Source organism: Devosia sp. A369, from assembly GCF_054489345.1.
Genome location: NZ_JBTMWV010000016.1, coordinates 1 through 55,478 on the forward strand (window position 1 = coordinate 1; position 55,478 = coordinate 55,478).

Annotated in this window: 51 protein-coding genes, 1 tRNA gene and 1 pseudogene (1 of these 53 running past the window's edge); 24 read left to right on the forward strand and 29 right to left on the reverse strand. The window is 62.9% G+C overall.

Annotation, left to right across the window (positions count from 1 at the left end; translation table 11 throughout):
- Window positions 1-147: 147 nt before the first annotated feature.
- Window positions 148-357 (reverse strand): cold-shock protein, encoded by a 210-nt coding sequence (locus ACX3OZ_RS16015; RefSeq protein WP_459096027.1) that lies wholly within the window; start codon window positions 355-357, stop codon window positions 148-150.
- A gap of 118 nt (window positions 358-475) precedes the next feature.
- On the opposite strand from ACX3OZ_RS16015, the gene ACX3OZ_RS16020 reads away from it, so the two are divergent.
- The 3 genes from ACX3OZ_RS16020 (at window position 476) to ltaE (ending at window position 2,940) form a co-directional block, all read left to right on the forward strand.
- Window positions 476-673 carry a hypothetical protein gene (locus tag ACX3OZ_RS16020; protein WP_459096028.1) on the forward strand — a complete coding sequence of 66 codons (198 nt, stop codon included), beginning with the start codon at window positions 476-478 and terminating at the stop codon, window positions 671-673.
- A gap of 213 nt (window positions 674-886) precedes the next feature.
- Window positions 887-1,870 (forward strand): methyltransferase, encoded by a 984-nt coding sequence (locus ACX3OZ_RS16025; RefSeq protein ID WP_459104883.1) that lies wholly within the window; start codon window positions 887-889, stop codon window positions 1,868-1,870.
- Window positions 1,871-1,911: 41 nt separating this feature from the next.
- Entirely contained in the window at window positions 1,912-2,940 is a 1,029-nt protein-coding gene (ltaE, locus tag ACX3OZ_RS16030) for a low-specificity L-threonine aldolase (RefSeq protein WP_459096030.1), read from the forward strand.
- A 35-nt stretch (window positions 2,941-2,975) separates the two neighbouring features.
- Here ltaE and ACX3OZ_RS16035 read toward each other — a convergent pair whose 3' ends face one another.
- The 4 genes from ACX3OZ_RS16035 to carB all read right to left on the reverse strand — a co-directional run bounded on the left by ACX3OZ_RS16035 (window position 2,976) and on the right by carB (window position 9,005).
- Complete coding sequence (locus ACX3OZ_RS16035) at window positions 2,976-3,758, reverse strand: phytanoyl-CoA dioxygenase family protein (RefSeq protein WP_459104884.1); 783 nt, start codon at window positions 3,756-3,758, stop codon at window positions 2,976-2,978.
- Window positions 3,759-3,950: 192 nt separating this feature from the next.
- Window positions 3,951-4,574 (reverse strand): type B chloramphenicol O-acetyltransferase, encoded by a 624-nt coding sequence (gene catB / locus ACX3OZ_RS16040; protein ID WP_459096032.1) that lies wholly within the window; start codon window positions 4,572-4,574, stop codon window positions 3,951-3,953.
- A gap of 252 nt (window positions 4,575-4,826) precedes the next feature.
- Window positions 4,827-5,597, reverse strand: coding sequence for an AAA family ATPase (locus ACX3OZ_RS16045; protein WP_459104885.1), 771 nt, complete (start codon window positions 5,595-5,597; stop codon window positions 4,827-4,829).
- 93 nt (window positions 5,598-5,690) lie between these two features.
- The gene (gene carB, locus ACX3OZ_RS16050) at window positions 5,691-9,005 is read right to left on the reverse strand and encodes a carbamoyl-phosphate synthase large subunit (RefSeq protein ID WP_459096034.1); all 3,315 of its coding nucleotides are present in this window, start codon (window positions 9,003-9,005) and stop codon (window positions 5,691-5,693) included.
- 298 nt (window positions 9,006-9,303) lie between these two features.
- Between carB and ACX3OZ_RS16055 the strand changes: the two genes are divergently transcribed.
- Entirely contained in the window at window positions 9,304-9,576 is a 273-nt protein-coding gene (locus ACX3OZ_RS16055) for a DUF2277 domain-containing protein (RefSeq protein ID WP_459096035.1), read from the forward strand.
- Between the two features lie 171 nt (window positions 9,577-9,747).
- On the opposite strand, the gene clpS is transcribed toward ACX3OZ_RS16055, so the two are convergent.
- Entirely contained in the window at window positions 9,748-10,053 is a 306-nt protein-coding gene (gene clpS / locus ACX3OZ_RS16060) for an ATP-dependent Clp protease adapter ClpS (protein ID WP_459104886.1), read from the reverse strand.
- A gap of 151 nt (window positions 10,054-10,204) precedes the next feature.
- On the opposite strand from clpS, the gene ACX3OZ_RS16065 reads away from it, so the two are divergent.
- Window positions 10,205-11,044 carry an aldo/keto reductase gene (locus tag ACX3OZ_RS16065; protein WP_459096037.1) on the forward strand — a complete coding sequence of 280 codons (840 nt, stop codon included), beginning with the start codon at window positions 10,205-10,207 and terminating at the stop codon, window positions 11,042-11,044.
- 3 nt (window positions 11,045-11,047) lie between these two features.
- On the opposite strand, the gene ACX3OZ_RS16070 is transcribed toward ACX3OZ_RS16065, so the two are convergent.
- The 4 genes from ACX3OZ_RS16070 to ACX3OZ_RS16085 form a co-directional block, all read right to left on the reverse strand.
- Window positions 11,048-12,574 carry a permease gene (locus ACX3OZ_RS16070; protein ID WP_459104910.1) on the reverse strand — a complete coding sequence of 509 codons (1,527 nt, stop codon included), beginning with the start codon at window positions 12,572-12,574 and terminating at the stop codon, window positions 11,048-11,050.
- Window positions 12,574-13,317 (reverse strand): ABC transporter ATP-binding protein, encoded by a 744-nt coding sequence (locus tag ACX3OZ_RS16075; protein ID WP_459104887.1) that lies wholly within the window; start codon window positions 13,315-13,317, stop codon window positions 12,574-12,576. Before ACX3OZ_RS16075 ends, ACX3OZ_RS16070 begins: the two co-directional genes overlap by 1 nt.
- An 85-nt stretch (window positions 13,318-13,402) precedes the next feature.
- Window positions 13,403-14,365 carry a ribonuclease T2 family protein gene (locus tag ACX3OZ_RS16080; RefSeq protein ID WP_459096039.1) on the reverse strand — a complete coding sequence of 321 codons (963 nt, stop codon included), beginning with the start codon at window positions 14,363-14,365 and terminating at the stop codon, window positions 13,403-13,405.
- Between the two features lie 73 nt (window positions 14,366-14,438).
- Window positions 14,439-16,415 carry a bifunctional 2',3'-cyclic-nucleotide 2'-phosphodiesterase/3'-nucleotidase gene (locus ACX3OZ_RS16085; protein WP_459104888.1) on the reverse strand — a complete coding sequence of 659 codons (1,977 nt, stop codon included), beginning with the start codon at window positions 16,413-16,415 and terminating at the stop codon, window positions 14,439-14,441.
- An 836-nt stretch (window positions 16,416-17,251) separates the two neighbouring features.
- Between ACX3OZ_RS16085 and ypfJ the strand changes: the two genes are divergently transcribed.
- Together ypfJ and ACX3OZ_RS16095 are read left to right on the forward strand one after the other, a co-directional pair.
- A complete protein-coding gene (ypfJ, locus tag ACX3OZ_RS16090) occupies window positions 17,252-18,184 on the forward strand; it encodes a KPN_02809 family neutral zinc metallopeptidase (RefSeq protein ID WP_459096041.1) in 933 nt (310 codons plus the stop codon).
- Between the two features lie 23 nt (window positions 18,185-18,207).
- Entirely contained in the window at window positions 18,208-19,017 is an 810-nt protein-coding gene (locus ACX3OZ_RS16095; protein ID WP_459096042.1) for a neutral zinc metallopeptidase, read from the forward strand.
- A 225-nt stretch (window positions 19,018-19,242) separates the two neighbouring features.
- On the opposite strand, the gene carA is transcribed toward ACX3OZ_RS16095, so the two are convergent.
- Window positions 19,243-20,448 (reverse strand): glutamine-hydrolyzing carbamoyl-phosphate synthase small subunit, encoded by a 1,206-nt coding sequence (carA, locus tag ACX3OZ_RS16100; RefSeq protein ID WP_459096043.1) that lies wholly within the window; start codon window positions 20,446-20,448, stop codon window positions 19,243-19,245.
- Between the two features lie 135 nt (window positions 20,449-20,583).
- On the opposite strand from carA, the gene ACX3OZ_RS16105 reads away from it, so the two are divergent.
- On the forward strand, window positions 20,584-21,036 hold the full coding sequence (locus tag ACX3OZ_RS16105; RefSeq protein ID WP_459096044.1) for a GatB/YqeY domain-containing protein: 453 nt from the start codon (window positions 20,584-20,586) through the stop codon (window positions 21,034-21,036).
- A 4-nt stretch (window positions 21,037-21,040) separates the two neighbouring features.
- Here ACX3OZ_RS16105 and ACX3OZ_RS16110 read toward each other — a convergent pair whose 3' ends face one another.
- Together ACX3OZ_RS16110 and ACX3OZ_RS16115 are read right to left on the reverse strand one after the other, a co-directional pair.
- Window positions 21,041-22,186, reverse strand: coding sequence for a GGDEF domain-containing protein (locus ACX3OZ_RS16110; protein WP_459096045.1), 1,146 nt, complete (start codon window positions 22,184-22,186; stop codon window positions 21,041-21,043).
- Between the two features lie 124 nt (window positions 22,187-22,310).
- Window positions 22,311-23,501 (reverse strand): MFS transporter, encoded by a 1,191-nt coding sequence (locus ACX3OZ_RS16115; RefSeq protein WP_459096046.1) that lies wholly within the window; start codon window positions 23,499-23,501, stop codon window positions 22,311-22,313.
- 185 nt (window positions 23,502-23,686) lie between these two features.
- On the opposite strand from ACX3OZ_RS16115, the gene ACX3OZ_RS16120 reads away from it, so the two are divergent.
- The 6 genes from ACX3OZ_RS16120 (at window position 23,687) to ACX3OZ_RS16145 (ending at window position 29,518) form a co-directional block, all read left to right on the forward strand.
- The gene (locus ACX3OZ_RS16120; protein ID WP_459104889.1) at window positions 23,687-24,250 is read left to right on the forward strand and encodes an HdeD family acid-resistance protein; all 564 of its coding nucleotides are present in this window, start codon (window positions 23,687-23,689) and stop codon (window positions 24,248-24,250) included.
- A gap of 69 nt (window positions 24,251-24,319) precedes the next feature.
- Window positions 24,320-26,254 carry a DNA primase gene (dnaG, locus tag ACX3OZ_RS16125; RefSeq protein ID WP_459096048.1) on the forward strand — a complete coding sequence of 645 codons (1,935 nt, stop codon included), beginning with the start codon at window positions 24,320-24,322 and terminating at the stop codon, window positions 26,252-26,254.
- Between the two features lie 187 nt (window positions 26,255-26,441).
- Window positions 26,442-28,502 carry an RNA polymerase sigma factor RpoD gene (gene rpoD, locus ACX3OZ_RS16130; protein ID WP_459096049.1) on the forward strand — a complete coding sequence of 687 codons (2,061 nt, stop codon included), beginning with the start codon at window positions 26,442-26,444 and terminating at the stop codon, window positions 28,500-28,502.
- Between the two features lie 90 nt (window positions 28,503-28,592).
- Window positions 28,593-28,889, forward strand: a complete 297-nt coding sequence (locus ACX3OZ_RS16135) for a DUF2442 domain-containing protein (RefSeq protein WP_459096050.1) — start codon at window positions 28,593-28,595, stop codon at window positions 28,887-28,889.
- Window positions 28,890-28,913: 24 nt separating this feature from the next.
- Complete coding sequence (locus ACX3OZ_RS16140; RefSeq protein WP_459096051.1) at window positions 28,914-29,204, forward strand: HlyU family transcriptional regulator; 291 nt, start codon at window positions 28,914-28,916, stop codon at window positions 29,202-29,204.
- 92 nt (window positions 29,205-29,296) lie between these two features.
- The gene (locus ACX3OZ_RS16145; protein ID WP_459096052.1) at window positions 29,297-29,518 is read left to right on the forward strand and encodes a hypothetical protein; all 222 of its coding nucleotides are present in this window, start codon (window positions 29,297-29,299) and stop codon (window positions 29,516-29,518) included.
- A gap of 11 nt (window positions 29,519-29,529) precedes the next feature.
- Here the strand turns inward: ACX3OZ_RS16145 and ACX3OZ_RS16150 are convergent, their stop codons facing one another.
- The 4 genes from ACX3OZ_RS16150 to ACX3OZ_RS16165 form a co-directional block, all read right to left on the reverse strand.
- Window positions 29,530-30,567 carry an LLM class flavin-dependent oxidoreductase gene (locus ACX3OZ_RS16150; protein WP_459096053.1) on the reverse strand — a complete coding sequence of 346 codons (1,038 nt, stop codon included), beginning with the start codon at window positions 30,565-30,567 and terminating at the stop codon, window positions 29,530-29,532.
- A gap of 102 nt (window positions 30,568-30,669) precedes the next feature.
- Window positions 30,670-31,359, reverse strand: coding sequence for a tellurite resistance TerB family protein (locus ACX3OZ_RS16155; RefSeq protein ID WP_459096054.1), 690 nt, complete (start codon window positions 31,357-31,359; stop codon window positions 30,670-30,672).
- A gap of 159 nt (window positions 31,360-31,518) precedes the next feature.
- Window positions 31,519-31,896 (reverse strand): hypothetical protein, encoded by a 378-nt coding sequence (locus ACX3OZ_RS16160; RefSeq protein ID WP_459096055.1) that lies wholly within the window; start codon window positions 31,894-31,896, stop codon window positions 31,519-31,521.
- A gap of 257 nt (window positions 31,897-32,153) precedes the next feature.
- Window positions 32,154-34,514 carry an OmpA family protein gene (locus ACX3OZ_RS16165; RefSeq protein ID WP_459104890.1) on the reverse strand — a complete coding sequence of 787 codons (2,361 nt, stop codon included), beginning with the start codon at window positions 34,512-34,514 and terminating at the stop codon, window positions 32,154-32,156.
- 254 nt (window positions 34,515-34,768) lie between these two features.
- Here ACX3OZ_RS16165 and ACX3OZ_RS16170 point away from each other — a divergent pair, with 254 nt between their 5' ends.
- Both ACX3OZ_RS16170 and ACX3OZ_RS16175 read left to right on the forward strand, forming a co-directional pair.
- Window positions 34,769-35,191, forward strand: a complete 423-nt coding sequence (locus tag ACX3OZ_RS16170) for a secondary thiamine-phosphate synthase enzyme YjbQ (RefSeq protein ID WP_459096057.1) — start codon at window positions 34,769-34,771, stop codon at window positions 35,189-35,191.
- The gene (locus ACX3OZ_RS16175; RefSeq protein ID WP_459096058.1) at window positions 35,191-36,021 is read left to right on the forward strand and encodes a sulfite exporter TauE/SafE family protein; all 831 of its coding nucleotides are present in this window, start codon (window positions 35,191-35,193) and stop codon (window positions 36,019-36,021) included. Before ACX3OZ_RS16170 ends, ACX3OZ_RS16175 begins: the two co-directional genes overlap by 1 nt.
- 129 nt (window positions 36,022-36,150) lie before the next feature.
- On the opposite strand, the gene ACX3OZ_RS16180 is transcribed toward ACX3OZ_RS16175, so the two are convergent.
- Window positions 36,151-36,870 (reverse strand): SIMPL domain-containing protein, encoded by a 720-nt coding sequence (locus ACX3OZ_RS16180; protein WP_459096059.1) that lies wholly within the window; start codon window positions 36,868-36,870, stop codon window positions 36,151-36,153.
- A gap of 180 nt (window positions 36,871-37,050) precedes the next feature.
- Between ACX3OZ_RS16180 and ACX3OZ_RS16185 the strand changes: the two genes are divergently transcribed.
- The 3 genes from ACX3OZ_RS16185 to ACX3OZ_RS16195 all read left to right on the forward strand — a co-directional run bounded on the left by ACX3OZ_RS16185 (window position 37,051) and on the right by ACX3OZ_RS16195 (window position 41,468).
- Entirely contained in the window at window positions 37,051-38,202 is a 1,152-nt protein-coding gene (locus ACX3OZ_RS16185) for a fumarylacetoacetate hydrolase family protein (RefSeq protein ID WP_459096060.1), read from the forward strand.
- A 23-nt stretch (window positions 38,203-38,225) separates the two neighbouring features.
- Window positions 38,226-39,665: an aldehyde dehydrogenase family protein gene (locus tag ACX3OZ_RS16190; protein WP_459096061.1), complete on the forward strand. Its 1,440-nt coding sequence runs from the start codon at window positions 38,226-38,228 to the stop codon at window positions 39,663-39,665.
- Window positions 39,666-39,842: 177 nt separating this feature from the next.
- Window positions 39,843-41,468 (forward strand): MFS transporter, encoded by a 1,626-nt coding sequence (locus ACX3OZ_RS16195; RefSeq protein WP_459096062.1) that lies wholly within the window; start codon window positions 39,843-39,845, stop codon window positions 41,466-41,468.
- A 167-nt stretch (window positions 41,469-41,635) separates the two neighbouring features.
- Here the strand turns inward: ACX3OZ_RS16195 and phoB are convergent, their stop codons facing one another.
- From phoB to ACX3OZ_RS16235, 8 genes are all read right to left on the reverse strand, one after another.
- Window positions 41,636-42,337: a phosphate regulon transcriptional regulator PhoB gene (gene phoB / locus ACX3OZ_RS16200; protein ID WP_459096063.1), complete on the reverse strand. Its 702-nt coding sequence runs from the start codon at window positions 42,335-42,337 to the stop codon at window positions 41,636-41,638.
- Window positions 42,338-42,486: 149 nt separating this feature from the next.
- On the reverse strand, window positions 42,487-43,197 hold the full coding sequence (gene phoU / locus ACX3OZ_RS16205; protein WP_459096064.1) for a phosphate signaling complex protein PhoU: 711 nt from the start codon (window positions 43,195-43,197) through the stop codon (window positions 42,487-42,489).
- Window positions 43,198-43,223: 26 nt separating this feature from the next.
- Window positions 43,224-44,006 carry a phosphate ABC transporter ATP-binding protein PstB gene (gene pstB, locus ACX3OZ_RS16210; protein ID WP_459096108.1) on the reverse strand — a complete coding sequence of 261 codons (783 nt, stop codon included), beginning with the start codon at window positions 44,004-44,006 and terminating at the stop codon, window positions 43,224-43,226.
- 70 nt (window positions 44,007-44,076) lie between these two features.
- Window positions 44,077-45,441: a phosphate ABC transporter permease PstA gene (gene pstA, locus ACX3OZ_RS16215; RefSeq protein WP_459096065.1), complete on the reverse strand. Its 1,365-nt coding sequence runs from the start codon at window positions 45,439-45,441 to the stop codon at window positions 44,077-44,079.
- Window positions 45,442-45,443: 2 nt separating this feature from the next.
- On the reverse strand, window positions 45,444-46,820 hold the full coding sequence (gene pstC / locus ACX3OZ_RS16220; RefSeq protein ID WP_459096066.1) for a phosphate ABC transporter permease subunit PstC: 1,377 nt from the start codon (window positions 46,818-46,820) through the stop codon (window positions 45,444-45,446).
- A gap of 63 nt (window positions 46,821-46,883) precedes the next feature.
- Entirely contained in the window at window positions 46,884-47,903 is a 1,020-nt protein-coding gene (locus ACX3OZ_RS16225; protein WP_459096067.1) for a substrate-binding domain-containing protein, read from the reverse strand.
- 305 nt (window positions 47,904-48,208) lie between these two features.
- Window positions 48,209-49,024, reverse strand: coding sequence for an aldo/keto reductase (locus tag ACX3OZ_RS16230; protein WP_459096068.1), 816 nt, complete (start codon window positions 49,022-49,024; stop codon window positions 48,209-48,211).
- 46 nt (window positions 49,025-49,070) lie between these two features.
- Window positions 49,071-49,826 carry an IclR family transcriptional regulator domain-containing protein gene (locus ACX3OZ_RS16235; RefSeq protein ID WP_459096069.1) on the reverse strand — a complete coding sequence of 252 codons (756 nt, stop codon included), beginning with the start codon at window positions 49,824-49,826 and terminating at the stop codon, window positions 49,071-49,073.
- A 517-nt stretch (window positions 49,827-50,343) separates the two neighbouring features.
- Here ACX3OZ_RS16235 and ACX3OZ_RS16240 point away from each other — a divergent pair.
- Window positions 50,344-50,419 (forward strand) — tRNA-Ile (locus ACX3OZ_RS16240).
- An 8-nt stretch (window positions 50,420-50,427) separates the two neighbouring features.
- On the opposite strand, the gene ACX3OZ_RS16245 is transcribed toward ACX3OZ_RS16240, so the two are convergent.
- Genes ACX3OZ_RS16245 through ACX3OZ_RS16255 form a run of 3 tightly spaced genes read right to left on the reverse strand, consistent with a single transcriptional unit; the run spans window position 50,428 to window position 52,501 of the window.
- Window positions 50,428-51,177, reverse strand: coding sequence for a pPIWI-associating nuclease domain-containing protein (locus tag ACX3OZ_RS16245; protein WP_459104891.1), 750 nt, complete (start codon window positions 51,175-51,177; stop codon window positions 50,428-50,430).
- Window positions 51,174-51,812, reverse strand: a complete 639-nt coding sequence (locus tag ACX3OZ_RS16250; protein ID WP_459104892.1) for a hypothetical protein — start codon at window positions 51,810-51,812, stop codon at window positions 51,174-51,176. The genes ACX3OZ_RS16245 and ACX3OZ_RS16250 overlap by 4 nt, the downstream gene beginning before the upstream one ends.
- Window positions 51,812-52,501, reverse strand: coding sequence for a hypothetical protein (locus tag ACX3OZ_RS16255; RefSeq protein WP_459104893.1), 690 nt, complete (start codon window positions 52,499-52,501; stop codon window positions 51,812-51,814). The genes ACX3OZ_RS16250 and ACX3OZ_RS16255 overlap by 1 nt, the downstream gene beginning before the upstream one ends.
- 750 nt (window positions 52,502-53,251) lie before the next feature.
- Here ACX3OZ_RS16255 and ACX3OZ_RS16260 point away from each other — a divergent pair.
- The 4 genes and pseudogenes from ACX3OZ_RS16260 to ACX3OZ_RS16275 form a co-directional block, all read left to right on the forward strand.
- Window positions 53,252-53,632: a hypothetical protein gene (locus ACX3OZ_RS16260; RefSeq protein WP_459104894.1), complete on the forward strand. Its 381-nt coding sequence runs from the start codon at window positions 53,252-53,254 to the stop codon at window positions 53,630-53,632.
- A gap of 390 nt (window positions 53,633-54,022) precedes the next feature.
- Window positions 54,023-54,367 (forward strand): annotated as a pseudogene (locus tag ACX3OZ_RS16265) (relaxase/mobilization nuclease domain-containing protein); the annotation flags it as partial.
- A gap of 535 nt (window positions 54,368-54,902) precedes the next feature.
- Window positions 54,903-55,130 (forward strand): hypothetical protein, encoded by a 228-nt coding sequence (locus ACX3OZ_RS16270; protein ID WP_459104912.1) that lies wholly within the window; start codon window positions 54,903-54,905, stop codon window positions 55,128-55,130.
- Between the two features lie 77 nt (window positions 55,131-55,207).
- On the forward strand, window positions 55,208-55,478 hold the start of the coding sequence (locus tag ACX3OZ_RS16275; RefSeq protein ID WP_459104913.1) for a hypothetical protein. It continues 806 nt past the right edge of the window; the window shows 271 of its 1,077 coding nt (coding positions 1-271); its start codon is at window positions 55,208-55,210; its stop codon lies beyond the right edge, outside the window.

Genomic DNA, 55,478 nt, shown 5'->3' on the forward strand with positions numbered 1-55,478 from the left:
TGAACGCCGGGGTGTGGTTGCGGCGGGGTCGTCTCGTCATGATCTCTCCTGTTCGCGGCCATATTGGCCGCCGTCAGGCAGAAAATCCACTCATCCCCGTGTTCAGATTCCCCGAGCCAGCTCTGTAGTCTTGCCTTGCCGCGTGGTTCAGGCGGCGGTCAAATTGTCGGCGGCTGACTTGCCGGTCCGCTTGTCCTTGACGATCTCGTAGTTGATCTTCTGACCTTCATCGAGACCATTCAGGCCCGAGCGCTGAACGGCGGAGATGTGGACGAACACGTCCGCTCCGCCTTCGTCGGGCTGAATAAAGCCGTAGCCTTTTTGGCCGTTGAACCACTTTACAGTGCCAGTTGCCATGATGCGCGTTCCCTCGTGCAGTCGCTGCTGGTAGCCGGTCCGGGCCACTATTGGCCCAAGACTTGAGTGATATCGAAATATCGGAAAGTGACGTCAGCAGGCGCGAAATGGAATTCGCATGATCAGATCGGTCGGCCGCAATATTCGATTGGGCGAGCGTAGCCTGAAAAAAAGCGGTGTTCAATATCTGTTTACACACAACAAATCGCCCGGCGGGAAGCAACTTCCTGCCAGGGTGAAACAGAGCACCGTCAAGTGTTTGCGTCAGACCGTAGCGGCCTGGCGCTGGCGCACGACCGGCAGACGAGGTCAATGAAGTGATCTCGAACCGGGGGCGTCCTGTCGCGATACGATGCCGAGGCAGCGAACCGGACTGCTCTACCATAGCGAAAATCACGCCGTTGCAAACCGGCACTATCGTCGCACTTCCGCTTGTCGCGGTGTGCATTCCGCTTGATTTCGACGCAAAATTACGTCAAACCGCCGCGCGCCGGGCGATTGGGCTCGTGCTCCCAGAGATCACTTCATCTTGAGCAAGGCTTTTCAGTCTTCCGGTGACGTCATCGCCGATCGCCGTGCCGCCTACGCAAAAATGCTGGCCGATGGGGGCGATCCTGCCGCGGCCGCCGATCTGATGGGGCAGGCCCTGGAGATCGTGCCGGACTGGGCCGCAGGCTGGCACCTGCTGGGTCTTTATGCCGAAAAGGCCGGCGACGTTTCGGGCGCCATTTCGGCCTGGCGTCACCTCGAAGCGCTGGACGATGAGGGGACCTTCGGGGCCGTGCTCAAACTGGCGGCGCATGGCGCCGGTCGCGCTGGTGACGGTACGGCCGTCAGCTATGTCGAGGCCTTGTTCGACCAATATGCCCCCCAGTTCGAAACTGCGCTGATGGACCGGCTGGGCTATCAGGTGCCCGAACGGCTCGATGATCTGTTGATCGAGGAAATGGTGCGGCTGGGCATTGCCAGCTTCGCCCACGCTCTCGATCTGGGCTGCGGCACCGGGCTGATGGGCGCGCGGTTGCGCCACAAGGTGAGCCTGCTCGAAGGCATTGATCTCAGCGCCGCCATGATCGCCGAAACCGCGCGCAAGGGCATTTACGATCGGCTGGAAAAGGCCGAGTTGGTCAGCTTCCTTGCCGATCATCTCGCCGCCAATGATCTGGTCACCGCCGCCGATGTGTTCATTTATTGCGGCGCGCTGCCGCCGGTGCTGGCCGCCGTGGTGCCGGCGATGCAGCCGGGGGGCTTGCTGGCGTTTTCGCTGGAGGCGCATGACGGCGAGGAGGCGGTGTTCCTCCGTCCGTCGCTGCGTTACGCCCATGGCGCCAATGCTGCACAACAGGCGCTGGTCGATGCCGGGCTTGAAGTGCTGCGCTTTGAGCTGGCGACCTTGCGACAGGATCGCGGCGCGCCAATTCGGGGCATGCTGGTAATTGCGCGCAAGCCGCCACTGGCGCTGGTCGCTGCCAATGAAGTGTTGTCGGTGGATGACGACGGCGTCGCCGCCTGACCCGATGGTGTCGGCGCGCGGCGCTTGCTAGGTTCGATTCCATGAACACTATCCGCTATGATTTCCGCTCCGATACCATCACCCGGCCCTCGGCCGCCATGCGCGCGGCGATGGCCGCAGCCGAGGTGGGCGATGACGTGTTTGGCGACGATCCCACCGTCAACCGGCTGGAGCAGCGCATGGCGGCGCTGCTGGGCAAGGAAGCGGCGCTGTTCGTCAGTTCGGGCACGATGTCGAACCTGTTGGCGCTGATGAGCCATTGCGGTCGCGGGGATGAATTCATCGCCGGGCAGAATGCCCATTGCTACAAATACGAGGCTGGCGGGGCGGCCGTTTTGGGCTCGATTCAGCCGCAGCCCATCGCCCATCTGCCCGATGGCACCATGGATCTGGGTGAGATCGAAGGCGCGATCAAAGCCGGCGACAGCCACTTCGCCACCACGCGGGTCATTGCGCTGGAAAACACCCTTGGCGGCAAGGTGCTGCCCATCGCCTATATGGCGCAGGTGGCCGAGATCGCGCAGCGGCATGGGCTGGGCCTCCATCTCGATGGCGCCCGAGCCTTCAACGCCGTGGCGGCGCTGCGCAGCGACATCAGAAGCTTCACCACCCCGTTCGACAGCGTGTCCATTTGCCTGTCCAAAGGCTTGGGCGCGCCGGTTGGCTCGGTGCTGATCGGCCGGCAGGATCTGATCGACACCGCCCGCCGCCATCGCAAGATGCTGGGCGGCGGCTTGCGCCAATCGGGCATTCTGGCAGCTGCCGGACTCTATGCGCTGGACCACAATATCGAGCGGCTGGCCGACGATCACCGCCGGGCGAAAACACTGGCCGCGGGCCTCGCTGCCTTCCCGGCGCTTACCGTCACTCAGCCCGATACCAATATCATCTTCGTTTCCGTCGACGCCGCCATCGGCGACCGCTTCACGAATTTTCTGCAGGGCAGGGGCGTCGGCATCACCGGCCGCTATGGCCAGCAGCGCTGGGTCACCCATCTCGACATCGATGATGAGGCGGTCGATGGCGCATTGACCGAAGTGGCAGCGTTCTTCGCAGCCGAAGCCGCGTGAATTGAGCGGGCGGAGCATGACCCCGCCCACCGTGTTCAGGCTTGGTCGAGCGCCAGGCGGATCGCCCGCTCCACTGGCGCGGGGCCGTCAATGCTCAACGGTGCCGCTGGCAGCATCGGCGGCTGGGCCATGAATTTGACCCGTGTGCCGTGATGCGCCTGTGCCGCATGCACCAGGAATGGATGGCAGAGATAGACTGTCCCGGCGTCGCCGGTGGCCAGCAGTTCCGGGCAGTGGGTGGTGCCGGCAAAACCGTCTGCTGCCAGCTCCCCCAGAGTGAGACCCGCCTCGCCGGCCGGGGCCAGCTGCCGGGCAATCGGCAAATGCGAGCCGACCCTGATGCGCGTCGGCGCGTCGTCTTCGCCGACATCGGAGAACAGGAACAGCATCAGTAGAGCCCGTCCCTTCGAGGTGACATTGGCGCGCCACGACATGAAGTCCGGGTTCTCGTGGCCGAAACTGACATCGATGTGCCAGCCGGCGTCTCCCGCGTTGACCGGCGACGGAAACCGCACCGGGAAACTGCCGAGCCCACCTTGTGGCACCCAGCGGCCGGGGCCGACCAACTGGTCATAGGCCGCGTGCAGTCTGGGCGTATTGGCGGCGTCTCGGAACGGCTTCTGCGTGAAATTGCCGAGCCGGATCACCGGCAGGGTCCAGGTAGACGGATCATCCGGATTGCAGCCGGTGGCGGCCCAGAGAATGGCGCACCCCTGGTCGGCTAGTTCGCGGGGGAAGGCATTGTCGATCCGGACGAAGCCGTCGGTGATGAAAGCATTGATCTGCGCTTGGTCAAAAGCGGGCAAAGTGCCAGGCATTTTAAAAATCCATGAGTTCGCGAGGCCGCGCGTCGCGGCCGGGTCGAGCGGCAGTGCCGCTCAGCAAATGCCCTGTACGGGCGCCATCAGGCGCCGAGGAACACTGCGAACTTGTGAGACTGGATCATCATCATGGTGCGCCAAAATATGCGCCGGCTGGCGCGGCTGTCAACCGCCGCGCCAGCCGAACCGTCAGCCCTGTTGCCAGAAACGGTATAGCGCCGGAATATCGGCATCGCAGAGCAGCGGCATGGCGGCTGCCAGACGCTCCTTGGGCCAGTCCCACCACGCCAGTTCCAGCAGCATGGCGACATGCTCGTCGGTGAAGCGCTGGCGGATCGGCTTGGCCGGGTTGCCGCCGACAATGGTGTAAGGCGCCACATCCTTGGTCACCAGCGCCCGCGTGCCGATCACCGCGCCATGGCCCACGGTTACGCCCGGCATGATGATGGCCTCGCTGCCGATCCACACATCATTGCCGATCACCGTGTCGCCAGCCGGCAGGAAGCCATTGCGCGCGTTGGCGAATTCCGGCGCTTCGGGCACGAAAGCGAAGGGAAAGGTGCTGATCCAGTCGTTCCGGTGGCCCTGGTTGCCGGCCATGATGAAGGCGGCGCCGCTGCCGATGGAACAGAAGCTGCCGATGATCAGTCTGTCGGCACCCGCATCGGGCAGCAGAAAGCGGGCGCAGTCATCGAAGCTGTGGCCATGATAATAACCCGAATAATAGCTATAGGCGCCGACGGCGATACTGGGGTGGGTGACCTGCTGGTCAAGCGGAATGCCCTTGAACGGGCTCTCGAAATAATTGGTCATGATTGTCTCTGAGATCGACCTGCCGACAGCTTGGCCCTCATGTGCGAGAGCAAACAGCAAAGGGTGGGGCAGGCGTAGCGATACCAAAATCCGCATGGCCGCCGGAGGCGGTCATGATCAAGCGGGTTGCCGCTTGTCGGAGGTGCTCCGCTGAACGCCGTCAGGCGATCAGGTGCACTGGGTGCTTGGTTGCTTCGATCATCATGGGGCAGAACATAAGAGCGCAGAGCGTGGTGTCAACCCGCGGCCAGATCAGTCCTCATCGCGCAGCGCGGTGGCGATGAAGTCTTCGGGATCGGCGGTGAAGTCCTGGTAGAGCTTGAAGTGCTGGGTCTGGCGGTAGTGGGTTTCGCTGATGCCGCCCCGGGTGATTTCGAGCAGCCGCGCGCCAGGCACGGCCATCAGGATGGGCGAGTGGGTCGCCATGATGACCTGTGAACGCGCGGTTTGCTGCACCCTGTTGAGGATGCGCAGCAGCTCAAGCTGGCGCTTGGGCGAGAGGGCGCTCTCGGGTTCGTCCATGAAATAGATGCCCTGGCGTGCCATGCGTTCCTCGAAGAACCGCACGAAGCCTTCGCCATGACTCCAGGAGAGAAAGTCGGGCGGCGCTTCGCCGGCGTCGAGCGCGGCGGTGTCGAGATAGCGGGCGACCGAGAAGAAGGATTCCGCCTTGAAGAACCAGCCATTGGTGAGCTTGGGCAACCATGCAGAGCGCAGGGCGTCGGACAAGGCCGCGCCACTTTTGTCGATGGCGCGCGAATGGTCGAGCGGCATATAGCCCTTGCCGCCACCGGCTTCGTCATAGCCGCTAAGCGCGGCGATGGCTTCGATCAGGGTGGATTTTCCGGAGCCGTTTTCGCCCACGATGATGGTGACGGGCGTGTTGAAGGCCAGCTCAAACGCCGGGTCCTGCAGGAAGGGCAGGTTGAACGGATATTGCGGTTCGGCACCGATGGCGTCGTCGCGCAACCAGAGGCTGCGGAGGAACGGGGCGGGCAGATTTGTGGGTTTGGCTTTGCGCATCCAATTCACCGGCGGTGGAGAGCCATATTTGGCTGACGGACCGGTGTTGGGTCAAGGCTACCGGCGCGGTGGCGCGCCGGTAGCAGAATGCGGTTAGGCTTTTTCGAAATAGCTCTGCAGCGGGCGAACCTGCAGGCTGCCATTCTGCAGCGCCACGATCCCTTCCACCGCGGCGAGGGCGCCGTCGATGGTGGTGTAATAGGGGATCTTGGCGAGCAGGGCAGTGCGGCGGATGTCGCGGCTGTCGCTGATCGATTTCATGCCGTCGGTGGTGTTGATCACCAGCTGCACGCCGCCATTCTTCATGGAGTCGACGATATGCGGCCGGCCTTCGAGCACCTTGTTGATCTTGACGGCGGCAATGCCGTTCTCGACCAGATAGCGCTGGGTGCCGCCGGTGGCCAGGATGGTGAAACCGCCCTCGACCAGATGGCGCGCCATATCGACGATATACTGCTTGTCCTCATCGCGGACCGAGATGAAGGCCGTGCCGGACTGCGGCACCTTGTAGCCGGCGCCCATCTGCGACTTGGCAAAGGCCATGGCGAAATCGGTGTCGAGCCCGATGACTTCGCCAGTCGACTTCATTTCCGGCCCCAGCACCGTATCAACGCCGGCGAAGCGGTTGAACGGGAACACGGCTTCCTTGACGGCGATGTGCTTGAAGCTCTTTTCCACCAGATTGAAGCTGGCAAGGCTTTCGCCCGCCATGATGCGGCTGGCGATCTTGGCGATGGGTTCGCCGATTACCTTGGCGACGAAGGGCACCGTGCGGCTGGCGCGCGGATTGACTTCGAGCAGGTAGATGATGCCGTCCTTGAGCGCATATTGCACGTTCATCAGCCCGCCGACCTTCAGCGCGAAGGCCAGTTCGGCCGTCTGCCGCTTCAGTTCGGCGATGATTTCCGGGCTCAGATTCTGCGGCGGCAGCGAACAGGCCGAGTCGCCGGAGTGAATGCCGGCTTCCTCGATATGCTCCATGATGCCGGCGACGAACACCGTGTCGCCGTCGCAAAGCGCGTCGACGTCGATTTCCGTGGCGCCCGAGAGATAGGCATCAAACAGCAGCGGGTTATCGGACAGCACCGAGTTGATCTGGCCGGTCTTGTCGTTGGGATAGCGCTGCAGGATATCGGGCGGCACCAGCCCGGTCAGCGTATCCTGCACATAGCGCTCGAATTCATTGGCCGAGTGCACGATCGCCATGGCGCGGCCACCCAGCACATAGGACGGGCGGATCACCAGCGGATAGCCCAACCGCTCGGCAACCAGACGCGCCTGCTCCAGGCTATAGGCGATGCCGTTCTTGGGCTGGGTCAGTTCCAGCTTGTTGAGCAGCTTGCTGAACAAATCGCGGTCTTCGGCCAGATCGATATTCTCGGGCTGCGTGCCCAGGATCGGAATGCCAGCCTTGCGCACGGCTTCGGCCAGGTTCAGCGGCGTCTGGCCGCCAAACTGCACGATCACGCCATGCAGCGTGCCGTTCTGCTGTTCGGTCAGCAGGATTTCCAGCACGTCCTCTTCGGTCAACGGCTCGAAATACAGGCGATCCGAGGTGTCGTAGTCGGTCGACACGGTTTCGGGGTTGCAGTTGACCATGATGGTTTCATAGCCGGCTTCGCTGAGCGCGAAAGCGGCATGGCAGCAGCAATAGTCGAACTCGATGCCCTGGCCGATACGGTTCGGACCACCGCCGAGAATGACCACCTTCTTGCGGTCAGTCGGCCGGGATTCGTCGTCCACCTTGCCGTTGAACGGCACTTCATAGGTCGAATACATATAGGCGGTGGGTGAGGCGAACTCGGCAGCCGAGGTGTCGATGCGCTTATAGGCAGGGCGTACGGCCAGCGAATGGCGCAGCTTGCGCACATCGACGGCCTTCACATTGGCGAGCTGGGCCAGGCGGGCATCGGAGAAGCCCATGGCCTTGAGCGAGCGCAGATTGGTCGCGTCCTGCGGCAGGCCGAACTGCTTGACCTTGGCTTCGGTGTCGACGATCCCCTTCATCTGCTCAAGGAACCACGGGTCGATCTTGCAGGCGTCGTGAATGTCTTCGAGGCTCATGCCCAGGCGCATGGCTTCAGCCACATGCAGCAGGCGGTCGGGCGTCGGCGTGCCGAGCGCGGCCTTGATGGCATTCTTGTCTTCGCCTTCGCCGAGGCCGGGAATGCCGATCTCGTTGAGGCCGGTCAGCCCGGTTTCGAGCGAGCGCAGCGCCTTCTGCAGCGATTCCTGGAAGGTCCGGCCAATGGCCATGGCTTCGCCGACCGACTTCATCGCCGTGCCCAGGCGGTTGTCGGCGCCGGGGAACTTCTCGAAGGCGAAACGCGGAATCTTGGTGACGACATAGTCGATGGACGGCTCGAAGCTCGCCGGGGTCATGCCGCCGGTGATGTCGTTGTCCAATTCGTCCAGCGTATAGCCGACCGCCAGCCGCGCGGCGACCTTGGCGATAGGGAAGCCGGTGGCCTTGGAGGCAAGCGCCGAGGAGCGCGACACGCGCGGGTTCATCTCGATGACGATCATGCGGCCGTCAGCCGGATTGACCGCGAACTGCACGTTGGAGCCGCCGGTTTCGACGCCGATTTCGCGCAGCACAGCCAAGCTGGCGTCGCGCATGATCTGGTATTCCTTGTCGGTCAGCGTCAGCGCCGGCGCGACAGTAATGGAGTCGCCGGTATGGACGCCCATCGGGTCGATGTTTTCGATCGAGCAGATGATGATGCAGTTGTCGTTCTTGTCGCGGACAACCTCCATCTCATACTCTTTCCAGCCGAGCACGCTTTCCTCGACCAGCACTTCGCCGGTGGGAGAGGCGTCGACGCCGCTCTCGACGATGGCGAGATATTCCTCTCGGTTATAGGCAATGCCGCCGCCGGTGCCGCCCAGGGTAAAGCTGGGGCGAATGATGCAGGGCAGGCCGATCACTTCGAGCGCCTGCAGCGCTTCGATGGTGTTGTGCGCCAGCATGGAGCGGGGCGTTTCCAGCCCGATCTTCTTCATGGCGTCGCGGAACAGCTCGCGGTCTTCGGCCTTGTCGATGGCTTCCGCCGTCGCGCCAATCATCTCGACATTGTACTTCTCGAGAATGCCCATCTTGCGCAGGCTGAGCGCGCAGTTCAGCGCGGTCTGGCCGCCCATGGTTGGCAGCAGCGCGTCGGGGCGCTCTTTCTCGATGATCTTGGCGACCACTTCGGGGGTGATCGGCTCCATATAGGTGGCGTCAGCCAGATCCGGATCGGTCATGATCGTCGCCGGATTGGAGTTGACCAGGATGATGCGGTAGCCCTCTTCCTTGAGCGCCTTGCAGGCCTGGGTGCCCGAGTAATCGAACTCGCATGCCTGCCCGATGATGATCGGACCCGCACCGATGATGAGGATCGATTTAATGTCGGTACGTTTTGGCATGGGGCTCGCTCAACTGTTTTAGACAGAGGGCGACAGGAAGAATCGCCCGGACAGCACCTGTCTCGCAGCAAACCGCACGGCAACTGAGCGCTGCGCGGCGGTGGTAGGTTCAGACATGGTGGTTAGGTGGGCTGTCTAACGGAGATAATTGCGAAAGGAAACCCCCAGCCAAACGCTTCTGCCATGCGTTTGCGTCGGTTGTGGTGGTCCATTGTTCAGCAGATTCGGCACGGGCCTGAAATCTGGCGGTGGAGCCCCGGCGAGTGTATTCTGCCGGCCAGCCCCAAGGAGCAGAGCCATGTGCCGTAACATCAAGCCATTGTTCAATTTTGAACCGCCCGCCACGCGCAACGAGATGCATGACGCGGCGCTGCAGTTCGTGCGCAAGATTTCCGGCTACAACGCGCCTTCCAAGGCCAATGAGCCGGCGTTTTACGCGGCGGTGGAGGACATCGAAACCGTCCTGCGCCGCCTGCTGACCACGCTCGACACCAATGCCCCGCCGCGCGACCGCGAAGAGGTCGCCGCCAAGGCGCGCGAGAAATCGAAGCTGCGGTTTGGCACGGCTTAAGGCGTTTCATTGATGGCATGAAATATCGGCTCTTGCCCTCCCTCCCCCTTGAGGGGAGGGCCGGGGAGGGGGTGGCATTGTGGGCTGCTGAACGACCCCCACCCTCGATCCCTCCCCTCAAGGGGAAGGGAGGGCAAGGACCGTTAGACCTGGCTTCAGCACCGCCTGATTCTACTCTTCAGGCTCGGTGCTGAACAGCAGGGGATAGCCATGCTGGTGGGCGAAGTCGGTGGCCCGCGTGGCTTTTTCCTCGGCGATTTCGCGGGTGAACACCGCCACCACGCAGGCGCCCTTGGTGTGGGCGGTGAGCATGATCATGCTGGCCTGCGCCTCGGGCACGCGGAACTCCGCCTTCAGCAACCGCACCACGAAGTCGCGCGGGGTGAAGTCGTCATTGAACAGGATGACCTTGTGCAGCGGCGGCCGGGCCGGCTTCAGCACAGTGTCGGTACGATATTTGGTGTTGGTATCAGCCATGCTCGCCTCCGGGGCGAATGGGATTGGCCGGCGGCGGAACAAGGCCGCGCCGCCAGACGTTAGCAAAGCAAGACCGACCCGCTGTGGTCAAGTCATGTTACCGTGCACATCGTCGGCCTGCCCCGCACGGCTCACCAATCAGGAGATCGAGATGGTCAATATTCCGGGCGTCACCCTCAATGATGGCAAGATCATCCCCCAGCTGGGCTTTGGCGTCTGGCAGGTGGCCAATGACGAGGTGACCGTGGCCGTGCGCACCGCCATCGAAGCCGGCTATCGCTCGATCGATACGGCGCAAGGCTATGGCAATGAGGCGGGCGTCGGCAAAGCCATCGCCGAGAGCGGGCTGGGGCGCGAGGAGCTGTTCATCACCTCGAAACTCCGCACCAGCCATCAGGGTTATGACTCGACCATCAAATCCATGATGGAAACGCTGGAGCGGATGGAACTCGACTATCTCGACATGTTCCTCATCCACTGGCCGGTGCCGGCGCATGATCGCTATTGCGAGACCTGGAAGGCCTTTGTGCAATTGCAGAGCGACGGGCATGTCCGCTCCATTGGTGTGTCAAATTTCCTGCCGGAGCATCTGGAGCGCATCATCGCCGACAGCGGCGTGACGCCGGCAGTCAACCAGATCGAACTGCATCCCCAGTTCCAGCAGCGCGACGTGCGCGACCTGCATGCCCGCTACAATATCGCCATCGAAAGCTACAGCCCGCTCGGCAGCGGCAGCGGCTTGCTCGACAATAAGGTGATTGTCGAGATCGCTGCAAAGCACGGCAAGGCGCCGGCTCAGGCTGTCATCCGCTGGCATTTGCAGCAGGGGCTGATCGTCATTCCAAAATCGGTGCATGCCGACCGCATCAAGGCCAATCTGGATGTGTTCGACTTTGCCCTCGACGCCGACGATATGGCCCGCATCGCTGACCTCGACCGTCCCAATGGCAAGACCGGCAGCGACCCGGCGACCAATAACAGCCTCTGGTAGCGGTTAGCGGCGCGGGCTGATCAGCCGGGCCAGGCCGACCACCAGCAGCGCGACAATGGCCGGCGCCAGCGCCAGCCAGGAGCCGCCGGCCAGCAATGCCCCGGTGCCGGCCCACATGATCGAGGCGAAGGCCTCGCACAGGGTGGCGGCGCGCGACGCGACCTGCCGGCGGCGGAACATCGAGCGCTTGGCGACAACACGGAACCACAGCTGGATCGCCGTCGCCGACCCCGCCGAGAGAGCGACACAGAGCGCCGTAATCAGCGCCATTTGCCACGACGACAGCGCCATCAGCAGCAAGAGCGGGGCCAGCACCACGGCAATCACCGTCAGCACGGCCTCGATCTTGGCAATCAGCACATTGCGCGGCGAGACCGGCGCCGTCACCACCAGATCATGGGCGTCCTCGCCGGAAATGGCGAGCCAGGCGAGGCCGCCGGCCAATTGCCCCGCGGCCATCACCAGCACTGGCACCACCACGACAAAGGCCCCGGCATTGTCGCCGAAATTCATCCACAGCAGCAGCGCCGGCGGCACCAGATAGAGGATCTGCATCAGCGTCTGCGACAGCAGCCACGGGTCGCGTTGCAGCAGCCGCCATTCCTTGAGCCGCAACACCTGCCGCTGCGACGCGGCGCGGAACCGGCGGGCCGAGGGCCGGCGCTGGCTGCGGACATGATTGAACCCGGCGGCCGAAATGGCGTGATGACCATAGCTTGACGCCGTGCCGGCAATGGTGACGGCCAGCGCACCGAGACCAATGGCCAGCATGATCGTCAACGCCACCGGCTCCCCCATCGCCGCCCGCGCCGGTAGCCATAACAGGCTGTCGAGAGCGGGCGCGGCGGCGACGATATCGGCCGACTGGAACAGCGCGAAGCGGGACATATTGCCGTAATAGAGGATCGCCGCGGCCTGAATGCCGATGACGAAACCGGCGCCGACAATGCCGGCGACGATCTGCGCAATCAGCCGCGTCTGCTTGGGCCCGACAGAGCGAAACAGGGCGATGGTGATCGCCACGGCGATAGCCGTCGACATTGCTCCGAGCGCTGCCACCACGCCGTAAGCGGCGAGCCATTTCGGGCCATCGAGAATTGCCAGCATATTGATCAGCGGACTGACCAGCAGCCCCGTCAGGGCGATGGTCGATAGCGCGACCGCGCTGGTGCGCACCGCAAATAGCCGCCGCGACGAGGCCGGGGAGGACAGGATCAGATCGAGGTCGGAGCGGGTGTAGTAGACCCGCGTCACCGATTCTAGGGCCTGCGACAACATCACCGTCCAGAACAGCATGCCGCTGCCGCTGAGCAGCACCAGCGTGGCCTTGTCCGGCACGATGCCGTCCCGCACCCAGGGGGCGACGAGCCCAAAAGCCATCAGATTTAGCAGCACCACCACCAGGCCGAGAAAGATCGACAGCCCGATGCCGCGCGCCTTGCGGCCGCCGGTCATCATGGCGACGAATTCGCGCCAGGCCAGGTTCAGCTCGTGGCGGGCAAACCAGGGCAGCGAGGCCGGGGCGAACATCATGCCGCTGCGGCGCCCTGCGCCACCAGATCGAGGAAGATATCTTCAAGGCTCGACTCGCGGCCGATGCGGGTGCGCAATTCGGCCAGCGTCCCCTCGGCAATGAGCCGGCCCTGGCTGATGACGCCGATGCGCTCAGCCATGCGTTCGGCGACTTCGAGAATATGGGTGGTCATGATCACGGTGACGCCGTCGCGCACCTTGCCCAGCAGCACGTCCTTGACCTGCCGCGCCGAGCCGGCATCAAGCCCGGTCAGCGGTTCATCGAGAATGATCAGGCGCGGGTCATGCACCAGCGCCCCGGCCAGCGCCACTTTTTGCAGCATGCCCTTGGAAAAGCCGCCGCACAGCTCGTTGGCATGGGGCCGCAGGCCCAGCCAGTCGATCAGCTCACTGGCCTTGGCCTCGGCGGTGCGCGCATCGATCTGCCAGAGCCCGGCGACGAATTCGAGATATTCCAGCGGCGTCAGCCGGTCATAGACCATCGGCTCGTCCGACACCCAGGCCACCACGCGCTTGGCCGCGATAGGGTCGCGCCGCGCATCGATGCCGAAGATTGAAATCTCCCCCGCGTCGGGCTGCAACAGCCCCGCCACTATACGCAAAATCGTCGTCTTGCCCGCGCCATTGGGCCCGAGCAGCGCATAGAACTCGCCGGCCCGGATGGTCAGATCGAGCGCCGTGACCACCGGCCGGTCAAAACTCTTGCTCAACTGGGTAATGGCGAGGGCAGGGACAGTCATGGCACGCTCCGGCGGAAGAACCGGCCCAGCCTAGGCCGGGGGTGTTTCCCTCGGGTGAACTGGCAGCGTTAAGATTTCGGCACAGTCAGCGCAGCCCCACCGCATCGACCATGCCGGAATTGCACCCGCCGCCCAGCGGGCTCGCCGCTGCCATCAACCCCGCCATATCCTCCGGCCCGCTGATCTCCCCCGTCAGCGCGATGGTCAGCTCGGTGATGATGGTGCGATTACCATCGGTCGCGCAATCCATCTGCACCCGCTCGCCCGCGCCCGGCCCGAACGCCGCGTCAAACGCCTCTCGCACCTGCCGCAGCGTGATCTTGCGGCCGATATTGTCGGCAAACAGCTCCGCCACTGCGGAGCGATTGAGCGCCGTCATCAGCGCCAGCGAGTCGGCGTAATATTCCTCCGCCGGCGTGCCATAGCAGGAGCCGTGCTTGGTCCATTCATGCCGGTCCAGCCCGGACAAGGTGCCGGGCATCACTTTATCCAGCTCGCGCTGCAGCTGTAGGCTGAGCGGCAAACGCGGCAGGTCGCGCCAGTCGCCATCCTCGCTGGCCCAGCGCTCCGAGGCCGGCACGTCGCAGTAAGCCCGGTCGCGTGGCTGCGGCCACAACCCATGCAGGGTGAAATTGGTCGCTTCAAAACTGTTTGCCCGTTGCGCCCGGCATTCCGGCTGGCGTGGGCTGGTTTCGCAGAACGCCGGCTGCCAGTTCACCGCCAGCACATATTGCGTGCCGCGATAAGCCGGCTTGCTCGCCACCGTTGGCTGACCGCTGCGCTGCCCACATTCAACCGCCACCCAGCGCCGCTCCGGGCTCGCTCCCGGCACAACGATCCACAAATGGCTCGGCTTGGCCCGGTTGCCGGCGAGCAGCGTGTAGCTGGTCCCGGGCTTGGTCTGCACATTGCCCGGATTGGTCTGGCGGTTGATCGATTGAAAAGCCGGGCAGGCCGCGCTGGCGGTAAAATTACCGCTCAGGGGCACTTCGGCACTGGCCGGCAGCGCCGACAGCAGCATCAGGGCGGCGGCCAGTATCCAGCGCATCGGCGCCATCCTTTATCAAAAAAGCAGCGGGGGAGCCGTACCGACTCCCCCGCCACATTGCCACTGTTTTGGCTCAGAGCGCGATGCGGTACAGGCCGAAGCCATCCGCATCACTCTCCCCGGTCGCCTCGATTTTGACCGCCGTCACATCGGCCACATGCTCGGCCGCCTTGGGCCCGGTGGCGAACAGCACGGTGGTGTCCCCGATCGGCGCCAGCGACCAATTGCTGTCGGCGCTCGGGTTGATGGTGCCGTTTTCGACGATGAAGCGCACGATCAGGTCGCGGTTGGTATCGGGACCCTTGAAGATGATGTGATCGGCCCCGGTGCCCGGAAACGATCCGCCGCCACCGGCGCGGTAATTATTGGTGGCGATGACGAATTTGGCCGCCGGATCGATCGGCTTGCCGTCATACATCAGATCAACGATACGGTTGGCGTCGGGGTTGGTCACCGATTTGCCATCGCTGGCATATTTCGACGGCTGGGTCAGGTCGATCTTGTAGGTCACCCCGTCGATGACGTCGAAATTATACGACGGGAAATCGAGGTTGATCAGCGGCGCGTCGCTGGCGCCCTTTTCTACCTGGTTAAAAATCCCGGCCGAACGCTCCAGCCAGTTCTTGACCTCGGCGCCATTGGCAACCACGGCCTGGATGGTGTTGGGGTAGAGATAGAGGTCAGCCACATTCTTGATGGCCACCGGACCCACCGGCACGTCGGTATAGTAATCCGGGCCGCCGCGACCGCCAGCCTTGAATGGGGCTGCCGCCGACAGGATCGGCAGGCTTTCCCATTCGGTGCCCTTCATCATCTGGGCGATGTACCAGGTCTGCGCCTGGCTGACGATCTGCACCGATGGGTCATCGGCGACGAGAGCGAAATAGGAGTGCAGCGCCGCCGAGGTTTCGCCCACGGCGCGGCGGATATAGTCCAGCGTTTCGTCATGCTCGGCCTGCGCCGCAGCGGTGACTTCGGCGTCGTTTTCCACCAGGGCGCCGACCTTGCCGTCGACGCGCTCGGAAATCGGGCGGGCTTCGGAGGTGTGCGAGACGATGGTCCATTTGCCGTCGGCGTCCTGCTCCAGCAGCAGGTCGATCAGGCCCATATGGCTGCCCCAGAAACCGGCCATCACGGCAGGCTTGCCGCTCAGCGTACCGGCGGTGATGTCGGCGCCTTCGACGCCTTCATAATCGGGGCCGGGGAACACCAGATGCTGGTGCCCGGTGAACACCACGTCAATGCCGTCTACAGCGGCCAGTTGCAGTGAGGCGTTTTCCGCGCCGGTGGTCTGGTCGGCGGTAATGCCGGAATGCGACAGCGCGACGATGAGCTCGGCGCCTTCCTCCAGCATTTTGGGCACATAGGCCTTGGCCGTCTCGACGATATCGCGGGTGTTGACCTTGCCCACCAAATGGGTCGAATCCCAGGTCATGATCTGCGGCGGCAGGAAGCCGATCAGCCCGATCTTGATGGTCTTGGTCGCGCCCGAACCGTCGGTGAGTTCCTTCTCAATGATCAGGTAGGGCTTGATATAGGTGGTGTCGCTCAGCGGATCGGCGGCGAGATCGCCCTTGACCAGATTGGCCGACACGAACGGGAAGGTCGCGCCCGACAGCGCCTTGTCGAGATATTCCAGGCCGTAGTTGAATTCGTGATTGCCCAGCGTGGCGGCTTCATAGCCCAGCGTATTCATCGCGGCGATGATCGGATGGACATTGCCATCGAGGCCCTTTTCATAGGCGATATAGTCGCCCATCGGGTTGCCCTGGATGATGTCGCCATTATCGACCAGCATGGAATTGCCGGCTTCGGCACGGATCGATTCAATGATCGAGGCGGTGCGCGCCAGACCGATCGTGTCGTTGGGGGCGTCGGCATAATAGTCATAGGGGAAAACCGCGACGTGCAAATCGGTGGTTTCCATGATGCGCAGATGCGCCTGATTGGCCTGGGCCAGCGCCGCAAACGGGTGCATGGCGGCCATCGCTCCCACGCTCGCCGAGCCGGCGAGGAAAGTCCGTCGAGATATTTTGGGCAGGAAATTCATTGAGTGTCTCCCTGAGATGTTCATGTCGATGAACGAAGCCGGGGGCGCAGGCTCCCGGGCGTAAGGGCCTGTTCGGCCCGACGGCTGGCGCTCGCTACCCGAGCGCATCAGCTCATGCCGCCAGCAGGTGACGCTGGGATGACGACGGCGACCCCGACGCTATGAAGTTTTGACCGGGCGGTCAATTTATGACGGTGCGATTTGGGAGTGGAGGGGGTGGCATCGCGAACGGAGGCACGTCGTCGGCTTAGCCCTCTCCCATCTCGCCCCACCCACCGGTTTCACCCTCCCCCTTGCGGGGAGGGAGAGCGAGATAGGACTTAGCCCTTGCTAAGTCTGTGATCGAGCCGGGTGGGGGTGCGTGAGCCCCGATGATCGTGGCCAAACCACCCCCACCCTTGATCCCTCCCCGCAAGGGGGAGGGTGTCGACTGCGCGGTCAGCGATTCAGAAAACCAAAACTTATCCCCGCCCCCAATTCCCGTGGCACCCTCTCCCCACCTATCCACGTCAGGCGGAGCTGCGCGAGCCGGCTCGTGGATGGCGGATTGGGGGGACCAGGGTTCGCGCCGGTCCCGGGCTGCGCGGATGGACCGTTCGGGCATGACACTACGGTGGCATGCTGACGGGTTGCGGTCTGCCTTCCGAGAAAAACCCATCGCATCGCGGCGAGGCTTGCTTCGCTTATTAAAAATTACATGAGGCAAGTCTCGCCGCATGCACGCTCCGCAATTACCCGCAGGTCTGATGGCCGTGCGGCGCACAGGCCTGCCTAACGGAACCGATTGCATCGGCATGGCTTGTTGTTACGCTGGGGACAATTCGGAGACTACCATCATGAAATGGCGCGGGCGCGAGCAGAGTTCCAACATCGAAGATCGACGCGGCCAGGGCGGCGGCGGGCTGGGCGGCATGGGCGGGAGCCCGTTTGGCCGTAGCGGCGGCATCCGCATTCCCACGGGCGGCGGATCGCGCGGCGGCATTGGCAGCCTGATCGGCATCGTCGTGGTGCTGGGTCTGGTCTGGATGGTCACCGGCACCAATCCGATCGACATTCTGACCGGCGGCTCAAGCAGCTCCGCCCCATCCTCGGCCAGTTCATCCAGCCGGGCGCCCACCACGGGCGATGAGGCCGAATTGCGCGACTTTGTCGGCGTGGTGATCAAGGAAACCGAGGATTTGTGGACCGAAGTGTTCCAGGCCTCGGGCGGGCAAAACTATCCCGAGCCGACCGTGGTGCTGTTCACCAATGCGGTGAACACCGCTTGCGGCGCGGCCGATTCGAGCACCGGACCGTTTTACTGTCCCGGCGACCAGAAGGTTTACATCGATCTGAGCTTCTACGATCAGCTGCGCGAGCAGTTCGGCGCGCCGGGCGATTTCGCCCAGGCCTATGTGCTGGCGCATGAAGTGGGCCACCACATCCAGAACATCACCGGCGTGCTGCCCGAGTTCAACCAGCGCCGCGCCTCGATGAGCGCGGAACAGGCCAATGCCTATTCGGTACGGGTCGAATTGCAGGCCGATTGCTATGCTGGCGTCTGGGCCAATTATGCCGGCCAGGAAGATTTGCTCGACAATGGCGATATCGAGGAAGCCCTCAACGCCGCCGAGCAGATCGGCGACGACACGCTGCAAAAACGCATGCAGGGCTTTGCCGTGCCCAAGACCTTCAATCACGGCACCTCGGCCCAGCGGAAAACCTGGTTCGAGCGCGGTTATACTTCTGGCAATCCCGGCGATTGTGATACGTTCACGGGCAACGTGTAACGATACAACCGACGGAATAGGCAGTGTTGGGCATTCCTGAGAGCATGATGCCGCATGTGCGGCGCTTCGGTTTTTCCGGCGCCATCGCGCTTGGCGTGGTGGTTGTCATGATCTTCGGCATCAATCCGGTGACGGTGCTCACCGGACAGGTGGCCCAGCCGCTGCCGCACACCACGCTGACCGCGCTCGACGCCATTGCGACGGGCGAGGGCCAGCCTGCCGATCTGGTCGATGCGGTGGGGCGCGAGGCCAATGGCTTTTGGGAACGCGCCTTCCGCAGCGCCGCCGTCTATTACCCGGCGGTGACGCTGACCCAGGTGGCCGATAGCAGCGCGCTGGGCTGCGGTCTGGCTGGCTCGGATATCGGCACTTTATATTGCCCGGAAGACAGCACGATCTATGTCGATATGGCGCGCTATGCCGAACTGGTCGCCGCCTTTCCCGAGCAGGGCCACAAGGCTGAGGGCTATCTGATCGGGCTGGCCTACGGCCATCACGTGCTGGCGGCGCTCGATGCCTATGACGAACTGGACGGACTTGAGCCGGCCCAGCGGAGCATCCTCGAACAACAACTCGGCGCCCGCGCCGCCTGCTATGGTGGCGCCTGGACCAAATGGGCGGGTCTGGAAATGTTGTTCGATGATCCGGCCATCGTGCGAGCGGTCGATTCGGTGGCCACCGGCCACGACGTCACCATTATGCCGTCACGCGCCGTCATCCCACGTGCGCTGACCCCACCCAGCGCCGCCTTCCGCAAACACGGCTTCGACCTCGGCTACGCCATCCCCGCCGCCGGCAGCTGCCGCACCGAGAAAATCGGCGAGCCGATCTAGCGGCGACTTGTCCCCGGGGTTGCTGGGGCGAGTAAGATTGATCGTTGAGGGGGAGAACGCCGAATATCACTGCACCCACCAAAAACGCGGTGTCATCCCGGCCTTGAGCCGGGACCCATCCTGAGATGGATCTACCGGCACGATCGGGGGATGGCCCCCGGCTCAAGGCCGGGTGACATCGTGGGTGGGGAGGTCCTAGCAGACGAAGTCCGGGCGGCTAGCCGCTTACGCCGCAGGCGCTACATATTCCGGGCGCTGCTCCATGCCCTTCTGGGCGCGGACATAGTTGAGGAAGCGCGTGAACAGATAGTGGCTGTCGCCGGGGCCGGGATTGGCCTCGGGATGGTACTGCACGGAGAAGATCGGCTTGCCATCGACCGACAGACCCGCATTGGAGCCGTCGAACAGCGAGATATGGGTCTCGGTGACGCCGGCCGGCAGGCTGTCCTTGTTGACGGCAAAGCCATGGTTCATCGAGGTGATTTCCACCTTGCCGGTGGTCAAATCCTTGACCGGATGGTTGGCGCCGTGATGGCCCTGATGCATCTTGGACGTGGTGGCGCCGAGCGCCAGGCCGAGCAATTGGTGACCGAGGCAGATGCCGAAGATCGGCTTGCCGGTTTCGATCAGCGTCTTGATCGCGGGCACGGCATATTTGCCGGTCGCTTCCGGATCGCCGGGGCCGTTGGACAGGAACACGCCATCGGGATTATGCGCCAGCACGTCGGCGGCGGTCGCCGTGGCCGGCAGCACCGTTACCCGAGCGCCCTGATCGGCGAGGCAGCGCAGGATGTTGCGCTTGGCGCCGAAGTCGATGGCGACGACGTGGAAATCGGGCTTTTCGAGCGTGCCGTAGCCCTTGTCCCATTCCCAGCCGGTCTGGTCCCAGTGATAGGTCTGCGCCGTGGTGACTTCCTTGGCGAGGTCGAGCCCGACCAGGCCCGGGAAAGCCTTGAGCTCCCCCATGATCGAGGGCTCATCGAAATACCCGTCCGGCGCGTGGGCGATGACGCCATTGGGCATGCCGTGTTCGCGGATCAGGGCGGTCAGGGCGCGCGTGTCGATGCCGGTGATGCCGATGATGTTACGCTTCTTGAGCCAGGCATCGAGCTTTTCGGTGGCGCGGTAGTTCGACGGATTGGTGATGTCGGCCTTGAGCACGACGCCGCGGACGCCGGACAGAGCAGCCATATTGACCGTCTCGATGTCCTCGTCATTGGTGCCGACATTGCCGATATGGGGGAAGGTGAAGGTGATGATCTGGCCCGCATAGGACGGATCGGTCAGCACTTCCTGATAACCGGTCATGGCGGTGTTGAAGCATACCTCGCCAGCGGCATGGCCAATGGCGCCGATGCCGCGGCCTTCCAGTCGCGTTCCGTCTGCAAGGATCAGAAGTGCGGTCGCGGGGGATTGCTGCCAGCCGGTCACGGTGGGCCTCCAAGGGTTTGGCAATGTCGATTGAGGCCTCGTATTAGAAGCCTGAACGCGGCAGCGCAAGTGGCGCGACCGCCTATTTATGCCTATATGGGGCCATCAAAATGCATAGCAAGAGGACCAGAACCCATGCGCGAACAGTTCACTGAGGGCCTCAAGACCGCGCTCAAGGCCCGGGATCAGCGCCGTACGGCAACGCTGCGGGCCATCACGGCAGCGATTCAGGACAAGGATATCGCCATCCGCACCGAGGATCGCGGGCCGGCGACCAATGAGGAAATCCTGACCATTATCCAGAAGATGGTCAAGCAGCGCGAGGAGAGCTTTGCCATCTATGCGCAGGCCGGCCGTGCTGACCTGGCGACAGTGGAAAAGGAGGAAATCGACATCCTCAATGAGTTCCTGCCCAAGGGGCTGACGGAAGAGGAAGTCGATGCGGCCATCAAGGCAGCCATTGTCAGCAGTGGTGCCGATGGCGCCAAGGATATGGGCAAGGTGATCGCCCAGCTCAAAATCGACTATCCCGGCCGAATCGATTTCGGCAAGGCCAGTGGCAAGGTGCGCGCGGCGCTGGCGGGCTAGAGGTTTACGCTACCAGCCGAACGGCATGGACACGGTTGCGGCCGGCGCGCTTGGCTTTGTAGAGGGCGCTGTCGGCACGACCGAGCAACTGCTCGAACTTCTCGCCTTCGTCGCCACTGATGGCGATGCCGGCACTGACGGTGGCCTGCACCGGTCCTGTTGGCGAGGGGACGGCGCTGCGCTCGAAGCTGTCGCGGATCTGTTCGGCCACGATGGCGGCCGAGCGGGATGATATCCGTCCGAACACGATGCAGAATTCTTCGCCGCCCAGCCGCGCAGCGATATCGTCGGGGCCGATGTTGGCCTCAACGATGCGCGCGAAGAGCTCCAGCACCTGATCGCCGATGGCGTGGCCAAGCCGATCATTGATGGCTTTGAAGTGGTCGAGGTCGATCATGATGATGGCGACGCCCGGTTCCACCGTCTTGCCGGATAGGGAATCGAACAAGGCTCGCCGATTGAGCATGCCGGTCAGTTGGTCGGTCATGGCCTGACGGCGATGATGGCGGGCAACGCGGAACTGGTTGAGGGTCACCGACAGGGCGCCGAATCCGGTCAGCCCGATAATGGCGGCAATGGCGTTGAAGTCCTCCGCCCAATTCTGCGGCAGGGCGGTCAGCACGAAATCCCCATCGAGCAAAAGCACGACGCCGCACAAGGCGAAGGAGACCGCCACCACGAAGTAGAGCGCCGCATTGGCGATCAGCGGCAAGGGGGCCTCCGCGCGTCCGGCCCAGTAATGCCGGCTCGCCATCAGGGTCAAAACGGCAATGCCGAAATTGGCGAGGCTGGTGCCAACGCCGGAATAGCCCAGGGCGAAAGCCAGGGCGATGGCGCCGGTGAAGCTGCCCCAGACCCCAAACGCTGTCGGCAGGGAGACCGTGCCGAGATGGAACTGATGCGCACCCACGTAAATCGCGGTAAAGCCGCTGACCAGCAGCACAAAGGCGCCAAGCTGCAGCATTGAATCATAGGGCGCGCCGGGGACGCTGAACAGCACGACGCCGAGCACGACCAGGCCCATGCCGACGGCCCAGCTGAGCAAATAGGTGTCGCCACGCGCCCCGATCCAGCTGACCAGCAGCGTCATCGTCAGCGCCGTGCTGGAAAAGCCGATCGCTGTCAGCAGTGAGATCTGGTCTAAAAGCATCATCGCATCCGCACGGAGCTGTCCCGCAGATTTGCGGAATCATCTCTTGGGGGAGCTTTAGCAAAGCCTGACCCGATCACGCCCTGATGACGTGCGTTGTGGTGAGCAGAGTCTTAGCGCAGTGTTATTCCGCCGTGTTAGCAACCGGGGCTGGCGGCAGCAATCCCTGGCGATTCTCCCATATCAGGGAGGTGACGGCGATCGCTGCAGCCACACAGAGCGCCACGGCGCCGATCAGCGGCAGGTTGCGATAGCCAAAGCCGGCTTCGAGCAGGCTGGCGCCCAGCACGGCGCCGATGGCAATGCCGATATTGAAGCCGGTCGGGATCAGTGCCGAGGCCAGATTGGGGGCATCGCTGGCCCAGGCCAGTACGCGCGACTGCACCGGCGAGCCGAAGGCGAAATTGACCCCGCCCCAGAGCACCACGGCGACGGCCATGAGCAGCGGATCGGGGCTGACGACATAGAGCAGGACAAAGGCCAGCGCCTGCAGGCACAGGATGACGATCAGGGAGGGCATCAGCTTCCAGTCCGCCAGTCGCCCGCCGATGAACACGCCGATGGTCGAGCCAATGCCATAAAGCAGCAAAATCCACGGCAGGATGCCAACCGACAGCCCGGTCACCTCAAGCAGCAGCGGCGCAATATAGGTGAAGAGGCTATACTGGCCGATCATCACCAGGACGACGATGGCCAGCGAGGTGACGATCTGTTGACGGCCCAGCGCCTTGAACTCGCGCAGGAGGCTGCCGCTGGTGCTGGCTTCGCCGGTGCGGGCGGGCAGGAACAGCGCAATGCCAAGCGTGGCGATGAGGCCGAGCGCTCCGACGGCCCAGAAGGTGGCGCGCCAGCCCAGCGCAGTGCCGATCGCCGTGCCGGCAGGGACACCGAGAATATTGGAGACGGTAAGACCCGACAGGATCAGCGCCACGGCAAAGCCGCGCCGGTCGGCCGGCACCAGATTGACTGCGACGATGGCGGCGATGCCGAAATAGGTGCCGTGGACCACCGAAACCAGAACGCGCGCCAGCATCAGCAGTTCGAAATTGGGCGCCAGGGCGCACAGCGCCTGACCGATGGTGAAGCTGCCCGCGAGCAGCAGGATCAGCGTCTTGCGTGACATCTTCTTGGTCGCCACCGCCAGCAGCGGCCCGCCAATAGCGATGCCGATGGCATAACCCGTAACCAGATAGCCAGCGATCGGGATGGTCACGCCCAGTCCGGTGGCCACATCGGGCAACACGCCGGCGATGACGAATTCAGCGGTGCCGAACGCGAAGGCGGCAAGAAACAGGGCGATGAGGGGAAGCGACATGATCAATCCGCCAGAGGCGGGCCTTCAATTAAAGCAGCCTCAAACCACGGACAGGCACTGGCTGCAATCAACAATATGCCGTCGCCGCTTTAGATAATCTCCATTGGCAGTGGCTTTGGCCTCGCCGCCAACTGCGCTACACTTCTCGCGGGGTAGCGCGGCGAGTCCGCATAATGGAGGCAATAATGGCGGTTTCGGCTGAGACGAAGAAGCGGTTTGCGCTGGCGACGGCGCTGCGGGGCGTATTGATGTTGCTGGCGGGTCTTTACGCCATCATCTGGCCGGGCGAAGCACTCACCGTGATGGTGCTGGCCGGTGGTATTCTGCTGGTCATCGACGGGGTTCTGGGGCTGTGGAGCCTGACCTTTGGTGGCGGCAAAAGCGGCAATTACTGGTTTGACGTCGTCGGCAACGCTCTGTCGCTGATGCTGGGTATCCTGATCCTGATCAGCCCGCTGCTGGCGACCATCTTCACCGTCACCTTCATGGCCAGCCTGGTCGGTATCGCGGCGCTGGTCGTGGGCATCATGCAGATCGTGGTGATCGTCCGCGAGCGCGAGCATTATGCCCGCATCTGGCCGGTGGTGCTGTCCGGTGTCTCTTACATCCTGCTTGGCCTAGTGTTCCTGTTCTTTCCGCTGATTGCCAGCGCCACGGCGGTGATCTTCGGCGGTGTGCTGCTGGTGATCTTTGCCTTTGGCCTGTTCGGCTGGGCGTGGCGGCTCTATCAGCGCAGCAAGGCGGCGTGAGGCTGTGAACAACAGGGATAAGTGCGGGCGTGGGGTGACTTGGGGCCGCTGAATGCCTAGGTACCTAGCATGCGCTTTTCCGACCAGTTCCTCGACGAAATCCGTCAACGCCTGCCAATCACGCAGGTGGTGGGCGAGCATGTGCTGTGGGACAAGCGCAAGAGCCAGCCGGCCAAGGGCGATATGTGGGCCTGCTGCCCGTTCCATGGCGAAAAAAGCCCCAGCTTCCACGCCGATGACCGGCGTGGCATCTATCACTGCTTCGGTTGCGGGGTGTCGGGAGACCACTTCAAGTTCCTGATCGAAAAGGCCGGGATGAGCTTTCCCGAGGCGGTGGAAAAGCTTGCGAGCATGGCCGGCGTGCCGATGCCGGCCCGCGACGAACGACAGGAAAAGCGCGAGGCGGAGCGCAAGAGCCTGATCGACGTCATGGAGCTGGCGACGAAATATTTCGAGGCGGCGCTGCAGCACAATATCGGGGCGCGGGCGCGGGGTTATCTGCTGGAGCGCGGGGTTTCCTCGCAAAGCCAGACACGGTTCCGCATCGGCTTTGCCCCGGAGAGCCGCAATGGCCTCAAGGAGCATCTGGCGCAGAACGGCGTCTCGGCACAGGACATGATCGATACCGGGCTGGTCGCCAGCCGCGATGGAGATGCCCTGACCTATGACCGGTTCCGCAATCGCGTGATGTTCCCGATCACCGATTTTCGCGGGCGGGTCATCGCTTTTGGTGGGCGCGCCATGTCGGCTGACGTGCCGGCCAAATATCTCAACTCGCCCGAGACCGAGCTCTTTCACAAGCGGCAGACGCTGTATAACGGTCAGACCGCAAGGCAAGCGGCGCGCGACGGCAGCACTGTCATCGTGGTGGAAGGCTATCTCGACGTTATCGCAGCAGTAGCCGCTGGCTTTGAGGGCACAGTCGCACCGTTAGGCACCGCTCTAACCGAAGAGCATCTGCAACTGTTGTGGCGCATGTCGCCCGATCCGGTGTTGTGTTTCGACGGCGATAAGGCCGGTCTCAAGGCCGCCGAGCGGACGGCTGATATCGTCGTGCCGCATCTCAAGCCCGGTTTTACCGTACGAATCGCCACTCTTCCCGAGGGGCAGGACCCCGACGATCTGATCAAGGCGCAGGGGCGGGGCGCTTTCGCCGATGTTATCGACCGGGCCCGCAGCTTGTCGGACGTGATCTGGAGCATGGAAACCGGCGGGCTGGTACCGGAAACTCCCGAGGCCCGGGCGGCCTTGCAGCATCGGCTGCGCGAGCGTTCCAACACCATTCAGGATAGCTCGGTGCGGTTTCACTACGCGCAGGCGTTCGATGAGAAACTGCGCGCCTTCTTTGCGCCGGTGCGGCAGAACCGCTTCGAACCGCGTGGCGGTCAGCAGCGCTATGGGCAGAGCGGCGCCTATGGCTACCCGGCTCGGGGCACGCCGCGGCTGGTGGTTTCCGACACGCTGCGCAATTCGCGCCTGCTCAAACCAGGCTCGGTGGCCGAGGCGACGCCGCGCGAAGCAACCATCATTCTGACGCTGGTCAATCATCCGGCGCTGGTGGAAGACAAGTTCGAGGTGCTGGCGGCGATCGATTTCGACACGGTGATTGCGCAAAAAGTGATGACCGAAATTTTGAGTCTCGCCGTGCGCCATCACGATATCTCGTCCGACGACCTCAAAGCGGCGCTTGGCGTGCGTGGCCACGGCCCAACGCTGGACAAAATGAGCGACGTGCTGACCCGCCAGGGCGTGTGGCAGATGGCCTCAGAGATCGCTCTGGTCGATGCTGAGACCGGATTGAGTCACGCCTTGGCCTTGCATAACAAGAAAGTTCAGCTAAATAGGGAACTCAAGGCAGCCGAAGCGGCGCTGGGCGAAGACCCGAGCGAAGAAACCTTTGAAAGGCTGCGAGACATCAAGAACCAGATTACCACTGTCGATGGCACAGAGGCATTGATCGAAGGATTTGGTTCGTTATCGGGACGCGCGACACGCAGTTTTTAGGGGCAGCTCTAAAAATTAGCGAGTACGCGCGATTTTGCATGTGGCGAGATGTGCAGCAATCCTGGGGCGAACCTGGTCGCATTTTCAGGCGTTAACGTCTGAGTGACCAAACCTTTACCTTGCCTTGAGGTGTCACCACTTAAAGCCTTACCCGGACCCGAGCGCACGGGTACCGACGGAGTACCAGATGGCCACGAAGGCAGCACCCAAGACGACTAAGGAAACCGAGAAGCCGGAAGCCGGCGCCCCCGAGGCGACGAATGATTCCCCGCTGCTCGACCTTTCCGATGCCGCTGTAAAGAAGCTCATCAAGGTCGCCAAGAAGCGCGGCTACGTGACTTATGAAGAGCTGAACGCGGTCATGCCGTCGGACGAAGTGTCGTCCGAGCAGATCGAAGATTTCATGTCCATGTTCTCGGATATGGGCATCAACGTCGTCGACGAAGACGAGGTCGAAGAGACCGAAGTCGAGAAGGACGAGGAAGATCAGGGCCAGGAGGTCGCTCCGGCCACCGGCACTGCCGTTTCCACCACCTCCAATACCAAGGCCGGCGCTGACCGCACCGATGACCCGGTGCGCATGTATCTGCGCGAAATGGGTTCGGTCGAGCTGCTGAGCCGCGAAGGCGAAATCGCCATCGCCAAGCGCATCGAGGCCGGTCGCGAGACCATGATCGAAGGGCTATGCGAAAGCCCGCTGACCTTCCAGGCCATCATCATCTGGCGCGACCAGCTGGCGGCAGGCGAAATCCTGCTGCGCGACATTATCGATCTCGAAGCCACCTATGCTGGTCCCGACGCCAAGCAGGCGGCGCCGAACCCGGAACTGGTGAACCTCAACGCCGCGCCCAAGCCGGACGCAGTCGCTGAAAAGCCCAAGACGGCCGCGCCCAAGAGTGCCGCGGGCGAGGACGAATACGTGCCCGAGGAGCCGCAGGCTCCCCAGGACCCGGCCCCCGATGATGACGATGACGAGTTCGAAAACGCGCTGTCGCTGTCGGCGATGGAAGCCGAGCTCAAGCCGCAGGTCGTGGAAACCTTTGATCGCATCGCCGAAGCCTATGGCAAGATGCGCGAGCTGCAGGACAAGCACGCCGAGGATCGTACTGCCTCGGTGTCCGATGCCGACCGCAAGAAGATCGACGCGTTCCGTGGCGAAGTGATTGCCGACGTCAAGTCGCTGTCGCTCAATAACGGTCGTATCGAAAATCTCGTCGAGCAGCTTTACGACATCAACAAGCGTCTGGTGAAGCTGGAAGGGCGCCTGCTGCGTCTGGCCGAGAGCTATGGCGTCAAGCGCGAGAAGTTCCTTGAAAGCTACTATGGCCAGGAAGTGAACCCGGCTTGGGAAGCTGGCCTTGCCAGCTTTGACGGCAAGGGCTGGGCGGAATTCGCCAAGCGCGAAGTCGATACCATCCGTGAGATCCGTGGTGACGTGGCGACGCTGGCGACTGAAGCCGGCCTCAATATCGGCGAATATCGCCGCATCGTGCACAAGGTGCAGAAGGGCGAGCGCGAAGCTGCGATCGCCAAGAAGGAAATGGTCGAGGCCAATCTGCGTCTCGTGATTTCCATCGCCAAGAAATATACCAACCGTGGCTTGCAGTTCCTCGATCTGATCCAGGAAGGCAATATCGGCCTGATGAAGGCCGTGGATAAGTTCGAATATCGCCGCGGCTACAAGTTCTCGACCTACGCCACCTGGTGGATTCGTCAGGCGATCACCCGCTCGATCGCTGACCAGGCGCGCACCATTCGTATTCCGGTGCATATGATCGAGACGATCAACAAGATCGTTCGTACGTCGCGCCAGATGCTGCACGAAATCGGCCGCGAGCCGACCCCCGAGGAACTCAGCGAAAAGCTGCAGATGCCTTTGGACAAGGTGCGCAAGGTGCTCAAGATCGCCAAGGAGCCGATCTCGCTCGAAACGCCGATCGGCGACGAGGAAGACTCCAACCTGGGCGATTTCATTCAGGACGTGAATGCGATCCAGCCGATCGATGCGGCGATCCAGTCCAACCTGCGCGAGACCACCACCCGCGTGCTGGCGTCGCTGACGCCGCGCGAGGAACGTGTGCTGCGCATGCGCTTCGGCATCGGCATGAACACCGACCATACGCTCGAAGAGGTGGGTCAGCAGTTCTCGGTGACCCGCGAGCGTATTCGTCAGATCGAGGCCAAGGCGCTGCGCAAGCTCAAGCACCCGAGCCGCAGCCGCAAGCTGCGCAGCTTCCTCGACAACTAGGTCTTTAAACCGGGCCATCCCCGCGAAAGCGGGGATCTCCATATCTGGGGCGGCTCACGAATACGGGATATCCCGGGGAATGTTCAGACGATGACGGCAGTCCCCGCCCGCCTCAAACTCACCAGCATCCGGGCCATCGTCCCGTTCAAGCTGGTGGTGACGTTTTCCGATGGTTCGTCCGGCACATTCGATGCCGCGCCGATGATCGGGGAGCGGGGTGAGGGAACGGAACCATTGCGGGACCGGCGCTTCTTTGGCACGGTCGAACTGAAAAATGGCGTGCCGACCTGGCCGAACCACTTTGATGTCTCGCCGGATTGGCTGCGCGAGGAAATGGAAAAACGCGGCGTATTGCAATTGCCGCTACCGGTCCGCCGCAGGCGCTAACCGCGACGAAAGAGGAGACGAACCATGTCGTTTTGGAAGAACCTGTTCGGTGGTGGAGCATCGAGCCAGGAGCCGGCCGGCGACAAGGTGTTCGGCGAAGAAAGCTACAAGGGCTTTCTCATCAAGGCGATCGAGATGAAAGTCGGCAGCGAGCTACAGCTGGCCGGGATCATTGAAAAGGACATCGGCGGCGAGCTGAAGACCTATCGCTTCGTCCGCGCCGACCGCATGAGTTCACGCGACGACCTGCATGTCCTGGCCATCGCCAAGGGACGGCAGATCATTGATGAGCAGGGCGAAGCGATCTTCCGCTAGCCGCGACCAACCCATTTTTTTGACATTACCGGCGCTCGCGGCCCCAATAAGGGTCCTGCGAGGCCGTATTGTCGCATTTAGGAGTAAGACCCATGGCCAGAAAGCCAACCGCCCGCAGTGAATTCGTGATGTTCGACATCATCTATGAAGACGGCAGCCAGCGTTCCAACCGCAAGGTGGATGCCAGCCTGCTGGGTGGTCTTGACGGCGACGAGCCGGCCCGCACCGCCATCATGGACCAGGACCGCGCCATTTCGGAAAAGTCCGGCCTGCCGCCGTTGCAGATCAAGTCGATCCATCGCTCGGGCAAATAGGCCGCACAGGTCTAGCCGGCCAGCGCCTTGTCGACTGCCGGCTTGACCACGGTGCCGTAGAGTTCAATCGCCTGCATCACCTTGGCGTGCGGCAGTGTGCCGACGCTGAGCTGCAGGCCAAAGCGATCGTGTTTGAACCATTCGTGCTGCATCAGGATCTTGTCGATGATTTCCTGCGGCGACCCCATGAAATAGGCACCCTGCGGGGTGGCCCCGGCGTCGAATTGGGCGCGGTTGGTCGGCGACCAGCCGCGTTCCTTGCCGATACGGTCCATGGCAGCGCTGTGGGCCGGGTAGGCGATGTCGCGGGCGTCCTGGCTGTCGGCGGCGATGAAGCCGTGCGAGCTGATGCCGACTGGCGTGGTGAGCGGCCGGCCCACTTTCTCTAGCGTATCCCGATAAAACTGCACCAGCGGCGCGAACTGCTTGGGCTGGCCGCCAATGATGGCGATCATCAGCGGCAGGCCGTAATAGGCCGCACGGGCCACTGAATTGGGGGTGCCGCCGACGGCGATCCAGACCGGCAGGGGGTGCTGCACCGGCTGGGGATAGATCTCGATGCCGGGAATGGGCTTGGTGTTGGCGCTGCCCGGCCAGGCGACCTTGCCGCCCTCGCGGATCTTGAGCAGCATTTCGAGCTTTTCCTCGAAAAGGGTGTCGTAGTCCTCAAGATCGTAGCCGAAGAGCGGGAAGCTCTCGATGAAGGAGCCGCGACCGGCCATGATTTCGGCGCGGCCATTGCTGAGCAGGTCGAGCGTGGCGAATTGCTGCCAGACGCGGATCGGATCTTCCGAACTCAGCACGGTGACGGCGGTCGACAGGCGAATGGATTTGGTGCGCGCGGCGGCGGCGGCCAGAATGGTCACCGGCGCGGAGGCGACGTAATCGGGGCGGTGATGCTCACCCAGGCCGAAGAAGCTGAGGCCGAGCTGATCGGCCAGCTCGATTTCTTCGAGCAGGTCCTTGAGCCGTTCGGCGGGGCTTTGCAGCGCATTGCCGTTCAGCGCATCCGGGGTGTTTTCGGCAAACGAATATAGTCCGAGTTCCATCGGGGTGACTCCTGGTTGGGCCACAGATGGCTTGCCGATGCGGCGCAATCAAGAACGCACACCGGTGTAACCGCGCGTCCGGGGACGCGCGGTTGGTAGCAATCAGACGTTGCTGCCCGATGGGGTATAGGCGAATGGCGAAACGGGCGCCGGCGCCGGCTCGGGGGCTTTTTCGCCGGCAGCCTTGTGGATTTCGGCGACCAGAGCGGGGGCGAGCTTGAGCTTGCTGGCCAGCGCATCGAGATAGGCCCGCTCCGAGGCGGTATCGGCAGTGATGGCCACCAGGGACGCTGCGTAAATTTCGGTGGCGTGTTCAGGCGTATCGGCGCGGGCGACCACGGCGTTGATGTCGAGCGGGGTGGAGAGTTCGTCGAATACCCAGGCCTTTTCCTCGGGGGAGAGGCTCATGGTTTCCAGCTTGCCGAAGATGGCTTCCTTTTCGTCGGCGTCGATGCGGCCATCGGCCTTGGCGGCGGCAATCATGGCGCGCACCAGGGTCTTGCCCAGCTCTTCCTGGCCACGCGCGTCGCCGGCGGCGGGAATGAAGGCATCCTGCCCGTGGTCGGTAGCTGGAGCGCCCTGCTGGGTGCGCTGATAGTTCTGCCAGGCACTATAGGCGAGGCCACCCACGGCGGCGACAGCGCCGAGCTTGGCGGCATTGCCGGCCAGCTTGCCCAAGCCGCCACCGCTGAGCAGCATGCCGGCCGCCAATCCGGCAGCGCCGGTCATAGCGGTGCGCTTGGCATTGGGGTCGTTCTGGAGGGCTTTGACGATCTGGTCGATATTGAACATGGAGGTTCCCTGCTTTGTTGTCCGCAAATGGGGATGCCGTGAGGCCGGCGCAAGGCGGAACAGTAGACAAAAGTAAGACCCCGGTGGGGCGACCGGGGTCTCTTTCAGGACGGCATCAGAGGGAGGGCTGATGCGCCCCGGGAGATGTAACCGTCGTGGTTAGACGGCGGGTACGGCAGGTTCCGCAGCAGGCTCAGCGGCCGGGGCGGGCGTCGTGGCCGGAGGCGCTTCAACGGCGGGGGCCGGCGTTGCCGGGGCAGCATCAATCGCCGGAGCCTGGGTCATCGGGGCGGCGTCAGGGACCGCCGGGGTTTCAGTCATCGGGGCCGGGGTAGGGCTGGCGGGCGATTCAATCGCCGGAGTGCCGGTCGCCGGGGTCGACGGGCCAGAGTTGGCCGAGAAAACCAGATATCCAATGGCCAGCAAGGCCAGGACGACGATGATGCCAACAAACCAGCCCGTGCCATTGCTTTCGCGGGTGTACACAGTCCGGTTGGTATCATTCGTATAAACGGGATCGCGTTCAGGGATAGCCATGATTTCGCTCCTTTGTTTCACCGTATGACAAAGAAACGCGGGCTTTTTGTTTTCGTTCCCAATTACGTGATCACGACATGCGCCATGGGTCGCTGGCCGATTTTTGCTGACTGTTCAAGGAATTAGAGCGCAGTTTTCGCCTGCGTTGGGGCAAAACAGCGGCTAAAAACCAAGGTTTTTTCTGTCTTTTTGGTCGCTGGACAGCAAAAGGCCGGGCGCTGGGCCCGGCCTTTCATCGTTGAGTTGGTCTGCCGGCGTCAGTTGCTGGCGACGGTGATCAGCGGCGTGATGCGGCGGATGGTGACGCGACGGTTTTCGCGTTCTGCCGCTTCGGTGCGGATCTTGAGGTAGCGTTCGCCATAGCCCTGGGTCGCCAGGTTTTCCGGCGGCACGCCATAGAAGTCGCTCAGGATGCGCGCCACGGTGGCGGCGCGTAGGTCCGACAGGCCCAGATTGGAGATTTCCGAGCCCACAGCATCGGTGTGGCCTTCGATGAGGAAGGTTTCACCGGGGTTGTTGGCCAGCAGGGCCAGCATGGCGTTGGCGACGCTGGACAGCGCTCCGACCTGGTCGCGGCCGATGGTGGCTGCGGCAGTATCGAAGGTCAGGCCGCCGACTTCGAGCTTGCGCACGCTGTCGCGGACACGGGACGAACGCTTCACCTCGTCGATCGAATAGAGGCGGGCAACCTGCTCAACCGGCGGCTGGGCGAAGAAGACTTCCACTTCGTTCTCGTCGGCGAATTTGGCGTCGAGAACGTAATCCCGAACCGGGATATTCAGGCGTAGCGGCGGCAGGTCTTGGCCCGGGTCACGCCAAGTGTTCAGGTCGTTGTCGTAGCGGTCGTCGAAATAGGCCAGCACATATTCACGGCCTGCCGGGTCGATACGCGAACGGCGCAGGATATCGCCGTTGCGATTGCGGACGGTCACGATCTGGCTGCCATCCGGGCGGCTGATGGTTTCACGCACCCGGCCATTGCTCAGATTTTCGTAGAAGATCTCGTCCTGCTGCGGATTGTAGAACCGGTCGGTATCCTGACCGATCGAGTTGACGATCAACTGCGTGCCAACCTGCATGATGACCTGGGTGATCGCTTCGCCCGTGGTCAGCGCCTGCACATTATTTTGCTGCACATTGACGTTGTTCTGCTGCACGTTCACGTCGACATTGGTGACCGAATTGTCGACCGTGTTGTTCTGGGTGTTGTTGGTCGTATTGTTGGTGACGTTGTTCGTCGTGCTATTGTTGACGACATTGTTGTTGACCACGGTCTGGTTGATGATCGTGACATTCTGCGGCAGTTGCTGGGGCGCTTCCTGCTGCTGGATCACCAGTTCAGCTGGGGTGATGGCCGTGCCCTGTTCTTCCACCACCGAGATCATCGGCTCGGCCTTGAGGTCCTGAATGGACTGGGCCTGGGCGGACTGGTCGTCAACCGGGGGCGGGGCCAGGGGCGTGGTGTCGACCGGCTGCGCAGGCTGCTCGGCGGCGCCTGGGGCGGCCACTTCAGCATCCTTGGCACTGTCGAGTACTGGTGCAACCTGGTCTGCGGTGATGCCGGGCGGCAGCTCTTCAATGGCTTCAGCCGGGGCATCCACCACCACTTCAGCCGGGGCATCTACCACAGGCTGATCGGCCGGCGGGGGCGCTACGGGTTCAGCAGCGGGCGGCGCGACGGGCGCAGCCGGTTCGGGCAGGCTCGGTACGGTGGGCAGGCTCAGGCCATAGGTGGCCAGGCAGGCATTGATGTCGTTCTGGCCGATAGCGGCGCAGAGATTGGTAATCTCCTGCTGGGCGGCGTCCATCTTGGCCCGTGCAGCGGCGGCATCGCCACCGGAGAGCAGTTCGGCGACGGCGTCATTATAGAGATTGACCTGTTCCTGCAGGGCCGGCGCGATATCGGTCTGCGCTGCGGGTGCCTCGGGCACAGGCACTGGTGCCGGCGCGACCTGCTCCGGCGCGGGGGCAGGGGCGACCTCAACGGGAGCGGCAGGCTCGGCAGGAGCGGCAGGAGCCTCAACGGGGGCTTGAGCAGCAGCGGCGGCAGCCTCTGCGGCAGCTTTGGCTTCAGCGGCCTGTGCGTCGGCGGCTGCCTGCGCGTCGGCTGCAGCCTGAGCATCGGCGGCTGCCTGTGCGTCAGCTGCTGCCTGGGCATCGGCAGCGGCTTGCGCCTCTGCGTCGGCGGCAGCCTTGGCTTCAGCTGCCTGTGCGTCTGCGGCCGCCTGAGCGTCGGCTGCGGCCTGTGCGTCAGCTGCTGCCTGTGCATCAGCCGCGGCTTGGGCCTGTGCGTCTGCGGCAGCTTTGGCTTCAGCGGCCGCCTGAGCTTCAGCTGCGGCCTGTGCGTCAACCTGCGGGTCGACGGGCGCGGCAGCGGGAGCTGCGCCGCTCGACAGCGCAGCGACACACTCGTCGATGCTGGAATAGCCGTTGACGATGCAAAGTTCGGTCAGAGTGCCTTGTGCGGCTTCGAGCGCGGCTGCGTCACCGGACGCCTGGGCGGCTGCATAGGCCTGATAGGCAGCGACGAGATCGCCATCCTGCGCACGCACGGTCAGGGGCATCAGGGCCATGAGGCCGATGCTGGTGCCGGTCAGGAGCCAGTTTCTAAGGCGCATTGTTCTTTTCCTTTATGTCGATTGACACTTGAGCCCAGCATCGCGAGGCCAGCCTGAACGCAAACTGAATGGATCGGCCAGCCGCCGTGGCAATGCAATTACCCCGTAAGCCCCGAAACGCCTGGGGTATGCGATGGTTCCGCTTCGGGCGCTGCAGACCGTGACGTCCCGATCATGGCGCCAATACGGCGAAGTGGACGGATCGGGGCGGTGTAGCGCTGGTGAGGCGCAGACGATCATGGTACGGCCAAAGGATGCAACAGGCGGTCGATACGCTCACCATTCCGACGCAAGGGCCGGGGCTCTATGAGTTCACCGACGCTCTGCGCCGGTTCGTGACCGATGCCGACGTGGCGACCGGGCTGATAACGGCCTTTGTGCGCCACACCTCGTGCTCGCTGTTGATCCAGGAAAATGCCGACGCGGACGTGAAAATCGATCTGGACGGCTTTTTCAAGCGGCTCGTGCCGGAGGGTATGGACTGGCTGGTCCACACCACCGAGGGACCGGACGATATGCCAGCGCATATCAAGGCGGCGTTGACGCAGACTTCCATCGGCATACCGGTGGTTGAGGGGCAGCCGGTGTTTGGCATCTGGCAGGGGATTTATCTTTTCGAGCACCGCCGTCGCCCGCATGGGCGCGAGGTGGTGCTGCATCTTATCGGAGATCGTTGATGGATTTGACGGCGATGCTGGCCTATTGGCCCTTCGTGCTGGGGCTGATGGCGACGGGAGTGGTGTCGGGCATCGCTGCCGGACTGCTGGGCATCGGGGGCGGGGCGATCATCGTGCCGGCGCTGAGCACGGCGCTGCTGCTGCTCGGCTATGACAGCGATGTGGTGCAGCATGTGGCGGTGGGCACCTCGCTCGCCATCATCATCCCCACCGGCATCATGAGTGCCCGGGCGCATTACAAGCGCGGCGCGCTGGACCTCAAGGTGCTGCGGTTATGGACGCCGTTCATCGTCGCCGGGACCTTTATCGGCGGGCTGATGGCCGGATATTTCTCCGGCGACGTGCTACGCATCGTGTTTGCCATCATGGCCTTCGTCATCGCCGGCAATATCGTCTTCGCCTTCCAGACCAAATTGATGGGTCACCTCAAAAGCTCGAACCCGACGCATCGGGCCTCGGCCTTTGTGGTGGGCTATATCTCGTCGCTGATGGGGATTGGCGGTGGTTCGCTGACGGTGCCGACGCTGGTGGCGTTCGGCGCGACCATGCATGCGGCTGTGGGGACCTCAGCGGCCGTTGGGGTAGCGATTGCCGTGTCCGGCACGCTGGGCTTCATCATTTCGGGTTGGGGCGCCACGGGGCTTCCTCCGCTCAGCCTGGGCTATATCAATCTGGTGGCGCTGGTGCTGGTCGCCGTGCTGGCCGCAGTATTTGCCCCACTGGGCGCGGCGCTGGCGCATCGGCTGGACCAGAAGACGCTGAAATATGTCTTCGCCACCTTCCTCGTGATCGTGGGCCTCAACATGCTGTGGAAGGTGGTGATGGGGTAGCGATACCCTAGCCACCAAAACAAAACCCCGCTGGCGCGGGGTTTTGCTGGATCAGGTTGGTGGGGACGGGTGACTACGGTATTTCCGTCCGTCCCCACCGACCCAGCCCCCTCGGAAGGGGTATGGGTGTTACTTCTTGGTGTCTTCCAGTTCCCACTGGACGACAACGTTGATTGCAAAGGCCAATTCGCCCGCCTCGACCGGAACCGGAGCGCTGGCAGCCATATCGGCCCGGGCATACATGGGGTAGGGCTGGGGCTGATTGTAGCCCTGGGTCTCGGAAATCGACTCAATCTCATCAAGTCGGCCACCAGCAGCGGTGGCATAAAGCTCGGCCTTGGCGCGGGCATCGGCAAAAGCGGCCTTGCGGGCCTCGTCATAGAGGGCGGAGGGATCGGCGACGGCAAAGCTCACGCCGTTGATGGTGTTGGCGCCGACGGTCACCGATTTGTCGAGAATGGTTCCCAGTGCGTCGAGCTGGCGCACGGCGACGGTCACAGTGTTGCTGACCTGGTAGCCGTTGATCTTGGGCGGCAGGGTGTAGCCATTGTCGTCGCGCGCGTCGCTATAGACATAGTTGGGGTTGACCGAGAAGCCCGAGGTCTGGATGTCGCGGGCTTCGATGCCGGTGGCCTTGAGGGCGGCGATCAGCTCGGCCATCGCGGCCGTGTTGGCGTCGAGCGCTTCGCGGGCGGTGGCGCCCTGCGTGGTCACGCCGGAGCTGATCTGCGCCATATCCGGGGCTGCCATGACCTCGCCGCGCCCCTCAATGCTGATGGTGCCGGCATAGGCGGGGAGCGCCAGACCGGCGACAAGGGCGAAAGGAACAAGGGCAGCAAGGTGGCGCATGATAGACTCCATCTGGTTGTGAGGGACTAATCCCCATCCATTGCGTCAGTATTGCGGCGCAGCTGAACCGAACTTGAACGGCGCTGTGGACATTGGTTCATCGCCAAAAGTATGACTTATGAGACTTGCGTTTAGAGGCGGCGGTGGGTACTCACTGCCCTGACATTTTAGGGGCGGAACATGGGCGACAGGCATTATCCCGACGGTACTCTGGTGGGGCGCGCCCGCGTTCCGGGCCATGCGCATCCTCGTATCGTCACGGTCCGCGATGGCGATCTGATCGATATCACGGCCCGTGGTTTTGCCACGGTGCGCGATATTGCCGAGAGCGGCAATGCGGCCCAGCACGTACAGAGTGCAACCGGCAAAAACCTCGGCAGCGTTGCGGCAGTGCTGGCAAATTCGGCCTCCGTAAGCCCTGACAGCGCCCTGCCAAGCCTGCTGTCGCCCATCGATTTGCAGGCGATCAAGGCTTCGGGGGTGACCTTCGTCGTTTCCCTGCTGGAACGCGTGATCGAAGAGCAGGCGCGTGGCGATAAATCGCGTGCCGATGCGCTGCGCGGGGAGATTCTCGAGCTGATCGGCATGGATTTGTCCGAGCTGGTGCCGGGGTCGGACGCGGCGATGAAGGTCAAGGCGGCGCTGATCGAGAAGGGCGTGTGGAGCCAGTATCTCGAAGTGGGGATCGGGCCGGACGCCGAGATCTTCACCAAGGGACAGCCAATGAGTTCAGTGGGTTATGGCGCCGAGGTGGGATTGCATCCGGTGTCGAGCTGGAACAATCCGGAGCCGGAAGTGGCGCTGGTGGTGACCAGCAAGGGCGAAATCATCGGCGCGACTTTGGGCAATGACGTCAATCTGCGCGACGTCGAGGGCCGCTCGGCGCTGCTGCTGGGCAAGGCCAAGGACAATAATGCCTCGGCTTCGCTGGGGCCGTTCATCCGCCTGTTCGACGGCGATTTTACGCTGGAAACGGTCAAGCAATCCGAGATTGCGCTGCGGGTCGAGGGCGAGGACGGCTTCGTGCTGGACGGGCATTCCTCGATGAGCCAGATCTCGCGAACCCCGGAATCCCTGGTGGCTGCGACCATTGGCGGGCATCACCAATATCCTGATGGGCTGGTGCTTTACCTGGGCACGATGTTCGCTCCGGTGAAGGATCGCGGCGGCGTCGGCAAGGGCTTTACCCACAAGCTCGGCGACGTGGTTGCCATCTCGACTTCGACGCTGGGCACCCTATCTAACAGGGTGAACCTCTCCACCAAATGTCCGCCCTGGACCTATGGCGCCAGCCATTTGCTGCGCGACCTGGCCAAGGCCGATCTTCTTTAGCTCCCTCCGAAAGGCACTCCCAAATGGCTGAATTGCACAAGAATCTGATCAATGGCGAATGGGTGGGTTCCGACGGGATCGAGAACATCAATCCGTCGAATACCGCTGAAGTTGTGGGGGTTTACGCCCGCGCTACCGTCGAAGACACCAAGCAAGCCATTGCTGCTGCCAAGGCTGCATTCCCGGCCTGGTCGCGTTCGGGCATTCTGGAGCGTCATGCGATCCTCAGCAAAGCCAGTCAGGAAATCCTGCAACGCAAGGCAGAGCTTGGGGAATTGCTCAGCCGTGAGGAGGGCAAGACCCTGCCCGAGGGCATCGGCGAGGTGACCCGCGCGGCGCAAATCTTCGATTTTTTCGCAGGCGAAGTCTTGCGGCAAGCTGGCGAAGTTCTTGCGTCTGTCCGCCCCGGCGTGGGTGTGGAAATCACCCGTGAGCCGGTCGGGGTGATCGGCATCATCACGCCGTGGAATTTCCCGATCGCCATCCCGACCTGGAAGATCGCGCCGGCGCTGGCCTATGGCAATACCGTGGTGATCAAGCCGGCCGATCTGGTGCCGGGCTCGACCTGGGCGATTGTCGATATCCTGGTGCGGGCCGGCCTGCCCAAGGGTGTGCTTAACCTGGTGATGGGCAAGGGCTCGGTGGTCGGCCAGACCATGCTCGACAGCAAGGACGTCAACGCCATCAGCTTCACCGGCTCGGTGGGCACCGGCAAGCGCGTTGCGGCGGCTTCGATTGAGCATAACCGCAAGTTCCAGCTTGAGATGGGCGGCAAAAACCCGACCGTGGTGCTCGACGACGCCGACCTCAAGGCCGCCGTCGAGAGCGTGGCACAGTCGGCGTTTTTCTCGACCGGGCAGCGTTGCACGGCATCGTCGCGCGTCATCGTCACCGAAGGCATCCACGACAAGTTTGTCGAGGCACTGGCCGAGCGGACGCGCAATCTGCGGGTCGGTCATGCGCTGGACGCGAATTCCGAAATCGGGCCGGTGGTTGACCCCAGCCAGCTCAAGCAGGACACCGACTATATCGCCATCGGCAAGGCCGAAGGCGCCAAGCTGGTGGCCGGTGGCGAATTGGTGAAGTCGGCGACCGAAGGCTATTTCCTGCAGCCGACGCTGTTTACCGAAGCGACCAATTCGATGCGCATCAGCCGCGAAGAGATCTTCGGGCCGGTGGCTTCGGTCATCCGGGTCAAGGATTATGACGAAGCACTGGCCACGGCCAATGACACCGAGTTCGGCCTCAGCGCCGGCATCGTCACCACCTCGCTGAAATATGCGACGCATTTCAAGCGCAATGCCGAAGCCGGTATGGTGATGGTCAACGTGCCGACCGCCGGCGTCGATTTCCACGTGCCGTTCGGGGGCCGCAAGGGCTCGAGCTACGGCCCGCGCGAGCAGGGCAAGTATGCGGCGGAGTTCTTCACCGTGGTGAAGACGGCTTACACCGCAGCCGGCTAATCCGCGCTGCGATGAGTTTGACCCTCGGGCCCGGCCCGAGGGTTTTTTTATGCCCGAGCGTTTTCACATAGCGGACCAGCCACTTAGTGGCTGGCGAAGCAGAGCATTCTCTCCCATTGTGGGCTTGGTTCGGCCACATGGCGGAGCTAGAGGCGATGTGAAGCGGGAGAGTGCGTAATGGCTGAGCGAATGTCCGTGCTGGCACCGTTTAAGCACGAGACCTTCCGGCTGCTGTGGACGGCGACGCTGGTATCGAATCTGGGCGGGCTGGTGCAGTCGGTGGGCGCCGGCTGGATGATGACCACGCTGACGGACTCGCACAACATGGTGGCGCTGGTGCAGGCGTCGACCACGCTGCCGATCATGGTATTTTCCTTGGCCTCGGGTGCGCTGGCCGATAATTTCGACCGCCGCATCGTCATGATCATCGCCCAGATCGGGCTGGCGCTGGTTTCGGCGGTTCTGGCGGTGATGGCGTTCATGGGGCTGCTGACGCCCTGGCTGTTGCTCAGTTTTACCTTTCTCATCGGCTGCGGCACGGCGTTGTTCAACCCGTCCTGGCAGGCTTCGATGGGCGATATCGTGCCCCGGCACGACCTGCCGGGCGCGGTGACGCTCAACGCCATGGGCTTCAACATGATGCGCAGCGTCGGCCCCGCGGTTGGCGGGGTGATCGTGGCGCTGGCCGGTGCGGCGGCCGCCTTCGCGCTCAATGCGCTGAGCTATCTGCCGCTGACGGTGGCGCTGCTGCGCTGGAAGCCGGATTACGTGCCAAACCGGCTGCCGCGCGAAGATTTCGGCAGCGCCATCCTGGCGGGGCTGCGCTATGTGTCGCTGTCGCCAAACCTGACGACGGTGCTGTTTCGCAGCTTCCTGTTCGGGCTGGCTGCGGTGTCGATTTTGGCGCTGCTGCCTTCGGTGGCGAGTGAATATGTGGGCGGCGGCCCGATGGTCTATGGCACGCTGCTGGGCTGCTTCGGGCTGGGGGCGATTGGCGGCGCGTTTCTCAATGGCCGTATTCGCGAGCGGTTCAGCAATGAAGTGATCGTGCGGTTCGCCTGTGCCGGCTTTGCCATCAGTTGCGTGGGGCTCGGGCTGAGCCGCGATCCGCTGCTGAGCCATCTGGCGCTGCTGCCCGCGGGCGGCTGCTGGGTGCTGGCGATGTCGCTGTTCAATGTCTCGATCCAGCTGTCGTCGCCGCGCTGGGTGGTGGGGCGGGCTCTCTCGCTGTATCAGACCGCCACGTTCGGCGGCATGGCGATGGGTAGCTGGGTCTGGGGAGCCAGCGCGGATGGCTTCGGGCTGGGGGCCGCCCTGGTGATGGCGAGCCTGGTGCTGCTGGTGTGTGGGCTGGTCGGGTTCCGGCTGCCGCTGCCGGAGTTCAATTCGCGGGACCTCAACCCGCTCGACACCTTCAATGAGCCGGTCCTGAAACTCGATATGCGACCGCGCAGCGGGCCGATCATGGTGATGATCGATTATCGCATCGCCCAGGAAGACATTCCGCGCCTGCTCTCGCTGATGGCGGCGCGGCGCCGCATCCGTATCCGCGACGGGGCCAGGCAATGGGCGCTGCTGCGCGATCTTGAACATCCCGATATCTGGACCGAGTCCTATCACGTGCCGACCTGGATCGACTATGTGCGGCACAATCTGCGGCGCACCAAGGCGGATGCGGAGAATAGCGAGCAGCTGCGGGCGCTGCATCGGGGGACCGAGCCGCCGAAGGTGCATCGGCTGATCGAACGGCAGACGGTGCCGCTGAGCGATGATACGCCGTTAAGGGATATTCCGGAGGTTTGAGGGGGCACCCCTCAGACGTGTAGAGATTTGGCCCACCCACGATGTCACCCCGGCCTTGAGCCGGGGCCCAGCCTGAAATGGAACCGGTGGCTGGATCTCAGGATGGGTCCCGGCTCAAGGCCGGGATGACACCGCGTTTTGGGGTGGGATGGTGCTCACCCGTGGGTTTACGCCACCTGGGCGAAGCGTTCGTCGAAGGCGTAGCCGGCGCCGCGGACGGTGCGGATCGGGTCGGTGTCCTTGCCGCGATTGATGGCGCGGCGGAGGCGGCCGATATGCACGTCGACGGTGCGCTCATCAACATAGACGTCATTGCCCCAGACGCCATCGAGCAATTGTTCACGCGAATAGACGCGGCCGGGGTGGCGCATCAGATATTCGAGCAGGCGATATTCGGTGGGGCCGAGATGGACGTCGCGGCTGGCGCGGCGGACGCGGTGGGTGGTGCGGTCGAGTTCGAGATCACCAACCTTGAGCGCAGCAGTAACCAGATTGGGATTGGCGCGGCGCAACAGCGCGTGGATGCGGGCCATCAGTTCGGGGACCGAGAAGGGCTTGACCACATAGTCGTCGGCCCCGGTGGCGAGGCCCCGGACGCGCTCTTCTTCCTCGCCGCGGGCGGTGAGCATGATGATCGGCACGCGGGCGGTTTCCTCGCGGGCGCGGAAGCGTCGGCACAGTTCGATGCCGGAGATTTCGGGCAGCATCCAATCGAGCAGGATCAGGTCGGGCAGCTTGTCCTGGACCGCCTGCTGGGCCTCGTCGCCGGTTTCGGCGGTGACGACGGCAAAGCCTTCGGCTTCCAGATTATAGCGCAGCAGGATGGCGATATCGCCTTCGTCTTCGACAACGAGAATGGTGGCGGGCATGGGGGGCTCCCCTTGGGCCGGCGCGCCGGCGTTCGATTTGTATCTCCCTCCCCCTTGAGGGGAGGGCTGGGGAGGGGGTGGTTTGGCGGGTCACTGATGGACCCCCACCCCCGACCCCTCCCCTCAAGGGGGAGGGGAGGAAAGGCCGATCAGGCCTTGAGCTGGGTGCGTTGCAGTTCCTGGACTTCGCTGGTGAGCTGCTTGCCGGTCTGCAGGTAATAGGCGCGCTCGGCGATGTTGGTGGCGTGGTCGCCGATGCGTTCGAGGTTTTTGGCGCAGAACAGCAGATGGGTGCAGGGCGTGATGTTGCGCGGGTCTTCCATCATGTAGGTCAGCAGCTCACGGAACAAAGACGTGTGCATGGCATCGACCTCGTCGTCGCGGTTGCACACTTCGATGGCGGCGGCGGCGTCGCGGCTGGCATAGGCGTCCAGCGCATCCTTGATCTGGCGCAGCACCAAGGCCGTCATGTTCTTGACGCCGTTATAGAAGCTGGGCTGCAGATTGAGGCCTTCGAGCTTGAGCGAGCGGCGGGCCAACTGCTTGGCCATGTCGCCGACGCGTTCGAGGTCATTGGCGACGTGGATGGAAGTGATGATGGCGCGCAGGTCGGACGCCATGGGCTGGCGGCGGGCGATCATCGAGACGGCCATTTCGTCGATCTGGCGCTGCATGTCGTCAATGCGCTGATCGGCGATGATGGTGAGGTCGGCCAGCTCGCGGTCGAGCTTGAGCAGGGCCTTGGTGCCGTTCTCGATGGCGACTTCAACCTGGCCGCCCATCTCGGCGATGGATTGGGCCAGTTGCGTCAGCTCGTCGCTATAGGCGGTAACGATATGGTCGGTGCCAGTCGGGGACATGGGTAATTCCTCTTAGGGCGCGGGCGTTAGCCGATGCGGCCCATGATGTAATCCTGGGTCTGCTTGTTGACCGGATTGGTGAAGATGTCTTCGGTGACGCCTTCCTCGATCAGATTGCCCAGATGGAAGAACGCGGTCTTCTGGCTGACGCGGGCGGCCTGCTGCATCGAGTGGGTGACGATGACGATGGTGTAGTTTTCGCGCAGCTCGTCGATCAGCTCTTCGATGATGGCGGTGGCGATGGGGTCCAGGGCCGAGCAGGGCTCGTCCATCAGGATGACTTCGGGACCGACGGCAATGGCGCGGGCGATGCAGAGACGCTGCTGCTGGCCACCGGACAGACCGGTGCCGGGCTCGTTGAGGCGATCCTTGACCTCGTTGAACAGGCCCGCCTTGCGCAGCGAGTTGACGACGATTTCGTCGAGGTCGGTCTTGGAGCGGGCGAGGCCGTGGATTTTGGGGCCGTAGGCGACGTTTTCGTAGATCGACTTGGGGAAGGGATTGGGCTTCTGGAACACCATGCCGATGCGGGCGCGCAGTTCGACCACGTCGAGGCTGGGATCGTAAATGTCTTCGCCGTCGAGCTTGATGACGCCGCCGACCTTGGCGCCGTCAATGGTGTCGTTCATGCGGTTGATGCAGCGCAGGAAGGTGGACTTGCCGCAGCCGGAGGGGCCGATGAAGGAGGTGACGGCGCGGTCGGGAATGTCGATCGAAATGCCGAACAGGGCCTGCTTGGCACCGTAATGCACGGTGACGTCGCGGGCGGTGAGGCGGATCGGGCGGTCGAGGGCGTCGATGGGGTTCATTGCGCTATTCACTGATTGCTGGGTCATCTTAACCGTGCTGGCGACCATATCCATTTGGGATGTCCTTTAGCTAGGCGCGCTTTTCGAGGCGCGAGCGCAGGTAGATGGCAACGCCGTTGAGGCAGATCATCACGGCAAGCAGGACCATGATGGCGGCGGCGGTGCGGGGTTCGAAGAAATTGCGGTTTTCATTGCCCTGCCAGAGGTAAATCTGCACCGGCAAGGCAGTGGCCTGATCGAAGGGGGTCATCGGCACCTGGGCGACGAAGGCCTTCATGCCGATCAGCAGCAGCGGCGCGGTTTCGCCCAAAGCATGGGCGACGCCGAGAATGGTGGCGGTCAGGATCGAGGGGAAGGTGACCGGCAGCACGTGATGGAACACCATCTGGGTCTTGGAGGCACCCATGCCGAGCGCAGCCTGGCGCAGAGCCGGGGAGACGCCAAGCAGCGCGCCGCGCGTGGCGATGATGATGGTGGGCAGCGTCATCAAAGTGAGCACCAGACCGCCGACGATGGGGGCGGAGATCGGCAGATGCATCCAGTTGATGAACACGGCGGCGCCGAGCAGGCCGAAGACGATGGAGGGCACGGCGGCGAGGTTGTTGATATTGACCTCGATGAAATCGGTCAGCCGGGATTTGGGCGCGAATTCTTCGAGGTAGATGGCGCTGGCGACCCCGATGGGCACGGCCAGAACGATGACGATCAGCATCATCCACAGGGTGCCGACGAAAGCCCCAAGCAGGCCGGCGGAGGCAGGCGCGGCGCGGCTATCGACATTGGTGAAGATCGACCAGGCAAAGCCGTTGGAGACGGTGCCGTTTTCCTCAAAGATATCGATGAGGGCGCGGGCGGCCGGGGTGAGCTGCTGCTGGGCGTCGCCGAGCGAGCGGTCGATATTGCCCTTGATCCAGTTGGCGGCATTGGCCGAGGCGAGCAGGTCGACTTCGACGGTCTGGCCGAGCAAGGAGGGATCGGCGACGAACATCTCGCGCACTTGATGGCGGGCGTTGGTTTCGGCGATGGTGAGCAGGGCCTTGGTGTCGATCTCGTAGCCGGCGGGAGCAGCTTGGCGGAGGCTTGCCTCGATCACCTTGTTCCAGTTGAGCAGGGCCAGATCGCGCTGCCATTTGAGATTGGCGGCGCGGAAATCGGCGTCGGACTGGCCATCGACGCGGACCGGGGCGGGGTCGATATCGATGATTTCCGGATCATAGGTGATGGCGAGGTGCAGATTGGCCTGGGTGAAGGCCGGGATGCCTTTGCGCAGCACATCGGTGAACAGCAGGGCGACAAAGCCCAGCGCCAGAATGACGGCGGCAAGACCAAGGCCACGGAAAATGGCCTCGCTGCGGTGGCGGCGCTGCAGGCTGGCGCGAATGCGCTTGGTGCGTTCGGCGGAGGCAGCGGCGGTGGTGGCGAGCATGTCGGTCATGACTATTCGTACTGCTCCCGGAAGCGGCGGACGATGTAGAGGGCGACGATATTGAGGCCCAGCGTGATGACGAACAGCGTCAGGCCGAGGGCAAAGCCGACCAGCGATTGCGGTCCGGCGAAATCGGTATCGCCGGTGAGCTGATTGACGATGGAGACGGTGATGGTGGCGACCGGCTCGAAGGGGTTGCCGCGCAGCACCGGCGAATTGCCGGCGGCGAGCACCACGATCATGGTTTCGCCGACGGCGCGACTGACGGCCAGGAGGAACGCGCCGACAATGCCGGGCAGGGCAGCGGGCAGCAGCACATTGCGGATGGTTTCGGATTTGGTGGCGCCCAGGCCATAGGCGCCGTCGCGCAGGGTGCGCGGCACCTGATTGAGAATGTCATCGCTGAGCGAGGAGACGAAGGGGATGATCATCACCCCCATGACGATACCGGCGGTGAGAGCGCTGGTGGCGTTGATCGAGAGACCCATCAGATTGCCGGTGTCGCGCAGCATGGGACCGACGGTGGCCAGGGCGATGAAGCCGAAAACGATGGTGGGAATGCCGGCGAGGATTTCGATGGCCGGCTTGGCAAAGCTGCGCAGCCGGCGCGGGGCATATTGGCTGAGATAGATCGCGGCCATCAACCCGATCGGCACCGCCACCAGCATGGCGATGGCGGTAATCATCAGCGTGCCGACCAGCAGCGGCAGCAGGCCATAGCTGCCCCAATTGCCCGCCGAACCGGCATTGTTGGGGTTCCACACCGTGCCGAAGAAGAACTCGTGCGGGGGGATGAAGGTGAAGAATTTATAGGCCTCGGTGACCAGCGAGGCGACGATGCCCACCGTGGTCAGGATGGCGACGGCGGAACAGGCGAGCAGCGCCAGATTGATGATGCGCTCGACGGCATTGCGGGCACGCAGGCGGGCGGTGATGCGGCTGCGGGCATAGAGCAGCGCCACGACACCAGCCACGGCAGCGGCGCCGGTGACCAGGAGGAAACAAGTGAAATTGAAGCCGCGCAGCGCTTCGCCGGCGGCCTGCTCAAACGGCTGGATGGTGCCGGCGACGCCATAACCGGAGGCCAGCTGCTGGATGCGGATGATGGTGGTGTTCAGCCCGGTCTGGTCGAGCGCCTGCAGGGTGTCGACCGGGATCTGGGAGACGATGAAATCGCGGGTAATGCCGTCGCCGAGCCAGGCCCAGATGGCGACGATGAACAAAGCCGGCACCAGCGCCCAGATGGCGACATAGGAGCCGTGATATTGCGGGCGGGAGTGGATCTTGACGCCATCGGCGGTGGCCAGATTGCGACTGCGGGACCAGCCGGACTGGTAGGCCAGACCCAGCAGCACCAAGAGCAGGGCGGCAATGATCAGCGAATTCATCGATATGTGCCCCTGCTGAGGAAGAAATGGGCCGCGCCTGGTGGCGCGGCCCGGAAGTCGAGTTTACTGAGCGCCGGCGTCGAAGGCGGCGAGGACTTCAGCCGTGGCTTCGTCGGTCTGCGGGATCAGGCCAGCGGCTTCGAGCGTGCCACCGGCACCAGCCATCTGCTCGGACATGAAGAAGTGGACATATTCTTCAATGCCGGGGATCACGCCGATATGCTGGCCCTTGACGTAGAAGTACAGCGGACGGCTGACCGGATATTCGCCGGCAATGACGCTCTCATTGGAAGGCACCACGCCGTTGACGGTGGCAACCTTGAGGGTGTCCTTGTTCTGGTCATAGAAGCTGAGGCCGAACACGCCGACAGTGTCGGGGTTCGAGGTCAGGCGGGCCAGGGTTTCGGTGTAGTCGCCGGAGATTTCGATGACGACGTCCTGACGGAAAGTGGTCAGCGCGGCGGTCTTTTCTTCGGCGGTCAGGCTCTCGGGCAGGCCGGCTTCTTCGGCGCCAGCGTCGACAACTTCGAGCTGGAACACTTCACGAGTGCCGTGATTGGTGCCCGGGATGGCCAGCGAGATGGCCTGGTCGGGGAGCGACGCATCGATCTCGGACCAGCGGGTGTAGGGATTGTCGACCAGGGCGCCATCGACCGGAACCTTGGCGGCAATGGCCTTGTAAACCTGGACCGGGGTCAGGGCGAAATCGGGGCCATTGGCCGACGAGGCAAAGACGATGCCGTCATATCCGAACTGGATTTCGCGGATATCGGTGACGCCAGCGGCGATGCAGGCGTCGCGCTCGCTGTCCTTGATCGGGCGGGAGGCATTGGCGATGTCGATGGTGTTGTCGCCGGTGCCTTCGCAGAACTGCTTGAGACCGCCGCCCGTGCCGCCCGAACCGACGACCGGAGTCTTGAACTCGGGGAACACGGCGCCAAATTCTTCAGCCACGATGGAGGCGAAGGGCAGCACGGTGGACGAGCCGGCCACCTGGATGGTGTCGCGCGACTGGGCGAAGGCAGGCGTGGCGAAAGCGGCAAGTGCGATGACAGCGGCGCTGGCGAAAAGTGCAGGCTTCATGGGAATTTCCCTTTTCCGAATTCAGTTCAAACCTGGCGGGTTGATCCGGTGGTTCAGTCCCGGCACCGCCCTTTGACGCGGCGGACCATAGGAGCGGCACGCGACAGTTTTATTGCGGTTGCGTGACGGGTTTGTGACGGGCTAGTCCGTTGAATTTGAAGGGAAATTTCCGGAACAAGACGGGTTGGTGACGGCTTTGTGACGGTTGGATGTGACGGAAAAGGTGAGTCTTGGGGTGGTTTTTAGGGCTGGGATAGCGCCGCCGCTGCTTCACCACCCGGACAAGCCGGGTGGTGAAGCAGCAATCAATCCCAAGCGGGCGCGGTGGCCGGGTTGATGCGGCGGGCGCCGCGATCGACGGTAGCGATGAGGGCCATATCGGCGTCGGTCAGCGTTACCTGCTGGGCGGCGAAATTGCTGGCGAGGCGTTCGCGCTTGCTGGAGGCGGGAATGGCGGCGAGGCCGCGCGCCAGGGCAAAAGCAATGGCGAGCTGTTCGACCGTGCAATTCTTGGCGGCGGCCAGCTTCTCCAGCACGGGGTCGCCCTTGAGCGTGCCCTTGGCAATCGGCTGATAGGCAGTGACCGGAATGCCGGCGCTGTCGCAGAAATCCACCAGCTTGCGGTTTTGCAAATAGGGGTGGCATTCCACCTGATTGGTGGCGAGGACGCCCTTGCCCAAAATGGCCTCGGCCTGCTGCAGCAGGGCAATGGTGAAATTGGACACGCCGATGGTTTTGGTCAGGCCTAGCGCCTGCGCTTCGGCGAGCTGTTCCAGGTAGACCGGCTGCGGCACTGCATCATGCGGCGAAGGCCAGTGGATCAGGGTGAGATCGACAGCATCGACGCCGATGGTATCGAGGCTTTGGCGCAGCGACGGGATCAGCTTGCCGGCAGCAAAATTGGGCATGTCGATCTTGGTGGTGATGAAGATATCGGCGCGAGACAGGCCGGACTGGCGGATGGCTTCGCCGCATTCGCGCTCGGTATCGTAGCTCTGGGCGGTATCGATGTGGCGGTAACCGATTTCGAGCGCGGCCAGAATCGCGGCGGTGCCTTCGGGGCCACGGCGGCCATAGGTGCCCAGGCCCATCAAGGGCATGCCGAATGAAGTTTTGTGCATGAAAGCTCCGTGCGAAAATGGAAGGGATGGTTGGGCGGGGGCCGGCTCAGCGCAGCAAGGGGCGCACTTCGGCTTGGATCTTGCGCATCAGCGGCAGGAAATTGGCGATCATCTGCGAGGTCGAGGCGCGGGCTGATTGGGCGCCGATATTGAGGGCGGCGACGGTCTGGCCCTGGGCATTGAACAGCGGCACGGCGATGGAGCAGAGGCCGAGTTCGAGCTCTTCATCAATGACGGCAAAGCCCTGAGCAGCGACCACGGCCAGCTCGGTGATAAGCGCCGGTAGATCGGCCTTGGTCTTGGCGGTATAGGCGATCAGCTCGGAGCGGTTCAGCACCTCATGCGCCACAGCGGCGGGCAGGGCGGCGAGCAGAATGCGGCCCATCGAGGTGCAATAGGCGGGCAGGCGGGCGCCGGCCCCCAGATTGATCGACATCACCCGGCGATAGGAGGCGCGGGCGATATAGAGGATTTCGGTATTGTCGAGCACCGCCGCCGAGGAGCTTTCGTTGATCTGGCTGGACAGTTCTTCGAGGAAGGGCTGGATCAGCCGGGGCAGCGGCGTGGCGGCGAGATAGGAATGGCCCAGATTGAGCACGCGCGGGGTGAGGCGGAAGAATTTGCCGTCATAACTGGCATAGCCAAGATGGACCAGCGTGAGCAGACAGCGGCGGGCGGTGGCGCGTTCGAGCCCGGTGCGGTTGGCCACATCGGTGATTGACTGGCTGGCATGTTCCTCATCGAAGCACTCGATGACCGAGAGCCCCTTGACCAGACCATTGATAATATCGCCTTCGCGCATGCGGACCTCCGGTGATGCCGAGCTTATAGCAGAAAGGGCGCTGGGCGAACACTGGTCGCAAGGCGCACTGAGATGGCGCGGTGCGGCGGGGTGGAGGAGGCTCCAAAAAAGGGTGCGTCACGCGCGGCTCAATCGCGTGCGGTGCGACTTCCCTCTTGCCAGTCTGTGTCACCCTGCTAAAGACGCGAGCGGGGGCCTATAGCTCAATGGTTAGAGCCGACCGCTCATAACGGTCTTTCCGGAACCTGACGGGTCCGCTAGGACGCTTTGGATATCAACCGGTTAGCTGTCATTTCGGTGGCGATCGGGTCCCTGCGGGGACAGAAACGGGGACAGATTGATCTCATCTCTTCCCTGCTACGAGCCTGCAGCTCAATTGGTTAGAGCCGTCCGCTCATAACGGTTGTTCTTGACCATTAAGGCGATTTGGGTTGTGTAGAGTTTCCAACGGCTTGGGGTAAATTCTCTGAGTCTCTTTCTCGACGTCCCGGTTAATATCCCGGCGATGTCGAATGGGGGGCGTGTAGCTCAATGGTTAGAGCCGAGTGCTCATAACACTCTGGTTGCAGGTTCGAGTCCTGCCGCGCCCACCAAAACCTCGCTAAACGAGGAGCAGACGCAATACCATGTCGATGGTCATCAGGGCGTCGTGTACGGTTTGCGCGACGATCGTGTCTCTACTATGTGCGAGGGCATCGAGCTTGGCGCGTTGGGCCTCAATTAAATCTGTCGCTTTATCGAGCACTACAACGTCGCCAGCAGACGAATTGCGAGCGCGCTTTCGGACAGCGAGCTTGTATCGGTCACGCCGAGTGACCTTTCCATCCTTAGGCAGTTGGTAGTTTTGCTGCGCCTGGACCTCGTCATCGGGCGCCACGACCCGCAACACCTGACTAACTAGCTCCCTGGCTGAATGCGCTGCTTGCCGCTGCGTGTCAGGCAGCGTCGATTTCGCGGCTCGCCATGCGCCCCGACGCATCTCAATGAAAGCCGGCGATAGCGCCCCCAAGGCAGCATCAAGCTCATCGAGTGCTCCTCGACGTAGTGCTTCGCGACCGGCATCGGTAATGATGCGCCAATTTTCGGGCTCGGCCATGTCGCTGTATGTAGGCACGATCAATCCAGCATCCTGCAGCTCGCGCGCGCATAGATGAGCTTGAGCTCTTTCTTCGATACGGAAGTCAACGCCCATGGCATTTTCGAGCCAGCCGGCGTTATGAGGAGTACCCACAACCGCCCCAATGTGAGCAGAACGAGATGCCGTCGAATATACCTGCAGCAGTCCCATCATGATATCGTAATCGATGAGGCGGCTACTCACGGAGACTGGGCCATCACTTCCGTCCGTCAAGATTTCGTCCTTGCGCGGCGTAGCCTGTGCGGACTTGGATAGTTGTCGAAAACAGCTTCTCCAATCGGTCCCTGCCAGGCCGCCGAGTCCTTCGAACGGAGCCGTGACCAGATGATCATGCCACCGATTTCAAAAGTCCGCCCATGTCCGCCAGACGTTCGGTCCCAGTCATACCCTGAAGGCCAAATTCGAGCTCGAATGGACGGTTCCCCGCTTGCGATCGCGTCCCGCAAAGCTTCTACCGCGCCGGTTCTGATTTGACCGGCTTCGTCCCGGATCACGATATTCAGGTAAGGGACGTTGAGAGGGCCAGACGGGCTTTCGACATCTGCAAAAAACGTAAGACGCGCATCGCCAAAACCGCTCAAATCCGGATTGAATTCCACCCTCACATGGACGTGCTGCAGGACTTCCAGATGCCCTGAAAGCACGACTTCCGGCCAAAACTCTCGTCGACTTCTAGAAGGAACGAGGTCACCGCGGGGAAAGCGACGCTCGATGTGGCTGATCTGAAGGTCAATCATTTTTGTGTTCTTCAAATGATCCAAGGTCTTTTGGTCCCATGGATCATCGTTATCCCATTCCGAGGCCGCAGGCCCTGGCGACGCCAATCGCTGTAACTTTCGGAACACCATTATCGGTCTCCATTCCATTTCAAGAATGGGTCAATGCCTCCCTCCTTCCAGTGGTCGGATGTGATCTTCAGAAGGTCGTAGGGTCCATTCACACGATGGCTAAAGGACGGCACGAAGTGGTCACCGGCGCGCATGACCTCCCACAAATAGCCTGTAAGGGCCGCAGACGCCTTCATGCGGGCATGATCTCTACTCAATTCATAATGTTCAAAGGGGCCAACGAGCACCTCAACGGAAGATACTATTGAGAGAGCATCGTGGTAGGGAACAAATCGGACATTATTCAAATCAAGAATCGCACGAGCGGCACGATTCTCACGATGCCAGTCAACGTCATCGCTGAAGCCATTGTTATTCGAACCTTCTGTGACCTGCAATTTGCCCATCGGCACGCCGTTGTAGAAGATACGATATGTTCTTCCGAGCTCCGGCCCGTCACTCACGATATCTTTCACCAGAGTATCTGCCGTCTCCTCGATCGTCCAAGGATCGGCAACTTCGCGGTTCATCATGGTGCCGAAGTATTCGAACCCCTCAAAAACCGCCCGGACACCGGCCGTGGCAAAGGATTCAAAGCCATTGTCCGTTACAGATACCGGTCGATCGTGCTCCGGAGGTAGCCGCTCTCCGCCTTCGAGCTGCTCAATTAGACGCTTATATTCTTTGTCTATACCGGCTTTTCCGAACATCTGCTGCCCCTCAGTTTTGCGGAGACTTTGTCGACCAACTCACTTGACGTCAATAAGCGCCATAGGGGCTAACGAACCATCGTTAGCCCCTTCTCACTGGTTGCCGGTTCAAGACTGGCCGGGCCCCACCACCGCCGTTGAGAACCCCATACGAGCAAGTCGGTTTTCCGGCCTGCAAAGCCCTGGCTCCCGCGAGCTGGGGCTTTTGCTTTCTCAAGCGGCCGAAGCCAATCATAGAAATCGGCGGGGTGGTGCGGGAGCGGGGTGGACAGCGGCGGCAGGCGCGATGCTCGCCCAGCCTCGGCCTGCCGCAGCAGGACGGGGTTGGAGCGCACGGCGCGACAGCCTGGCGCCGCCGTCCAGGTGCAGACGGGCCCCTAACCGCCATCTGGTGTGGGGTGTATCGCGGAGCGGTACGCCGTACCCCACGCCAGGTGGGCATCGGCGCCTGCGCCGACGGTTAGGGCGGCACCGACCTCCGACCCGGCCCGCCACCTCACGACTTTGTGAAAATTAGCCCCGGCCCTGTGCCCGCCGGAGTCGGACCCCTTGGCGTAGTGTCAGCATTGGTCGAACAGTAAAGAATCGTTGTTCGTTACATTGACATAATGACACGCTCACCCGATTCTTTTTCGGAGATCGCGGGATTAGCCAGGCATGGTGTCTAGACGCTTCGCGTCCGACCCCACCTGGCGAGGGGAGGGAAACCCTCCCCGTCGACCCCGCCCACCGCCGTCGGAGCCGTCGAGTATGAGCATCAGTCAGACCCGCCGCTTGTCGCACCAGATCAATATTGGCCTGACTGCGATCGAGGCCGAGCATGTAGATGCAGCGGCTCAAAGCGCTGGCGTAAGCCGGGCCGCATTCGCCCGGCGTCATGTGCTCGCCGCTGTTGGTCGGGTCGATACGACTTCGGCGCGCCGGGGCGGCACCGCGCTTCCGTCCGAAGACATTGCCGTCGTTGCCGCCCTTTCCGGGGATGTACGCCGCGCGACCGGAGCCACAGTGCAGCTTTCAAAAGCCCTTCGCTTGGCTGGCCACGCCGGCTTCCACGACCTAGCTGAACGCGTCGTCATCGACCTGCGCCGCCAGGCCGATGCGATCGCCGACATCATTGCGAGGCTGAAATGACGGACGATTACGACAATGCCCGCCGTGCAGTTGAGGACTTCCTTGCATCCTCGCCGTCGCCAGGCGAGAGCAAGCGACCTGCGGGCTGGCCAGCGGCCCGGCATCGCGTGGACTTGACCTTTCCGCCAGGTCCCCGGCCCGGCGAGCCGACGGCTCCGGTCAGCGCGTCCATCCGCTTGTCGAATCTACAAGCGCATTTCATCCGCCGGGCTGCCGTCTCTGCTGGAACTGAACCCGGCGTCTGGGCCCAGCGTCATCTGCTCGCTGCCGCCGGGTGTCCGCCGCCCCAGGCACTTGCATCGGGGGAGGTGCTGGCACGCATTTATACGCTCCACATGCATCTCGACTCGCTGCTGGCAGCGGCGAGGAAGCAATGACGAGCGCGCGGCCATGCTTTCTGGTGAAACCAGGGGAAAGGGCGGTCCCGCTCTGGCGAGGCACCTACTCTCGCGAAAAGCTGGTCAACGCGTGCAGCTTGTTGCCGCTCGCCACCTGCCCGCTGAAGACCTCGCCGGGCAGCTTCGCCAGCTTGTCCTCGGTGCCGCGCACGGCCGGACCGACCGGCCAGTTTGGCACGTCCACGTTGACCCCGATATCGGTCACGACGATCCGGAGACGATCCGCGTCTTTCTGCGTCACTTCGAAGCTGAATTCGGGATCGAGGATCAGGAGCGGTGCGGCGTTCTGCACACTAAAAATGGCAGAACCCACGCCCATCTCGCTTATAGCCTCGTGCGGCCCGACGGACGCGTCGTGGACCTGCGCAACAGCTACCGCCGCCGTGAAAAGTGCGCCGTCATCACCGCCGCCGAGCTTGACCTACCGCCCCCGCCGATCCCGAAGCCGGGATCGGTTTACCGCGCTCTTGTCAAAGAATGTCGCCCCGCCGCCGAATGGATGGCGAAGCACTACGACCTGGGCCGCGCCGTCCGCGTTTCGGACCTATCACCCCAACGCCGCCACATCGAGGCTCGCACCGAAGTCGCAGCCGTCGATATGCGCACCGCGCTTTCCGCAGCTTGGCCGCCCACGTCACCGCGCGAATTCCAACAGGCGCTCCGCAAGGCCGGTCTCTCGCTCGCAGTTGGCGACAAGGCCGTCGTCGTTGTGGACGCGAGCGGCGCGGCCCACGCGCTGGCGCGGGAACTGCGGGCCGCGTGCAGGTCCGAGGGGCGCGAACCGCCCCGTGCGGCGGCCGTTCGCGCCGCCATAGCAGGACTCCGCTTGCCACCCGTCCCCCACCTTCGCCGACTTCAAGAGATCGTCAGGAATGACCGAGCAAAAGCCGAAACACCCGTTGATGATCGAGATGGAGAGCACGCACGACGACGTGCTGCGGCTGCACCCGCTGCTTCAGCTCCTCGAGGAGCAGGGAACGGGCGAGGACCCGATTCGCGTCATCGTGACCCTGCTCGAAGCGATTCTCGCTCGGCTCTCGCGGATCGAATCCGCGCTGTCGCTGCCCGAGCTGCCCTCGCCCGCGCCGGTCGAGCTTTAGCCGCCCGCGTCACCACCCTTGCGCAGCGGATCCGCTTCCGGATCGCAGCGGCAAGGATTACGAAAGGTATCCTTGAAATGACCGATCCATATTCCCCTCACAAACAGGACTATAAGGCTGGGCTGATCATGAAGCTCGGCCTGGCCGCCGCCGTCGCATATTCTGGCCGTGTCCACATGGTGAGGGCCTCACAGCGCCCGGGACAGCCGCACCGCCTCTTGTGTCATGATGGTTCCTGGGTCGAGATCGACCGAGGCGGACGCATGATCCGTACTTGGGGCGAGGGCGGCACGGCGCGCGAAATCGCCACCGCCATCATGGCCGATGACGAGGCATACCAGGTTGAAC

What these genes read in the sequence shown, in the direction of transcription:
- ACX3OZ_RS16195 (WP_459096062.1), top strand. Translation starts at nt 39,843, where the DNA reads ATGGCTGAGCGAATGTCCGTGCTGGCACCGTTTAAGCACGAGACCTTC.
- ACX3OZ_RS16175 (WP_459096058.1), top strand. Translation starts at nt 35,191, where the DNA reads ATGGATTTGACGGCGATGCTGGCCTATTGGCCCTTCGTGCTGGGGCTG.
- ACX3OZ_RS16055 (WP_459096035.1), top strand. Translation starts at nt 9,304, where the DNA reads ATGTGCCGTAACATCAAGCCATTGTTCAATTTTGAACCGCCCGCCACG.
- ACX3OZ_RS16185 (WP_459096060.1), top strand. Translation starts at nt 37,051, where the DNA reads ATGGGCGACAGGCATTATCCCGACGGTACTCTGGTGGGGCGCGCCCGC.
- ACX3OZ_RS16105 (WP_459096044.1), top strand. Translation starts at nt 20,584, where the DNA reads ATGCGCGAACAGTTCACTGAGGGCCTCAAGACCGCGCTCAAGGCCCGG.
- ACX3OZ_RS16110 (WP_459096045.1), bottom strand. Translation starts at nt 22,186, where the DNA reads ATGCTTTTAGACCAGATCTCACTGCTGACAGCGATCGGCTTTTCCAGC.
- ACX3OZ_RS16080 (WP_459096039.1), bottom strand. Translation starts at nt 14,365, where the DNA reads ATGCGCTGGATACTGGCCGCCGCCCTGATGCTGCTGTCGGCGCTGCCG.
- ACX3OZ_RS16065 (WP_459096037.1), top strand. Translation starts at nt 10,205, where the DNA reads ATGGTCAATATTCCGGGCGTCACCCTCAATGATGGCAAGATCATCCCC.
- ACX3OZ_RS16165 (WP_459104890.1), bottom strand. Translation starts at nt 34,514, where the DNA reads ATGCGCCTTAGAAACTGGCTCCTGACCGGCACCAGCATCGGCCTCATG.
- ACX3OZ_RS16075 (WP_459104887.1), bottom strand. Translation starts at nt 13,317, where the DNA reads ATGACTGTCCCTGCCCTCGCCATTACCCAGTTGAGCAAGAGTTTTGAC.
- ACX3OZ_RS16145 (WP_459096052.1), top strand. Translation starts at nt 29,297, where the DNA reads ATGGCCAGAAAGCCAACCGCCCGCAGTGAATTCGTGATGTTCGACATC.
- phoB (WP_459096063.1), bottom strand. Translation starts at nt 42,337, where the DNA reads ATGCCCGCCACCATTCTCGTTGTCGAAGACGAAGGCGATATCGCCATC.
- pstB (WP_459096108.1), bottom strand. Translation starts at nt 44,006, where the DNA reads ATGAACCCCATCGACGCCCTCGACCGCCCGATCCGCCTCACCGCCCGC.
- ACX3OZ_RS16015 (WP_459096027.1), bottom strand. Translation starts at nt 357, where the DNA reads ATGGCAACTGGCACTGTAAAGTGGTTCAACGGCCAAAAAGGCTACGGC.
- ACX3OZ_RS16230 (WP_459096068.1), bottom strand. Translation starts at nt 49,024, where the DNA reads ATGCACAAAACTTCATTCGGCATGCCCTTGATGGGCCTGGGCACCTAT.
- ACX3OZ_RS16150 (WP_459096053.1), bottom strand. Translation starts at nt 30,567, where the DNA reads ATGGAACTCGGACTATATTCGTTTGCCGAAAACACCCCGGATGCGCTG.
- ACX3OZ_RS16035 (WP_459104884.1), bottom strand. Translation starts at nt 3,758, where the DNA reads ATGCCTGGCACTTTGCCCGCTTTTGACCAAGCGCAGATCAATGCTTTC.
- phoU (WP_459096064.1), bottom strand. Translation starts at nt 43,197, where the DNA reads ATGTCCCCGACTGGCACCGACCATATCGTTACCGCCTATAGCGACGAG.
- ACX3OZ_RS16225 (WP_459096067.1), bottom strand. Translation starts at nt 47,903, where the DNA reads ATGAAGCCTGCACTTTTCGCCAGCGCCGCTGTCATCGCACTTGCCGCT.
- ACX3OZ_RS16235 (WP_459096069.1), bottom strand. Translation starts at nt 49,826, where the DNA reads ATGCGCGAAGGCGATATTATCAATGGTCTGGTCAAGGGGCTCTCGGTC.
- ACX3OZ_RS16180 (WP_459096059.1), bottom strand. Translation starts at nt 36,870, where the DNA reads ATGCGCCACCTTGCTGCCCTTGTTCCTTTCGCCCTTGTCGCCGGTCTG.
- ACX3OZ_RS16270 (WP_459104912.1), top strand. Translation starts at nt 54,903, where the DNA reads ATGACCGAGCAAAAGCCGAAACACCCGTTGATGATCGAGATGGAGAGC.
- pstC (WP_459096066.1), bottom strand. Translation starts at nt 46,820, where the DNA reads ATGAATTCGCTGATCATTGCCGCCCTGCTCTTGGTGCTGCTGGGTCTG.
- carB (WP_459096034.1), bottom strand. Translation starts at nt 9,005, where the DNA reads ATGCCAAAACGTACCGACATTAAATCGATCCTCATCATCGGTGCGGGT.
- clpS (WP_459104886.1), bottom strand. Translation starts at nt 10,053, where the DNA reads ATGGCTGATACCAACACCAAATATCGTACCGACACTGTGCTGAAGCCG.
- ACX3OZ_RS16255 (WP_459104893.1), bottom strand. Translation starts at nt 52,501, where the DNA reads ATGTTCGGAAAAGCCGGTATAGACAAAGAATATAAGCGTCTAATTGAG.
- ACX3OZ_RS16020 (WP_459096028.1), top strand. Translation starts at nt 476, where the DNA reads ATGATCAGATCGGTCGGCCGCAATATTCGATTGGGCGAGCGTAGCCTG.
- pstA (WP_459096065.1), bottom strand. Translation starts at nt 45,441, where the DNA reads ATGACCGACATGCTCGCCACCACCGCCGCTGCCTCCGCCGAACGCACC.
- ltaE (WP_459096030.1), top strand. Translation starts at nt 1,912, where the DNA reads ATGAACACTATCCGCTATGATTTCCGCTCCGATACCATCACCCGGCCC.
- ACX3OZ_RS16085 (WP_459104888.1), bottom strand. Translation starts at nt 16,415, where the DNA reads ATGAATTTCCTGCCCAAAATATCTCGACGGACTTTCCTCGCCGGCTCG.
- ACX3OZ_RS16170 (WP_459096057.1), top strand. Translation starts at nt 34,769, where the DNA reads ATGCAACAGGCGGTCGATACGCTCACCATTCCGACGCAAGGGCCGGGG.
- dnaG (WP_459096048.1), top strand. Translation starts at nt 24,320, where the DNA reads ATGCGCTTTTCCGACCAGTTCCTCGACGAAATCCGTCAACGCCTGCCA.
- ACX3OZ_RS16155 (WP_459096054.1), bottom strand. Translation starts at nt 31,359, where the DNA reads ATGTTCAATATCGACCAGATCGTCAAAGCCCTCCAGAACGACCCCAAT.
- ypfJ (WP_459096041.1), top strand. Translation starts at nt 17,252, where the DNA reads ATGAAATGGCGCGGGCGCGAGCAGAGTTCCAACATCGAAGATCGACGC.
- ACX3OZ_RS16135 (WP_459096050.1), top strand. Translation starts at nt 28,593, where the DNA reads ATGACGGCAGTCCCCGCCCGCCTCAAACTCACCAGCATCCGGGCCATC.
- ACX3OZ_RS16070 (WP_459104910.1), bottom strand. Translation starts at nt 12,574, where the DNA reads ATGTTCGCCCCGGCCTCGCTGCCCTGGTTTGCCCGCCACGAGCTGAAC.
- catB (WP_459096032.1), bottom strand. Translation starts at nt 4,574, where the DNA reads ATGACCAATTATTTCGAGAGCCCGTTCAAGGGCATTCCGCTTGACCAG.
- ACX3OZ_RS16045 (WP_459104885.1), bottom strand. Translation starts at nt 5,597, where the DNA reads ATGCGCAAAGCCAAACCCACAAATCTGCCCGCCCCGTTCCTCCGCAGC.
- ACX3OZ_RS16115 (WP_459096046.1), bottom strand. Translation starts at nt 23,501, where the DNA reads ATGTCGCTTCCCCTCATCGCCCTGTTTCTTGCCGCCTTCGCGTTCGGC.
- rpoD (WP_459096049.1), top strand. Translation starts at nt 26,442, where the DNA reads ATGGCCACGAAGGCAGCACCCAAGACGACTAAGGAAACCGAGAAGCCG.
- ACX3OZ_RS16250 (WP_459104892.1), bottom strand. Translation starts at nt 51,812, where the DNA reads ATGGTGTTCCGAAAGTTACAGCGATTGGCGTCGCCAGGGCCTGCGGCC.
- ACX3OZ_RS16260 (WP_459104894.1), top strand. Translation starts at nt 53,252, where the DNA reads ATGAGCATCAGTCAGACCCGCCGCTTGTCGCACCAGATCAATATTGGC.
- ACX3OZ_RS16190 (WP_459096061.1), top strand. Translation starts at nt 38,226, where the DNA reads ATGGCTGAATTGCACAAGAATCTGATCAATGGCGAATGGGTGGGTTCC.
- ACX3OZ_RS16140 (WP_459096051.1), top strand. Translation starts at nt 28,914, where the DNA reads ATGTCGTTTTGGAAGAACCTGTTCGGTGGTGGAGCATCGAGCCAGGAG.
- ACX3OZ_RS16160 (WP_459096055.1), bottom strand. Translation starts at nt 31,896, where the DNA reads ATGGCTATCCCTGAACGCGATCCCGTTTATACGAATGATACCAACCGG.
- ACX3OZ_RS16120 (WP_459104889.1), top strand. Translation starts at nt 23,687, where the DNA reads ATGGCGGTTTCGGCTGAGACGAAGAAGCGGTTTGCGCTGGCGACGGCG.